The organism is Epibacterium sp. Ofav1-8 (genome assembly GCF_022348185.1).
Classification (GTDB): Bacteria; Pseudomonadota; Alphaproteobacteria; order Rhodobacterales; family Rhodobacteraceae; genus Epibacterium.
Genome location: NZ_JAKRFD010000004.1, coordinates 57,205 through 112,780, shown reverse-complemented (window position 1 = coordinate 112,780; position 55,576 = coordinate 57,205). Strand labels below are relative to the sequence as shown.

The following is a 55,576-nucleotide window of genomic DNA, read 5'->3' as shown; positions in this document are numbered from 1 at the left end:
TTCGCCAATGCGCAGCACCTGTCCGATGCTCTGGCGCCCGACTTCCAGCGAAAACAGCGATCGCGCGGGAATCGACAGCACCGTATGAGGGCCAAAACCGCGACGCTGCCCATCCAGCAGCGCCCGTCCCTGGCCCCGGGTGACCCAGATCAACAGGTGGCAGTCACGTTCATGCGCCAGTTCCACCTGCCAGGAATCGCCGGACACGAGCCGCAGCAGCGGGCTGACGTCCAGCGGGCCGGAGAGAGGCGGGGCATATGACATGGCGGCGTTCAGGTCGTTCCAATCCTAAGTGCATGGGACCTTGACCCGCGCGCGTGATTCGATCAATTTTTTTGCCGCTTTTTCGCCAGAAGGCCAAAAACCGCTGTTACAGAAGCGGATTTTGCCGCGTTTTTACGGTTCCGGTACCAGTTTTAACCATTGCGACATGCGGGCGCGGAACCAGGTCCGCTGTCGTTTGGCATATTGACGGGTGGCGATGGAGGCCCGTTCCGCGGTTTCCTCGACCGTGAGTTCGCCGCGCAGATGGGCCATCAGTTCCGGCACCCCGATCGCCTTGCAGGAGGGCAGCGCGGGATCGTACCGGCTCTGCATGGCGCGGGCTTCCTCCAGGGCCCCCGCCGCCATCATTCGCGAAAACCGGTGCCGGATACGCGCCTCCAGCCAGTCGCGCTCCGCCTCGACCACCAACGCGGTACAGGCCTCGGGGGGCAGCAACGGGGGCGGGGTGTCATTCTGCCATTGCGCCAGCGGTCGTCCGGTGGCCCGCAACACCTCCCAGGCCCGTTGCACGCGCGCGCGATTCTGCATGTCGATACGGGCACATGTCTCTGCATCCAGCTCTGCGGACAGGGCCTCCAGCGACATCAGGTCGGCTTCGGCACGGACCGGGGCCGGTGTGGCGGGGATTTCTGCCATGCCTTCGGTCAGCGCCAGGAAATAGAGCCCGGTGCCGCCGACGATAATGGGCCGCTCGGGCCCGGTCAGCAGCGGTGCGACCTCGCGCAGCCAGTGCCCGGCAGAATAGGGCGCGTCATGGCTCAGATGACCATAAAGCCGATGCGGCGCACGGGATTCGTCCTCTACGCTGGGACGGGCCGTAACCACCCGCCAGCACGCGTAGACCTGGCTTGCATCGGCGTTCACGATGACGCCGCCATCCCGGTCGGCGATGCGCAGCGCCAGCTCCGATTTGCCGGAGGCTGTCGGGCCGGCGATCAGCACAGGACGGTCGGCGGGGATATTTGTCAAATCTATCAATGTTTTCCGCTGCGCGCCTCGGGGAACGCATCCATGTCAGAGGGAGAGCCCGAAGAAGATCGGCAATTATCCGGCAGCCCGGATTGATCCTCGGCGGCTTTTGCTCCATTTTGCCGCGAGATTTAACCCCGACATATTGCGGAGCGCAACATGCCCGAAACCCCTGACCAGCCGGACGTCTCGACGGCCGCCAGCTATAACCGTGTGATGCTGAAGATTTCCGGCGAGGCCCTGATGGGAACGCAGGGGTTCGGCCTGCACCCGCCAACCGTGCGCAGAATCGCCGAAGAGGTGAAGTCGGTGCACGACCTTGGCGTCGAGATCTGCATGGTGATCGGCGGCGGCAACATCTTTCGCGGGCTGTCCGGTTCTGCCCAGGGGATGGAGCGCACCACGGCGGACTACATGGGGATGCTGGCCACCGTCATGAACGCGCTGGGGATGCAATCAGCGCTCGAGGATCTGGGCGTGTTCACACGGGTGATTTCCGCCATCCGCATGGATGAGGTGGCAGAGCCCTACATCCGCCGCCGCGCGGTGCGTCACCTGGAGAAAAAGCGGGTCTGCATTTTTGCTGCCGGCACCGGCAACCCCTATTTCACCACCGACACCGCCGCCACGCTGCGGGCCAATGAAATGAATTGCGAAGCGATCTTCATGGGCAAGAACGGCGTCGATGGTGTCTATGACAAGGATCCCAAGACCAACGATGATGCCAAGCGGTATGACAGCGTCAGCTATGACGATGTTCTGGCGAAACGTCTCAAGGTCATGGATGCCTCTGCCATCGCGCTGGCGCGCGACAACAATCTGCCCCTGATTGTCTTTGGCCTTGATGAACCCGGCGGGTTCCGGGGCGTTCTGGCGGGCGAGGGCACCTATACCAAGGTGCACGGCTGACAGGGTTGCGGCTGACTGGGCCAGGGTGAACGGCGCCTCGCGCCGTCGCCAGTCCGGCGCCTGTTTTGCGTGGAATTTCACCACGTTCCGAAGGTTTCGCGGGTGTTTGTCCGCCGAGATCGCTATACAAGAGACACCTGATGGCGTAAGAGCCGTCCTCAAGACCGCCTCAAGCAAGGGGAGAGCAGCATGTCTGATGATTTCGAACTGGACACCGATGACCTGAAACGCCGCATGGATGGTGCGATGGCGAACCTGAAGACCGAATTCGCGTCGTTGCGGACCGGTCGCGCCTCCGCCTCGATGCTGGAGCCGGTGATGGTCGACGCCTACGGCTCGATGACACCGATCAACCAGGTCGGCACCGTGAACGTGCCGGAACCGCGCATGGTCACCATCAATGTCTGGGACAAATCCCTCGTGGGCAAGGTGGAGAAAGCGATCCGCGAGTCGGGTCTTGGCATCAACCCGCAGCTCAATGGCACCATCATCATGCTGCCGATCCCGGAGCTGAACGAAGAGCGCCGCCGCGAGCTGGGCAAGGTGGCGGGCCAATACGCCGAACACGCCCGGGTCTCGATCCGCAACGTGCGTCGCGACGGCATGGACCAGATCAAGAAGGCCAAGGCCGACGGCATGTCCGAGGACGACCAGAAATTCTGGGAGACCGAGGTCCAGGAACTGACCGACAAGATGATCAAATCCGTCGATGATGCGCTTGAAACCAAGCAAGCCGAAATCATGCAGGTCTGATCCGCGCTTATGGCCTTTGGGACGGACAGCGGCACACCGGCCGTAGACGCAGCGGACCCGGGTGGCTCTGGTGACGGGCCCCGGCACATTGCCATTATCATGGATGGCAATGGTCGTTGGGCGCAGGCACGCGGGCGGCCGCGGCTGTTTGGCCATCACGCCGGTGCCCGCCGGGTGCGCGAAGTGGTGGAATGCTGTCCGGACCTCGGGGTCAAATACCTGACGATATTTGCCTTTTCGACCGAGAACTGGAAACGCACCCAGGTTGAAGTTGCCGGTCTGATGAGCCTGTTCCGGCGCTATATCTCCAAGGAAATGAAGGCGCTGGCGGCCAAGAACGTGCGCGTGCGCTTTATCGGCGACCGGGTGCGGCTGGATCGGAAACTGATCCAGCTGATGGATGCGCTGGAGCGTGAAACCGAGACCAATGACGGCACGCATCTGACCATCGCGCTCAATTACGGCGGTCGCGACGAGGTCGCCCGCGCCACCAAGCGGCTGGCCCAGGATGTTGCCGATGGCAAGCTTGACCCGGAAAACGTCGATGAGGAAACGCTGCCGCGCTACCTCGATACCCATGTGTTGCCTGATCCGGATCTGGTGATCCGGACCTCGGGCGAGGCGCGGATTTCGAACTTCCTGCTGTGGCAGTCGGCCTATGCCGAATACGAGTTCATCGATACGCTCTGGCCGGATTTCACCGCCGAGGAACTGGCGCGCCTGTGTCGCAGCTATGGGCGCCGGGACCGGCGGTTTGGCGCGGTGAAGACATGAGCGCCCGATCCCCTTTTGCGCAGACGCCGGGCCGTTGGGCCGACTTGCGGACCCGGAGCCTGTCAGCTGCGGTGCTGCTGGGGCTCGGGGGCGGGTCTCTGGCGATCGGCGGGCTTGCCTTCCTCGTGTTTGTGGCCGCATGCCTTGGGGCGGTGTTCTGGGAGCTGCTGCGCATGTACCGCGCCGACCTGAGCCTGCCAGCCCTGGGTTGCGGCCTGTTGGCGGCGCTTGCAATACTGTTGGCCGCGATGCTGCCCCTGCTGCTGATGCCGCTGGTGCTGGCGGTGCCGCTGGCGGCCGGGGCCTGGGTGCTGCAGTCGCGGCGCCGCTATTTCCTCATGATTGCGGGCTGGGTGCTGCTGGGGGGCTTCGGGCTGATCTGGCTGCGTGACGCCTATGGCTTTGGCTGGATGCTCTGGCTGATCCTGGTGGTGGTTGCGACGGATGTCGCGGGCTATTTTGCGGGTAAGCATTTTGGCGGGCCGAAGTTCTGGCCGGCTGTCAGCCCCAAGAAAACCTGGTCCGGCACCGCTGGTGGCTGGGTGGCTGCGGCGGTGATCGGAGTGCTGTTTGCCTGGCTCGGCGGGCTGCCCGCCAGCGTTATCCCTCTCTCGGTGGTGGTCTCTATGGCCAGCCAGGCGGGTGACATCGCCGAAAGCGCATTGAAGCGATACCTGGGCGTCAAGGACTCCAGCCAGCTGATCCCGGGCCATGGCGGCGTGTTCGACCGCTTTGACGGGATGCTGGGGGCCGGGGCGCTGTGTTTCGTGGTTGCGATGGTCCTGTCCTGACAGGATCGCCTGCGACGCGGATGAGGAATGATCGGCGATGAGAAAGATTTCCATATTCGGGGCCACCGGCTCCATCGGGCAGAACACCATCGACCTGATCCGCCGCCAGCCGGATGCCTATGACGTGGTGGCGCTGACCGGGGGGCACAATATCGCGCAACTGGCGCAGGACGCCATTGAGCTGCGCGCGGAGATCGCCGTCACCGCCCATGATGCGCGCCTGCCGGAGTTGCGCGCGGCCCTCGCCGGAAGCGCGGTCGAAGCCGCCGCTGGCCCGGAGGCGCTGCTGGAGGCTGCCAGCCGACCGGCGGACTGGATCATGTCGGCCATCGTCGGGGCCGCCGGGCTTGCGCCGGGCCTCAAGGCGCTGGAGCAGGGGACCACCCTGGCCCTCGCCAACAAGGAGTCGCTGGTCTGTGCCGGGGCGCTGCTGATGCAGACCGCAGAGCGCCACGGTGCCCGCATCCTGCCGGTGGACAGTGAACATTCCGCCGTGTTTCAGGCGCTTGTGGGCGAGCGCCTAGACGAGGTCGAGCGGATCATCATCACCGCCTCCGGTGGTGCGTTTCGGGATTGGCCGCTGGAGGCCCTGCGGACCGCGACCCTTGCGCAGGCCTCCTCGCATCCGAATTGGGACATGGGGCAGCGGATCACCATCGACAGTGCCTCCATGTTCAATAAGGCTCTGGAAGTCATTGAAACCAGAGAGTTCTTTGGTGTCGACCCCAGCCAGATCGAGGTGCTGGTGCATCCGCAATCCCTGGTCCACGCCCTGGTGGGGTTTCGCGATGGCGCGTTGATGAGCCACCTTGGCGCGCCGGACATGCGCCATGCGATCGGATATGCGCTGCACTGGCCGGAGCGCAAGACGCTGCCGGTGCCGCGACTGGATCTTGCGGCGGCGGGGCAGCTGGAGTTTCGCGCGCCCGATCCCAACCGCTACCCGGCGCTGCGGCTGGCGCAGGAGGTCATGGCGCGTGGTGGTCTCAGCGGAGCGGCCTTCAACGGGGCCAAGGAGCAGGCGCTCGATCACTTTATCGCGGGGCGCATTGGCTTTCTCGACATGGCGACCATAACTGAACAGGTGTTGGCATCGCTGGAGGCGCATCCGGGCCTTATTGACGCCGCAATGACACTTGAAAACGTCACCCGAGTTGACGATCTGGCGCGGCAGGCGACGGATCAGGTCGTGACGCAACGAACAGGATAGAGTTTTGGACGCAGTATCTCTGGTCTCGCAGCTGAGCGGGTTCCTCTACACGGTTGGCAGTTTTGTTGTTCTGCTTTCGATCATCGTGGCCGTGCATGAATACGGTCACTACATCGTCGGGCGCTGGTGCGGCATCCACCCGGAGGTGTTCTCGCTTGGCTTCGGTCCGGTGCTGGCCAGCCGTGTCGACAAACGCGGCACCCGCTGGCAGGTTGCGGCCTTTCCCTTTGGCGGGTTTGTGAAATTCCTCGGCGATGCGGATGCGGCCTCGGGCAAGGACACCGGCAGCCTGTCGGCAGCCGAACAGGACCCGGCGCTGCTGCGCAAGACCATGCACGGCGCACCGCTCTGGGCGCGCTCGGCCACCGTCGCGGCGGGGCCGATCTTCAACTTCATCCTGTCGATCGTGATCTTCACCGGGGTGATCCTGGTGCAAGGCCAGATGAAAGATCCCCTGACCGTGGGAGAGCTTCGTCCGTTGCCGGATCAAAGCCTGACCTTGCGCCCCGGGGATGAAATCAAGGCGATCAGCGGTCTGGAGACGCCGGCCTTTACCGATCAGGCCGCCTGGAGCGCGTTTGAGCAGGCGGTGCCGGTGGAGCCGGTGCTGGAGTACCGCGTCCTGCGTGACGGGGCGGAACGCATTGTACGCGGCCCCTATCTGAGCCCCAGTCTGGTGACGGGGGTTGCGCCGCGCAGTGCGGCCTCTGACGCCGGTCTGCGCGAGGGGGACGTGATCCAGAGCGTCGACGGCGATGAGATCTTCACCTTCGGCCAGTTGAAGGAAAAGGTCGAGGCCGGCAACGGCGCGCCCTTGACGCTCGGCGTCTGGAACCGCGACGGAGAGCGTGAGGTGACGCTGACGCCCCGTCGCACCGATGAACCGACGGCGGAGGGCGGCTTTGCAACCCATTGGCGGATCGGCATTGCCGGCGGGCTGGCGTTTGAACCGGCCTCCGAGTCGATCTCTCCGCTGGTGGCGGTTGGGCGCGCGACCACCCAGATCTGGGTGATGATCGAGCAATCGCTCTCGGGGCTGAAACACATCATCACCGGCCAGATCAGCACCTGCAACCTGTCCGGCCCGGTGGCGATCGCCGAGGTCTCGGGCACGATGGCAAGCCAGGGCGCGATGGAGTTCATTCTGCTGATCGCGGCTTTGTCCACCGGCATTGGCCTCTTGAACCTGTTTCCGGTGCCGGTTCTGGATGGCGGGCATCTGGTGTTCTTCGCCTATGAGGCGGTGACCGGCAAAGCGCCCAACGACCGTGCGATGCAGGTGCTGATGATGATGGGCCTGGCGCTGGTGCTGGGGCTGATGCTGTTCTCCGTCAGCAACGACATTCTGTTTTGCTGATACAATCAGAGGTGGGCGGCGCCGGAGAGCCATATTGGCGCCGCTTTCTCGCCACAAACGGCCTGTAGACCAGATCCCGGGTGAGTGAGGCCGGTCGTCCTGACCGGTCTTCGTAAAATCGGGAGCATGTCATGCAAGTGCTGGAGCAATCCTATCACGGGTTGAGTCTGCTGGTCCGTCTGAACGTGGATCGAGTGCTGTTTCTTAGCGCCATTTCGGCGGCGATTCTGACCGGAACGTGGATCGCCTCGAGCTTCTGAACAGGCGCAAAAACCGGCGGCCACAGCCATATTTTTAAGGCAGAGGGACGTGACTCCCCTGCAACGAGACAGCAGCGGCATTGCGCCGCTGCTTTTCTTGTTTTTGACAACCGCAGGCAAACCCGGTACGCCCTTTTTCAAGCTGCTATAAAGTTGGGTTAAAAAACGAATGACTTGGGGGAAGAGCGGGGCACAGGCCCGCGTGACACGCCGGGGGTGTGAAATGTCGATTTCTGCAAAGAGGTTTCTTGGATCCACCGCATTGTCCGCGGTCCTGGCATTGGGATTGGGGCTGGCGCCGCTTTCGGTCGGGGCCCAGGATTATCGCTTTACCAATGTGCGTGTCGAAGGCAATCAACGTATTCAAAGCTCGACCATCGTCGCCTACACCGGGCTGGCGCGGGGCGAGACGGTAAGCGGCGGCGCCTTGAATGACGCCTACCGCGGCGTGTTCGACAGCGGTCTGTTCGAGAGCGTGGAACTGATCCCGCGCGGCAACACGCTGGTCATCAAGGTGGTGGAATACCCGACCATCAGCCGGATCAATTTCGAGGGTAACAAACGCCTGAAGGACGATGCCCTTTCAGAAGTCGTGCTGTCCTCGCCGCGCCGGGTGTTCAGCGCCGATCAGGCGGAGCGGGACGCGGCGGCCATCGCCGATCTCTACCGTGCCCAAGGGCGTCTGGCTTCGCGCGTCACCCCACGTATCATTCGCCGCAATGACAATCGCGTCGATCTGGTGTTCGAAATCTCCGAAGGCGATACCGTCGAGGTGGAGCGCGTCTCCTTCGTCGGCAACCGCGCCTTCTCCGACCGGCGTCTGCGTCGGGTGCTGGAAACCAAACAGGCGACCTTCCTGCGGGCGTTGATCAATCGGGATACGCTGATCGAAGACCGGATCCAGTTCGACCGTCAGGTGCTGACGGATTTCTACCGCTCGCGCGGTTATGTCGATTTCCGCATCAATGGCGTGAACGCCGAGGTGACCAAGGAACGAGATGCCGCCTTCCTGGTGGTGGATGTGACCGAAGGGCAGAAGTTCGAGTTTGGCGAGATCACCGTCACCAGCGAATTCCCCCAAGCCGATCCCGACGCGTATCGCAGCAAGCTGCGAGTCAAACCGGGCGTCACCTATTCGCCGCTGGTGATCGAGAATGCGATCACCACGCTGGAACAGCTGGCGGTCAAGCAGGGGATCGATTTCCTGCGGGTGGAACCGCGGGTGACCCGCAACGACCGGGATCTGACGCTGAACGTGGAATTTGCCATGGTCCGCGGTCCTCGGATCTTTGTCGAGCGCATCGACATCGAGGGCAATACCACCACGCTCGACCGGGTGATCCGCCGTCAGTTCAAGATCGTCGAAGGCGATCCGTTGAACCAGCGCGAGATCCGCAACAGCGCCGAGCGCATCCGGGCGCTTGGGTTCTTTTCCGAATCCGAGGTCGATGTGCGCGAGGGCAGCACCCCAAGCGAAGTCATCGTCGATGTGGACGTCGAGGAACAGCCAACCGGCTCGTTCACGCTGGGGGGCTCCTACTCGGCCGATGACGGGATCGGTGTGGCGATTGGCATTTCCGAGGACAACTTCCTCGGTCGGGGTCAGAAGCTCTCGTTCAATATCTCCACGGCGCAGGATACAGAAGCCTACAACCTGCGGTTTGTAGAGCCTCAGCTGCTGGGCCGGGACCTTCAATTTGCCATCAATCTAGGTTTGAGTGAGACAGAATCGAGCTTTTCGCAATACGACACCTCCGCGATTATCTTCCGCCCGTCGATCACCTTTGACGCCAGCGATACAACGTCCCTGCAACTGCGCTACGCGCTGGATCTGGACGAGATGGAAGGCCGCGGCAACGACAGCAACGGCGATCCGCTGGCAGGTCCCGTGCTGCAGGCCGATATCGCCGAGGGCAAGCGGACTACAAGTTCCATCGGGGCGACCTTCACCTATGATAGCCGCCGTGCAGGGCTGAACCCGACCGCCGGTTTCCTGATCCAGGGCGGCTTTGACTATGCGGGCCTCGGGGGCGACAACGAATATATCCGCGCCACCAGCAAATTTGTGGCGCAGAAACTGGTCTTCAACGAGGAAGTCACCCTGCGGGCCACGGTCGAAACCGGCTATCTGGGCTGGCTTGGTGACAACAACAGCCGCACCGTGGATCGCTTCCTGCTAGCGTCGGAAACCCTGCGCGGTTTTGAACCGGGCGGTATCGGTCCTCGGGATCAGTCCGCAACCGGCAGCGGCGGGTCCTATGACGATGCGCTTGGCGGCAACCTCTATGCCGTGGCGCGGTTTGATGCGGAGTTCCCGCTGGGCCTGCCCGAAGAACTGGGGATCCGTGGCGGTCTGTTCTATGACGTGGGCAACCTTTGGGGGCTGGACGATTCCAATGCGGGCGCCAGCGGCAACGTCGTCGGGCGTGATGGCTCCTTCCGCCATGTGGTCGGCTTCTCGGTGCTTTGGACAACTGGTATCGGCCCCTTGCGGTTCAACTTCTCCAAGGCGCTGGTCAAGGAAGACTACGACAAGGAGCGGAACTTCGACCTGACCATTCAGGCGCGGTTCTGACCCCGTTGCGACCTGCCGCGACCTTGCACAAACTCTGGATGGCCGGGCTGATGGCCTGGCTGTCCTGCGGTGGCCTCGCGCTGGCGCAGGGCGTCGGCTCCACGGTGGGGCTCGGCGGGTTTTCACCGGAGCAGAACCTCGGGGTGCCAAGCAGCCTGCTGCTGACGATCCACTCTGATCGGCTGTTTTCCGAAAGCGCCTATGGCAAGCGCGTGGCGCAGGAGATGGAAGGGCGCAGCGCGGTACTGATGGCCGAAAACCGCCGTATCGAAGCCGAGCTGCGTGCCGAAGAGCTGGACCTTGCGGAACGTCGGTCCACCACCGATCCAGAAGCGTTTCGCGCCCTGGCCGAGGCCTTTGATCAGAAGGTTCAGGAAACCCGGCGCACCCAGGAAGCAAAGTTTCTGGAAATCACCAACGCCCGCGAAGAGGCCCGCCGCGAGTTCCGCCAGACCTCGATCCCGATCCTGGAACGGATCATGACGGAGACCGGTGCGGCGGCGATCCTGGAGCAATCCACCGTTTTGCTGAGCGCCGAGGCAATTGATGTGACCGATCTGGCGATTGCCCGTGTCGATGCCATTCTGGGGGATGGGGCAGAGGCGGATGTGGCCCCGGCGGACAAGCCCTGAGCTTGCCCCGTTCCCGCTGGCTTGGTAGGGAAAACCAAACATAACAAACGGAACGTGACCCATGAGTGCTGACGCCAATCCCGACCTCAAGAGCGCCGACATCGGCCTGATCCAGCAAATCCTGCCGCATCGCTACCCGTTTCTGCTGGTGGACAAGGTGGTTGACATCGACGGCTATCAGTCCGCGCGTGGCATCAAGAACGTCACCATGAACGAGCCGCATTTCCAGGGCCATTTCCCGGGCACGCCGATCATGCCGGGCGTCACCATCGTCGAGGCCATGGCGCAGACCTCGGGCGTGATGCTGGGGGTCGGCATGGATCTGATCGGCACCGATATGCTGATCTATTTCATGAACATCGACAAATGCAAATTCCGCCGCAAGGTTGTGCCCGGTGACGTGCTGGAAATGCATGTGGAAACCGTGCGCGGCAAGCCCGGCGGCAAGATCTTCAAATTCTCCGGTCGCGCCACGGTCGACGGCGAACTGGCGGCCGAGGCCGAGTTCACCGCGATGATCGACCGGGACGGAAAGGACGGCTGATGAGCACCATTCACCCCAGCGCCATTATCGAGGATGGCGCCAAAATCGGCGAAGGCTGCGAGATCGGCCCGTTCTGCATCGTCGGCGCTGAGGTGGTTCTGGGCGACCGGGTGGTGCTGAAATCCCACGTGGTTGTCACCGGCGACACCGAGATCGGCGAGGACACGGTGGTGTTTTCCTTCTCCGTGCTGGGGGAAATCCCGCAGGATCTGAAATTCAAGGGCGAGAAGTGCCGCACCGTCATCGGCAAGCGCAATCGCATCCGCGAACATGTGACCGTGAACGCGGGCACCGATGGGGGCGGCGGTGTGACGCGCATCGGCGACGATGGCCTGTTCATGGCGGGCTGCCACATCGCGCATGATGCCCAGATCGGGGATCGGGTGATCGTGGTGAACTCTGCCGCCGTCGCTGGGCACTGCATTCTCGAGGATGATGTCATCATTGGCGGTCTGTCCGGCATCCATCAGTTTGTGCGCATCGGACGTGGTGCCATTATCGGCGCCGTCACCATGGTGACCAACGACGTCATTCCCTACGGTCTGGTGCAGGCCTCGCGCGGGGAACTGGACGGGCTGAACCTCGTCGGGCTCAAGCGGCGTGGTGTCAGCCGCGCCGATATCACCGCGCTTCGGGCCGCGTTTCAGATGCTGGCGCAGGGCGAGGGCACGTTTTCCGAACGCGCCCGCCGATTGGGCGACGAAAACGACAGCGAATATGTGCAGGAAATCGTCGCCTTTATCACCGGTCAGAGCGACCGCCACTTCCTGACCCCCGGCGGCTGAGAAAGGTCCCGACATGATTGCACTGATTGCCGGACGCGGGGCCTTGCCCGCGGAATTGATTGCGCGGCTGCCGGAGCGCCCCATGGTATGCGCCATGGCCGGGTCCGAACCGGACACGGTCGAGGCCGACATCACCTTCCGCCTCGAACAATTGGGCAGCTTTCTGGAAGAGCTGAAATCCCGGGGCGCGACCGAGGTCTGCCTGGCGGGCGCGGTGACGCGACCGCAGATTGACCCGGGCGCGATTGATGCCGCCACTTTGCCGCTGGTGCCGGTGTTGCAGGCGGCCATTGCCGCAGGCGACGACGGGGCGCTGCGAGCAGTGATCGGCATTCTCGAACAAAGCGGCTTTGCCGTGAAGGCCGCCCATGAGATCGCGCCGGATCTGTTGATGGATGAGGGTGTTCCGACCAAGGTACAGCCGGGCGAGATCGACAAGGCCGATGCCGAACGCGCCGCTGTCATCGCCTTTGGCCTGAGCGCCGCCGACATCGGGCAGGCCTGTGCGGTGCGGTCCGGTCAGGCGATCGCAATCGAGACCCTGTTTGGCACGGATTGGATGCTCGCGAGCCTCGCCAATCGTCCGGACGGGCAGGGAGGTCTGTTCTACAAGGCCCCGAAGGCCGGACAGGACCGGCGCGCCGATCTGCCGACCATCGGCCCGGCCACCGTCGAAGGTGCGGCCATGGCCGGTCTGAACGGCATTGTCCTCGAGGCCGAGGGCGTGATCGTTCTGGACCGCGAAGAGGTCATCGCCGCGTGCGACCGCCGGGGCATGTTCCTCTGGCTGCGTCAGGCCTGATCCCATGAGCCTTCGGGTGTTTATCCTCGCGGGTGAGCCTTCGGGCGACCGGCTTGGTGCCGCATTGATGCGCGGCCTCAAGGAGCTGTCACCGGGGGTGTCCTTTGAAGGCATCGGCGGCAGCCTGATGCAGGCCGAGGGGCTCCGCTCGCAATTCCCGATGGAGGAACTCTCCGTCATGGGGATCGCCGAGGTTCTGCCAAAGTATTTCGACCTCAAGCGCCGCATTCAGGAAACCGCCGATGCGGTGGTGGCCATGCAGCCTGACGTGATGATCACCATCGACAGCCCGGATTTTTCCCTGCGCGTTGCAAAGCTGGTGAAGGACGCCAGCGATATTCGCACCGTGCACTATGTTGCGCCCTCCGTCTGGGCCTGGCGTCCGGGGCGTGCGACAAAGATGGCGAAGGTCATCGACCATGTGCTGGCGCTGCTGCCGTTCGAGCCGCCCTATATGGAAGCCGCCGGGATGGAGTGCGATTTTGTCGGCCATCCGGTGGTGGCGGAACCCCAGGCGACAGAGGCTGAGATTGCGGTGTTCCGTGCGGCATTCGATCTGGGTGATGCGCCGGTTTTGCTGGCGCTGCCGGGGTCGCGCCGCTCCGAGGTTGCACGGCTTGCGGATGTCTTCGGCGCAGCCCTGCGTGAGTTCAACGCCAAACACCCGGGGCACCGGATCGTCGTTCCGGCAGCCGCGCATGTGGCGCCCTTGGTGCGTGAAAAACTCGTGGATTGGCCCGAGGGCTGCATCGTGCTTGATCCTGCTGATCATACGGGCGCTGAGTTTGCCGCGCACAAGCGTGCAGCCTTTGCCACTGCGGGTCTGGCTTTGGCCGCATCGGGAACGGTGTCTTTGGAACTGGCGGCGGCCCGCACACCGATGGTGATTGCCTATCGATTCAATTGGCTCACGTGGCAGATCATGAAGCGCATGGCACTGATTGACACGGTGACATTGGTCAATCTGGTGAGCGAGACCCGCGTGGTGCCGGAATGCCTTGGTCCCGAATGCACCGCCGAAAATATTGCGGCGCGGCTTGATCAGGTGCTGAGCGCGCCTGACGCGCAACAGGATGCCATGCGCCTGACGATGGATCGGGTTGGCGAGGGGGGCGATGCACCCGGCCTGCGTGCCGCGCGCGCGGTCCTTGAAAGATTGCCGCAGGTTTGAGGCGACTCTACTGGGGCTGAGCGAACCAAAAGGGAGCCCGGAGGCTCCCTCGTTTTAGTGACCTCTCCAGATCCAGCCGCCGCCAAAAATGCGGCTGCCGTTTGGATCATAGAACACACAGGCCTGACCGGGCGAAATGCCTTCCTCGGCGGAGAACAGTTCCACCTCCGCCTCGGTGTCCGAGATCGGTCGGATGATCGCATCGCGCGGTGGACGGGTGGAGCGCACCTTGACGCTCAGATGCCATTCCGCACGGCTGGTGAAAGGCTCATCCCCCAGCCAGTTGATCTCGCGCACCGGCACCCGGCGCGTGGCCAGCATTTCTTTCGGGCCGACGATTACCTGCTTTTGGTCCACATCGAGCTTTACCACATAAAGCGGCTCGCTCAGCCCACCGATGCCAAGGCCGCGACGTTGGCCGATGGTGTAGTGAATGACTCCGTTGTGGTCTCCCAACACGCGGCCATCGGCATGCACGATCTGTCCCGGCTCTGCCGCGCCGGGGCGCAGTTTCTCGATCACCGAGGCGTAGTCGCCGTTGGGGACAAAGCAGATGTCCTGACTGTCCGGTTTATCCGCAACCGACAGGCCGTATTGCGCCGCCATCTCGCGGGTGGCGTCCTTGGAGGGCAAATGGCCCAGCGGAAAGCGCAGGAAATCGAGCTGCTCGGGCGTGGTGGAGAACAGGAAATAGCTCTGATCGCGGTTGGCATCCTCGGCGGAGTGCAGCTCCGGGCCATGTTCGCCCATCTTGCGCTGGATATAGTGACCGGTTGCCATACAGTCGGCCTCCAGATCCTTGGCGGTTTCCAGCAGATCCTTGAACTTCACGCGCTCGTTGCAGCGGATGCAGGGCACCGGCGTCGCCCCGGCCAAATAGCTGTCGGCGAACTCGTCAATCACGGCATCCTTAAAAATGTTCTCATAATCCAGAACATAATGTGGAAAGCCGCGCTCCTCCGCGACTCGGCGGGCGTCGTGAATATCAATGCCGGCGCAGCAGGCGCCCTTTTTGGCCAGAGCCGCCCCGTGGTCATAAAGCTGCAGCGTCACACCAACCACATCATAGCCCTGTTCCGCCAGATAGGCCGCCACAACAGAGCTATCGACGCCGCCGGACATGGCAACGACGACGCGCGTCTCGGCGGGCGATTTTGCAAAACCTAGCGAATTCACTGGTGCCTCATTGTCCAGTGCCATGGCGTACTCCTTGCGGGTCCGAAAGAGGAGAGGGAAAGCATCGAAGAATATAGGAAAATGCTAAGTATTCTCAAGGGGGCGATTTCACTTACCGTTAATGCCTGCGCGCCACTCTGCCTCTACCAAGCTGATTACGCATCCTAGTAAGGGCATAGCGATGTTTTTAAAGAAAGTTGATGGCCCCCGTGCGGTCACTCTGCCGGACGGAACAGTCATGACTCGGGCGGATTTACCGCCGCAAACCACAAAACGATGGGTGGCATCGCGCAAGGCCGCGGTTGTGCGCGGGGTTTTGTACGGATTGATTCCCCAGACCGAGGCACTACGTCTGTATAATCTGAGTGAAGAAGAGTTCCGGAGCTGGGTCGCCGCGGTTGCCGATCACGGCGAAGACGCCCTCAAAACCACGCGTTTGAAGGATTATCGTAATCCCTGAGGTAAAAACCGCCGCGTTAACTTGTTCGATCCGGGAAAATTAACCAACATGGTAACGGGACATTAACCTTTTCCAAGCAAGGTTAACGCAACCTGAGGACAACAGAGTACAGGCGGAGACCCAATATGCGCATTCTTCTGGTCGAGGATGATCCCACGACAGCGAAAAGCATCGAGCTGATGCTGACTCATGCAAACCTGAACGTTTACACCACGGACCTCGGCGAAGAGGGCATCGATCTGGCAAAGCTTTACGACTATGACCTGATCCTGCTGGATCTGGGTCTGCCGGACATGAACGGTCATGAGGTTCTGCGTCAGCTGCGTTTGTCGCGTATTGAGACCCCGATCCTGATCCTCTCCGGCGCCGATGACACCGAGAACAAGATCAAGGGCTTTGGCTTTGGCGCGGATGACTATCTGACCAAGCCGTTCCACCGCGAGGAACTGGTGGCGCGCATTCACGCGATCATCCGCCGCTCGAAGGGGCATTCCCAGTCGATCATCAAGACCGGCAAGATTTCGGTTAACCTGGATGCCAAGACCGTCGACGTCGAGGGCAAATCCGTGCATCTGACCGGCAAGGAATACCAGATGCTGGAGCTGCTCTCCCTGCGCAAGGGCACGACCCTGACCAAAGAGATGTTCCTGAACCACCTCTATGGCGGCATGGATGAACCGGAACTGAAGATCATCGACGTGTTCATCTGCAAACTGCGCAAGAAGCTCAGCACCGCAACGGATGGCGAGAACTATATCGAGACCGTCTGGGGCCGTGGCTACGTGCTGCGCGATCCACAAGAAGATCTCTCGGCCGGTGGTCCACGCATGGCGGTTGGCGCCTGAACGCAGAAAAATCCGGAAACCTGAAGGTTTTCAAAACCCCGTCGGGCTGAGCATCCCGGCGGGGTTTTTCGTCTCTAGGATCTGGCACTGGACCTCCTCCATATCGGGCACTATCACCAAGGCAAGACAGATACCCGAAGGGCGGAGCCAGGATGACAGAGCAGGATCCCCGGTCGATGAATGCGACCGACGCGCGTGACGAATTCGAAGCGCTTCAGGCGCAGATCGAGGCCGCGGATCTCGACTATCACCAGAAAGACGCCCCGACGCTGTCGGATGCGGAGTATGACCGTCTGAAGCGGCGTTATCTGGCCTTGGCCGAGGCCTTTCCCGAACTCGCCGAGGGGGCCACGCGTGTCGAGAGCGTTGGTGCGCCCGCCGCCTCCGGATTTGGCAAGGTGGCGCATGCCGTGCGCATGATGTCGCTGGGAAATGCGTTTGAAGATCAGGATGTTGAGGATTTTGCCACCGGGCTGCGCCGCTACCTTGGCCTGTCCTCCGACGCCCCACTTGCCTTTACGGCAGAACCCAAGATCGACGGATTGTCGCTCTCTCTTCGCTATGAGAACGGGACGCTGGTGCAGGCGGCGACGCGGGGGGACGGTGCTGTCGGCGAGAATGTCACCGAGAATGCCCGCACCATCGAAGATATCCCGCAGCAGATCACCGGTGCGCCGGAGGTGCTGGAGGTGCGTGGCGAGGTCTATATGAGCCACGCAGATTTTGAGGCGCTGAACGCCCGCCACGCGGAAACCGGTGGCAAGATCTTTGCCAACCCGCGCAACGCGGCCGCCGGTTCCCTGCGCCAGCTTGATGCGGAGATCACCCGCGCCAGACCTTTGCGCTTCTTTGCTTACAGCTGGGGGGAGCTGTCTGAACCTCTCGCAGAAACGCAAATTGACGCGATTGAGAGATTTAAATCCCTCGGCTTCCAGACCAACCCGCTGACCCGCTGCTGTCAGACCATTGCAGAATTGCTGACGCATTATCACAGCATCGAAGAACAGCGCGCGGATCTAGGCTATGACATCGACGGCGTGGTCTACAAGGTAAACAACCTCGCGCTTCAGGAACGTCTCGGTTTTCGCTCCACCACCCCACGCTGGGCCATTGCGCATAAATTCCCGGCCGAACTGGCCTGGACGCGTCTCGACGGTATCGACATTCAGGTGGGGCGGACCGGGGCGCTCAGCCCGGTGGCGCGATTGCAGCCGGTGACGGTGGGCGGTGTGGTCGTGTCCAACGCCACGTTGCACAACGAGGATTACATCGCGGGCCTCGACTCCAAGGGGGCGACAATCCGGGACGGCAAGGACATCCGCGTCGGCGATTGGGTGCAGATCTATCGCGCGGGCGATGTGATCCCGAAGGTTGCTGATGTCGACCTGAACCGGCGTCCCGACGGCGCAGAAGTGTATGCATTCCCGACCCATTGTCCGCGCTGCAACAGCCCGGCGGTGCGTGAGGAGGGCGATGCGGTGCGGCGGTGCAGCGGCGGGTTGATCTGCCCGGCGCAGGCTGTCGAGAAACTCAAACATTTTGTCTCCCGCGCGGCCTTTGACATTGAAGGCCTGGGGGCCAAGCAGGTCGAGCAGTTCCACAGCGACGGTTGGATCAAAGAGCCCGCCGATATCTTTGAATTAAAAGAAAGATATGGCAGCGGGATGCAGCAGCTCAAGAACCGCGAAGGCTGGGGCGACAAATCTGCATCCGCCTTGTTTGCGGCTATTGATGACAAGCGGCGCATCGAGTTTGCGCGGCTGATCTTTGGCCTCGGCATTCGCCATGTGGGCGAGGTGGCCGCGAAAGATCTTGCTCTGCATTTCCGCACTTGGGCTGCGCTTGCCGAGGCCGCAGATCTGGCACGCCCGGCAGCGCTGGCGCATCGGGCCGCAGATGAGGCGGAACTGTCGGAACGGCAGACCGCTCAGGCCGAGGAACGCCGCGCCAGGATTTCCGAAATACGCAAAGCGGCGATTGCCGCCTGTGAGGTTGCCCCCGATGCGCAGGCGGCCTGGGATGATTTGATCAGCGTCGATGGGCTTGGCCCGACTGTGGCGCTGTCGCTCTCCGATGCCTTTGCCAACCCCGAAGAACGCGCGGCCTTTGACCGGCTGATCGCGCATCTGGAGGTGATTGAACCGGACGCCCCGACAGAGGACAGCCCCGTTGCGGGCAAAACCGTGGTGTTTACCGGCACGCTGGAGAAAATGACCCGCGCCGAAGCCAAGGCCCGTGCCGAAGCCTTGGGCGCGAAGGTCTCGGGCTCGGTGTCCAAAAAGACTGATATTCTGGTGGCCGGTCCGGGTGCAGGCTCCAAGGCGACCAAAGCAGCAGAGCTTGATGTGCATACCATGGATGAGGATCAATGGCTGGATTTGATCGGGCAGGCATGAGCGCATCATGAGCGGACGTCCGGAACAACTGTTCCCGCTTTTTGCGGAATTGGAGACTTTGCAAGGTGTCGGTCCAAAAACCGCCGAACACTTTGCACAGTTGCAGATCACGGCGCCGCGGGATCTGTTGTTCGCGCTCCCCTATAGCGTTGTGGATCGGCGTCGGCGCGAGACCATTCGGGGGCTTGAGTTACCTACGACGGCGACGGTTGAGATCACGGTCGGACGTCATCGCCCCGCGCGCAACAAGGGCGGGGCCTACCGGATTGATGTGACGGATCAGGAAACGGAGTTTCAACTGGTCTTTTTCCACGGGCGCAGCCGCTATCTGACCGCGCAATTGCCGGAAGGGTCCCGCCGTGTGGTTTCGGGCAAGCTGGAGCTGTTCGACGGCATGGCGCAGATGGTCCACCCGGATCACATGCTGCCCTTGGAGGAGGCGGGCGATATTCCGGATTTCGAACCGGTGTATCACCTGACTCACGGCATCACGCAGAAAACCATGTTCAAGGCGGTGCAGAGCGCCTTGCAAAGGGTGCCCGAGCTCACCGAATGGATGGATGCATCCTATAAGGCCAAGCAGGGCTGGGCGGATTGGCACGAGGCCATCGCCACAGCCCACGCACCGGGGCACCTGAGCGATCTGGAGCCCGAATCCCCGGCGCGGGCCCGGCTTGCCTATGATGAGTTGTTCGCCCATCAACTGACGCTGGCCATTGCCCGCTCGGTGGAGCGTGAACAGCCGGGGCGCAGCTCTGTCGCCACGGGAAAACTGCAAAGCAAAGTGCTCTCTGCGCTGCCGTATAAGCCCACGGGCGCACAGGGGCGCGCGATCGAAGAGATCACCGCCGATATGGCCTCCGGGCGGCGGATGAACCGGTTGCTGCAAGGCGATGTCGGGGCGGGCAAGACGCTGGTGGCCTTTATGGCGCTGCTGGTGGCCGTGGAGGCTGGTGGCCAGGGCGTGATGATGGCGCCGACAGAAATCCTTGCGCGTCAACACCTTGAGGGGCTGAAACCCCTGGCCGATGACGCCGGTGTGGTGCTTGAGATCCTGACCGGGCGTGACAAGGGCAAGGACCGGCGTGCCAAGACCGAGGCGCTGCAACGTGGCGATATTCATATCCTTGTCGGCACCCATGCGGTGTTTCAGCAGGATGTTGTCTTTGACGATTTGCGGCTGGTCATTGTCGACGAACAGCACCGCTTTGGCGTGCGGCAACGGATGGAGCTGGCCGAAAAGGGCAAGCGTGCCGATGTGCTGGTGATGACCGCGACGCCGATCCCGCGCTCGCTGGCGTTGACCCAATACGGCGATATGGAAGTCTCGATCCTCGACGAGAAACCACCGGGTCGCAAACCGATCAAAACCGCGATCCTCAGCACCGAACGCATGTCCGAGGTGGTGGACCATCTGCGCCGCGCCATTGCCGAGGGGCGACAGTGTTATTGGGTCTGCCCACTGGTCGAAGAATCCGAGGTTATGGATCTGACCGCTGCCGATGAGCGGTTCAAACACCTGCGGGCGGTGCTGGGCGATGATGTGGTGGGGTTGGTGCATGGTCAGATGCCCCCAGCAGAAAAAGACGCCGCCATGACCGCCTTCCAGGAAGGGCGCACTCGGGTTCTGGTCGCAACGACGGTGATCGAGGTGGGGGTGAATGTGCCCAATGCCTCCATCATGGTGATCGAGCGCGCCGAGATCTTTGGCCTTGCGCAATTGCACCAGCTGCGCGGACGTGTCGGGCGTGGAACGGCCCAATCCACCTGTCTGTTGATGTATCAGCCTCCGCTCACCGAGGGCGGGCGCAGGCGGCTTGAGGTGCTGCGCGAAAGCGAGGATGGTTTTGTCATTGCCGAAACCGACCTGCAAATGCGTGGTGCGGGGGATGTCATCGGCACCGCCCAATCCGGCCTGCCGCGTTTCCGGATCGCGGATCTGGAACGGCAGGCGGATCTGATGGCGATCGCCCAGAGCGACGCACGTGCCCTGATGACCTCTGACCCGGATCTGACCAGTGACCGGGGGCGCGCGGCGCGCACGCTGTTGTGGCTGTTGCGTCAGGATGAGGCTATCCGCCTGATTTCAGTGGGATAATCCGTTCCTCCGGAAACGCGCTCTCATCTTTGTTCCAGTTTGTTCGCAAATGTTCTCAAAAAGTTCTTTACACGACTCGCGTGAAATGAGAACAAAAGGACAACAAGGCGTCGCGAACGCAGGACAGAGATCGAGGAGGTTTTCAGATGGTCACGCAATTCAAATCCGCACTGCGCAATTCACAGTCCACCCTGTTGCAGGATGCTCTGGGCGCGGCGTCTCTGGTTGTCATGCTGATCGTCGGACTGCATCTGCCGGGCCTGATCTAAACGACGTCTTCACGCCTTTTGTAACCCGTTCACAGTTTCCTTTGTGCTGTCATGCCGGGGGCACCAGCCTCAAGTCCCGTAAGGATCGATTGCCTGTTCGATCCGCACCAGAGCATTGCCTCCGGTGTTTGGTGTCTCCCGGGTCCCGCGTGACAGTGCTTTGACTTACCGCCGCCATCTGCCCGGATGTGCGGCGGTTTTTTCTTGGTTACTGCTGTTTAGGAGAGAATGGTACCGCGGCAGGTCAGGCGCAGTCGGCCTTTTGTGCGGTCTGCATCGCCTCCAGCGTGGCCTCCAGCGCCAGCATGATCGAGGCGTGCCGGTTCTTGAATTCCCGGGCCGGCGTCAGCACTTCGAGACCGTCAAATGGGGCATCCGGGGCAGGGCCGCCTTCGGTCAGCATCGCCTTCAGCTGATCGCGGGCTGTTTCAACCTCACCCGTGCTGCGCCCGATGATCGCTGCGCCCACGACGGCGGCTGAGGCCTGGCCGAGCGCGCAGGCTTTGACGTCCTGCGCAAATCGCGCGACCTTGCCATCCTCCAGCGCCACATCCACCGTTACAGTTGACCCGCACAGTGGCGAGCGCCGCTTGACCGTCGCATCCGGCGCGTCCAGCGACCCCTGATGCGGAATATCCGCCGCCAGCGCGAGGATCTTGGTGGAGTAAAGCTTGATCAGATCGGTTTCGCCGGACATGTAGATTTCCTGGGTTTCCCTAAGGCCGTGTTCCCCATACATAGGGGCGCGCCCCCGAGATGCAAAAGGTTTTTGACATGCAAGATCCGGTGAAATTTTCGCCTGAAACGTTGACTTACAATGAGGCGGGGCTGGTGCCCTGTATCGCGCAGGACGTGGAAAGCGGCGAAATCCTGATGATGGCCTGGATGAATGCGGAAAGCGTTGCCAAGACACTCGAGACCGGGCGCGTGACCTATTGGTCGCGCTCCCGCCAGTCGTTCTGGATCAAGGGCGAAAGCTCCGGCCACGTTCAGGAGCTGGTGGAGCTGCGGGTGGACTGTGATCGGGATGCGCTGCTGGCGCTGGTGCGGCAGACCGGCCCCGCGTGCCACACCAACCGGCGCAGCTGCTTCTATACCGCGGTGCGCGATGGCGAAGAAGTTGAGATTATGACGCCAATGTCCTGATTTTTCTGAGGATTTAGTCCAATCCGACAAGCGCTCTGATGTCTTGCGGACTGGCGCCGTCGGCACGATATTTTGCAATCGCGCGGGCGTCATCCCGCTTGGCGAGGCGCTTGCCGTCCGGATCGCGGATCAATCTGTGGTGGTGGTAACGCGGTACCGGCAGGTCCAGGAGGGCTTGCAACACCACATGGATCTGCGTGCTCTCAAACAGATCTGCCCCACGCACTACATCGGTGATCCCCTGATCTGCATCGTCCACCACCACGGACAGGTGATAGGAGCTGCCCATATTGCGGCGCACGAGAATGATGTCGCCCACCGCCTGAATCAGGTGGTCCCGTTCGAGTGAAATACATCCGCCAAGATCCTGCGATGTCTCAAAAAAAGCCAATTGAGAGAGCTGATCCAGCGCGGCCGCCATATTCAGCCGGATCACATCAGTTGAGCCTGCCTCTGCCATACGACGCTGGCGGCAAGTTCCGGGGTAGATCCGTCCATCTGGGCCGAACTGCGGCACGCCTTCTTGGGGCGCGCCCGCAGCCAGCTCAATATCAGAGCGGTTGCACCGGCACGGATAGGTCAGGCCACGCGCATTGAGCCGTTCTAACGCTGCACGGTATCGTGGCAGGCGATCTGATTGGCGCAAAACGGGTGTGGGCCATGTCAGGCCAAGCCACGTCAGATCCTCATAGATCTGCTCCTCCCAAGAGATCCGGGCGCGGGATTGGTCGATATCCTCAATGCGCAGCAGGAACTGACCGTTCTGCTGTTTGGCCATATCTGACGCGAGCAGCGCGGAATAGGCATGTCCGAGATGCAGTGGCCCCGTCGGAGATGGAGCAAAACGAGTGGTGAAGGTCACACTTTTTCAATCACATAGACGTCAGCGTTCAAGTTGAGGCCCGGTAGGTGCGGGCCACTTTCCTTGAATAGCAACCGGGCCGCCCCGCAATCAAGCCATTCATTCATCGCACCGATGTAGCTGGGATCGGCAAGCGCATGATCGTTCAGAGAAAACGCCAGCAGATCGCCCCGGTTTAATCCATGCATCAAATGTCCAAAGACGGAGGCTGGCGCCGCCCCGGTACCAAGCACGCCACAGGCGACAACCGCTTTGTAGACACCTGATTTGAACGGGGTGCTGCTGTCGGGATCGATCTGCGTCAGGTTCCTGTGGGCACCCTTGCTGCGAGCGACGTTCAGCATTTCCTGCGAGGGATCAAAACCGTCTACAACCTCATATCCAACCCGGCGCAGGGCAATCCCGGAGAGCCCGGTCCCGCAGCCAAAATCCAGCAACGGCGCCGTGGCATCGGGCAGCACGGACCATAGCGCATCGGCAATCCGGCCGGGAGTCGCATAATTATTTTCAGCGATTTCCGCATCATAGCTGGCTGCCCAGCGATTGTAATGGTCGACAGTCTCTTCAACTGTATTGAGACCGTAGACCTTTTCGAGGAACTTTTCAGTCATGATCCCAGTCTAGAGCCGGGATCATGCACGCGTCCATCAAAAGTTTTGCAGCCAGTCCTGCCACGCCACCTTGGCGCGGTCGGTATAGGCCTTGTAACGGTCCTTGCGCCCGCGACGCCCACCTTTCAGCCCCTCAACAGGGCGGAACAGGCCGAAGTTCACATTCATCGGCTGAAAGGTTTTTGCCTCGGCACCGCCGGTGATGTGATGGATCAAGGCCCCCATGGCGCTGTCCTGCGGCACGTGCGGCAGCTCTTTGCCGAGGATCTCTGCCGCAGCAAGGCGCCCGGCCAGCAGCCCCATGGCGGCGCTTTCCACATAGCCCTCGACGCCCGTGACCTGACCGGCAAAGCGGATGTTGGGCTTTGATTTCAGCCGCATCTCATGATCCAGCAATGTGGGCGAATTCAGGAATGTGTTGCGGTGGATGCCGCCAAGGCGCGCAAAACTTGCGTTCTCCAGCCCAGGAATCATACGGAAAACATCAGCTTGTGCACCGTATTTCATCTTGGTCTGAAAGCCGACGATATTAAACAGCGTACCCAGCGCATTGTCACGGCGCAGCTGCACCACGGCCCAGGCTTTCTCGTCCGGTTTATGCGGATTGGTCAGGCCCACGGGTTTCATCGGGCCATGGCGCAGGGTCTCGCGCCCGCGCTCTGCCATTACTTCGATCGGCAGGCAGCCGTCGAAATACCCGGCGGTCTCGCCTTCGTGGAACTCGGTCTTGTCTGCAGCCAGAAGCGCGTCGATGAAGGCCTCGTATTGATCCTTGGTCATTGGACAATTGAGGTAAGCGGTGCGCTCTTCCTCGGTTTCGCCCTTATCGTATCTCGACTGCATCCAAGCCTGCGACATGTCGATGCTGTCTGCATAGACAATCGGCGCAATGGCATCGAAAAACGCCAGTCGCTCTGCGCCGGTCTCGCGCTGGATTGCCTCACCCAAGGCAGGCGAGGTCAGCGGGCCGGTGGCAAAGATCCACTGTCCGTCCGCGGGCAGGTCGGTGACTTCCTCGTAAGAGATCCGCACGTTGGGCAGGGCCTTGAGCTTGGCCGTCACGGTTTCCGCAAACGGATCGCGGTCGACGGCCAGGGCGCCACCGGCGGGCAGGCGGTGCTCGTCCGCCGTGGTCATGATCAGACCATTGGCCGCGCGCATTTCCCAATGCAAAAGCCCCACGGCGTTCTGCTCATCATCATCCGAACGGAAGGAGTTGGAGCAGACCATTTCGCCCAAGTTGCCGGTCTGGTGGGCAAAGGTTTCAACCTTGGGCCGCATCTCGTGGATCACCACGTTGACGCCCATGTGGGCCGCCTGCCAGGCGGCCTCGGATCCGGCCATTCCGCCGCCGACGATATGAAGCTCTTGTGTCATGACAGGGCACATAGGGCAGGTGGCCTGCGGGCGCAATATCGCCTGATGGTCATCGGTGCGGGGAGGCGGAAATAATTAGGGCCGCAGCTTCGTGGACGTCAAACCCGGGTGAGAGATCCGGTAGGAGGGACGATCCGAAGCAGCGGCCCGAATTGCGGCAAGCCAGTTGGCCTGCCCAACTCTTGCCACGATCTTGCCTTCTTTAGAAGCCTCAATATGGAAACAATACCGCGCCATTCGTAAACAAAGGCTAAATTGTCCGAAAATTTTAGGAAAAATCATCAGAAGTTCTGAACCCGTGAACGGCAGGACCTGAAATGCCGTGGCGTTTTATGCAAAATTTCTTGAGGCGGCCCTTGCTGCATGCACACTGGCGCGCAGACAGAAGTGGGGACGCCGGGATGGACTTGGTTTTTGAAAAAGAGGGGCTGAGCGCCTATCTGGAGGATGTTTTTCCGCAGATCCGGGGTGAGTTCAGCATTGATGAGCTGAGCCCCGGTGCGATCACCATGCGCCTGAACGTCCAGGATCGGCACCTGCGTCCCGGTGGCACCGTGTCGGGGCCTTCGATGTTCGCGCTCGCCGATGTGTCGGTCTATGCGCTGGTGCTGGCGCATCTGGGACGCGAGGCGCTTGCGGTCACGACCAATGCCTCGCTTGATTTTATGCGCAAACCCGAAAGCGGCTGCGACCTGCTGGGGCAGGCGCGACTGCTGAAGCTTGGCCGAAGTCTGGCGGTGGGGGATGTGCTGCTGTTCTCCGAAGGAAAATCCGCGCCGGTTGCGCGCTCGACCATGACATACTCGATCCCGCCGAAACGCTAAAAACGCCCGCGTATCGCTCCGCGGGCGCTCTTTAAATGCGCTGTGCAACCTGTTTCAAGGGAACAGTTTTTTGACATAGCCCGGCAGGGCAAACGCCGCCTTGTGCACCTCGGGCGTGTAGTAGTCGGGGGTAAGGTTCGCGGCGGCAAAGCGCGCCTCTAGCGTTGCCAGATCCACATCGCGCGCCTTGGTCGAGGGGCTGCCCCAGCCAAGCGCCATCGGCCCGCCGACATAGGTCGGAATGGTGGCAATATAGCAGGTGGCGTCCTGGAACAGCGCCTGAAAGGCCCGCATCGTATTGGTCAGCTCATCCCCTTGCATAAAGGGCACGCCATTCTGGGTGACGATAATGCCGTCCTCGGTCAGGGCGCGGGCGGCATGGCCATAGAATGTATCGGTAAACAGAACCTCACCGGGGCCGATCGGGTCGGTGGAATCGACAATGATGACGTCGAACTTGTCATCGGTCTCCTTCATGAAGACCGCGCCATCGTTGATCACCAGAGTGAGCCGCGCATCGTCAAAGGCGCCCTGGCTCAACATCGGCAGGTATTCCTTGGAAAAATCGACAACGCCGGCGTCGATTTCCACCATGGTGACATGCTCGACCGAGGCGTGTTTCAGCACCTCACGCGCAATGCCGCCATCGCCGCCGCCGATAATCAGCACGCGTTTTGCGGCCCCATGCGCCAGGATCGGCACATGGGTCAGCATCTCGTGATAGATGAAATTGTCGCCTTCGGTGGTCTGAACCACGTCATCGAGCGTCAGAACACGCCCGAAGGTGCCGTTCTGAAAGACCTTGAGCCGCTGGTGCTCGGTCTTGCTGTCGTAATACATTTCGCTCACCCGCAGGGATTGGGCGAAATGATCGTGCAGGCGTTCGGTGTTCCAGACCTCATCCGTCATGCGGCGACCTCCTTTGCGACGATTTCCTCGCCGCGCAACAGTTCACGCACTTCGACCATATTGGTTTCAAAGGCGGATTTCAGCACATCGACGGCCTTCCATGGCTCTGCATCGCCACACATGAAGACGTCAAATGCGCCATAGCCAATTTCCGGCCACGTGTGCACGGAGATATGGCTCTCGGCCAGCACGGCCACACCGGAGACGCCCTGCGGCGAGAATTTATGGGTGTGGATATGCAGCAGGGTTGCGCCGCAAACCTCGACCATCTTGCGAAAGGCGTCTTCGATCCGGGTCTGACAGTCCAGACCGGTGCCTTTCATCACTTCGATGATCAGATGGGTGCCGGCAAACACCTTGCCGTCGCGACGGATGAAGTGATCCTCGCGGTCGGCGTCGACCAAAGAGTTCACAATAGCGGTGGACACACCGCGGGCGGTATCTTCCTCATGGGCGCCTGTCTCCAGACCGATCCCCAGTTGGAAGAGGTTGGCGTCTGACATGACACTCCCCTTCGTTCCAGTAGATGACAATCCAGACGGTCCTTAGCGCCCCCCCGAATAAGAGTTCAGGGTTGGGATCGGTACCGAAAGTGAGGCGCAGATAGGAAAGCGCGGGGATTCGATCAAGGTAAAAATGTAGGGAAGCGGGATCGCGCTTGGCCAAAAAAAGGGCCGGAGACATGCTCCGGCCTGCCAGTTGGTTCTGTGCCCCGGGGATCAGGGTCTCCAGAACGGAAGAGTTCCTTCGCGCATGGCGTCCTCTCGTTGGAGGCCGATATCGCGCAGCTGATGCGCCTCGAGGCGGCTCAGCTGGCGGCGGGTGCGCTTTCGGACGGACCATTTGGTGACCAGAACCGCAAATCCGATCGCCGCTTCTGCAACCATCGGCAGCGCCGGGCGGCTGGTCAGATAGGCAAGGTGTGTCGGGTGTTCTGTCACATTTGTCATGGTACGTCTCACATTTTGTATTGATGCAATTTGAATGTGCTGGCATATGATGAGTACAAAATGTGATACGGATTGTCTAAGCGGAGATTGTGATGGGTACAATTTGGCCCTCCACCTTGACCGGATCGCTGGCCGAGAAACCCGGCCCGAAATACAAGCGCGTCGCAGATACGATACGATTGGCGGTCGAGAGTGGTACATTGCAGGTGGGTGCAAAATTGCCACCTGTGCGGGAGCTCGCCTATCAGCTCAGCATCACGCCCGGCACCGTAGCGCGCGCGTATACCATCCTCACCGACGAGGGGGTTTTGCAGGCCGAAGTCGGCCGCGGCACCTTTGTGGCCGAGCGTGAAACCGCCGTGATGGATGATGTCTGGTCGCGTCAGTTGCATCTGCTGGAGCAGAGCAATCCCAACCACGTCAGCCTGTTCAGTCCGCGCCTGGTAGATGTGGGCCAGGTCAAGCTCATCCGAGAAGCACTAAGAAAATCAGCTGATTGCGACCGGCTCTCGCTGTTGAACTATCCGACGCGTGACGCCTATCAACCCGTGCGGCAGGCGGTGGTCGACTGGCTGTCGGACACGCCGCTTGGCCCGTTGGGCGAGCGAGACATCGTGCTGACACACGGCGGGCAGAACGCCGTGATGACCGTGTTGCAGGCCATCCTGAAAGACAACAATCCGACCATTCTGGTAGAGGATCTGTCCTACGCCGGGTTCCGGCGCGCGGCAGAAGTCCTGCGCGCCAAGGTTGTCGGTGTCGCCATTGACGAGCACGGCATTGTGCCCGAAGCACTGGAACTTGCGATCAAGAAATCGGGGGGCTCTGTGCTTTGTACCAGTCCGGAGGTGCACAATCCCACAGGGACGTTCACGCCGCTGGAACGCCGCAAGGAGATTCTGGCTGTGCTGCGCCGGCATGGGGTACAAATAATCGAGGATGACTGTTACCGCATGGGCGAAGCGCGGGCGCCCACCTATCGGGCCCTGGCGCCGGACCTCAGCTGGCATGTCACGTCGATTTCCAAATCCCTGACCCCGGCCTTGCGGGTCGGCTTTGCGATCGCGCCGGTCGGGAAATCCTCTGAACTGCGTCGGGTGGCGGAATACGGGTATTTCGGTCTCGCCCAGCCCCTGGCCGAGGTCACGCGTATCCTGCTGTCCGATCCGCGCAGCAAGAAGCTGGTGCAAGCGGTACGTGAGGAAATGGCAGATTACGTGCGGGTCGCCGTCAATGCGCTTGGCGCGTTTGAGCTGACCTGGGACGCGCAGGTGCCCTTCCTGTGGTTGCGCCTGCCATCCGGCTGGCGGGCCGGGGCCTTTACCCGTGCGGCCGAGGGGCAGGGGGTGCAACTGCGGTCCGCGGATGAGTTTGCCCTGCGCGACGGGCGCGCGCCAAATGCAGTGCGCATCGCCATCAACGGGCATGTCACGCTGGCGCGGTTCGAGGATGCGATGCTGCGGCTGCGCATGCTTTTGGACAATCCACCGGAGCAAATCAGCGTTTGAACCCATCAGAACGTGGGGTATTTTAATACCTATTTTTCAAGACATTGAAATCAAAGGGTTTTATGTGATTTGCCTGTGTTGACTGTTGTGTGACAGCGCCGTAAACCCCGTCCATCGAATTCAGATGGAGTCGCTTGCGGCGCTATCGTCACGACAAACAGGATTGACCTGACATGAAAACCTTCTCTGCTACTCCGGCAGACATCGACAAGAAGTGGATCATCATCGACGCCGAGGGCGTGGTGCTGGGCCGTCTGGCGTCGATCGTTGCCACCCGCCTGCGCGGCAAGCATAAACCGTCGTTCACCCCCCACATGGACATGGGTGACAACGTCATCGTCATCAACGCGGACAAGATCCAGATGACCGGCAAGAAGCGCGACGAGCACTTCTACTGGCACACTGGCCACCCGGGCGGCATCAAGTCCCGCACCAAGCAGCAGATCCTCGACGGTGCACACCCCGAGCGCGTGGTCATGCAGGCCGTGAAACGCATGCTGCCGGGCAACCGCCTGTCCCGTCAGCAGATGACCAACCTGCGCATCTATGCCGGTGCCGAGCACCCGCATGAAGCCCAGAGCCCCGAAGTTCTGGATGTCAAATCCATGAACAAGAAAAACACCCGGAGCTAATGACGATGGCTGATCAGATCAACACTCTCGAAGAGCTGGGCGCTGTCGCAGGCGTCGAAACCGCAGCCGAAGAGCTGGCCCCGCGCGAGCCCGTTCGTGACGAGCTGGGTCGCTCCTACGCCACCGGCAAGCGGAAAGACGCGATTGCCCGTGTCTGGATCAAGCCGGGTTCCGGCAAGGTCGAAGTGAACGGCAAAGAGCTGAACAAATACTTCGCCCGTCCGGTGCTGCAGATGATCCTGCGTCAACCCTTCACCGTTGCCGGTGTGGAAGACCAGTTCGACGTCTACGCAACCGTCAAGGGCGGTGGCCTCTCCGGTCAGGCCGGCGCGGTCAAGCACGGCATCTCCAAAGCGCTGCAGCTTTATGATCCCTCGCTGCGTGGCGCCCTGAAAGCCGCAGGCTTCCTGACCCGCGACAGCCGCGTTGTGGAACGTAAGAAGTTCGGCCGCCGCAAGGCCCGTCGTTCCTTCCAGTTCTCCAAGCGTTAATCCGCTGGATCATACGACTTTACAAAAGGCCACCTTCGGGTGGCCTTTTTTGTTGATGGTCCCGGCTATGTACCGGTGAGGACCGCTTTGATCCGTGGCTAGCGGGTCAGCTGGCGTGAGGGAGCGCCGTGCGCTGTGTCTCTGGTGGCAGGTCGGTGGCCGGCGGGCGTTGCTCGATCGGGGTGTTTTCTGCGCGGATCCTGAACCGCTGCACGATATCATCGAGTTGCCGCGCATTGCTATTCAGCAACGTGCTGGCGGCGGTGGTTTCCTCCACCATGGCTGCGTTCTGCTGGGTGACCTGATCGAGCTGAACCACGCCGGTGTTGATTTCTTCCAGACCCGTCGATTGCTCCAGCGCCCCTTCGGCGATATCGCTGACCAGGCCGGAGATATGCGTGACCTGCTTGACGATGCTCTCAAGCGCGTTGCCTGCATCTCTGACCAGCCCGGCCCCGCGTTCCACCTGATGAGAACTGTCTCCGATCAATGCCTTGATCTCCATCGCGGCGCTGGACGACCGTTGCGCAAGGGCGCGCACCTCGGAGGCAACGACGGCAAACCCGCGCCCGGCCTCGCCGGCGCGTGCGGCCTCCACACCGGCGTTCAGGGCCAGAAGGTTGGTCTGGAACGCGATGTCGTCAATCACGCCGATGATCTGTGCGATCTGATCGGAACCTTTCTCGATTTCGGTCATGGCGTCCACGGCATCCTTGACCACGGTGCCGCTGCGGGTGGCTTCGATTTTGGCATTCTCTGTGGTCTGTTCAACCGAACGCGCGCCGTCTGCGGCGGATTTGACGCTGGCGGTCAGCTCCTCCAGGGCAGCTGCGGTTTCCTCCAGCGTGGCCGCCTGGCTTTCGGTGCGATGGGACAGGTCGCCCGCGGCCTGGTCGATTTCCGCAGCACCCGTACTCAGGCTGTGGGCGGCATCGATCACCTGTTCCATGGCATCGCGCAAACGGCTGATGGTCTGATTGAACCCGGCACGAAGATCTTCGTAGTCCTGCGGGAAGGCGGCATCGACGCTCACGGTCAGATCGCCGTCAGAGAGGCGGGACAGGCCACTCCGCAGCTCAGCGACAACAAAATCCTGTTCGGATTTGCGCTTGTCTTGTTCGGCCGCCAGCGCCTCGGCATCGCGGCGCATTTGCAGGGTTTCCTGCTTGAACCTGTAAATGACACGCGCCATCCGGCTCAGCTCATCCTTGCCATCGATGCCCTCGACATGAATGTCGAATTTACCGTTGGCAAAGCCGTCCACCGCAGCGGTGAGCCCGTGAATACGCTTGATCATGCGTTCGAACACAAACACCGCAAACCCCAGGGCGCCAGTGACGGCGAGCGCGCACAGGATCGCGTAGGTCCGGAAGACGCTGTCGGAACGGTTCTCGATTTCGGTGGAAATCTGTTTGATTTCAGCGGTTAGGAGCTCTTCCTGCATGCGCAGTGCATTGATCCAGTCGGTCGAAAGGGAAAACCAGTCCGGCGCGGTCAGGGCGCCATAGTCACCGCTTTCGAAACCGCCAAGAATGGTCTGCCGCGCCTCTGCGATCCGGGCGTATTCCTCAGTCGCCATCAGCTCTGCCAGCCAGACGTCGAGATCGACCATCGCGTCAACCTCATGGAGATGTGCCTGCTGCGCGCCGCCCAGAGAGACGAAGCGGTCATGCAAAGCCAGCGAGAACCCGCCGCCCAGGCCGGTGGCCCCCATGGCACGCTCCAGCCCGGCGGCCTCCTTAGCGGCACCGAGCAAGGTTCGCGCCTGAACGAGGGACTGGACCCGGTGTGACGGGGTTTCGAGTTGAACGGGGCGGGCCAGATCCAGGTACATCCCGATGGTTGTCGTGTAGTATTTCGCCATCTCGGGCACGGTCAGCGCGAGCGCATCCACCTGAGCGCGCATGGCGGCAAGCTGGTCCATCCGCGCGTGCAGCGATTGGTTGAGATCCGGCTTTTTCGCGATCAGGAACTGAACCCGGTCGGAGACAACCGCCAGGGCCTCGTTGGTCAACTGCCGCTGCGCGGCCAGCTCTTGCGGGAAGTTCTGCCCTTTCGAGGCTATGAAACCGGCGGAATAGCCCCGTTCCTTTTGCAACTCGTGCACGAGCGTGTTGACGAGTGTCTCCTCTTGCGTTTCCAGGCGGGTTGCGGCGGCGTCCGCGCGGTCCTCCCAGTGCCTCTGAAGCTCGAGGGCGGCAAAGAAACCGCCCATGGCAAACAGGGGCATGATAACCAAAAACATAATCAATCGAAGAGGCATACCAAGCTCCTAACACCTACCTTGCACAGGGCAGACCCTAGGAGCGGTGCTTTAAGGCGTTCTGAAGCAAGAGTAAGCCCATCGTCAAAAGCGCGCAGCAGGCCGTGGACTGCCTGAAAAACGGGCACGATCCCGTTTTATTCGGGGCGGGACCACGAGCGGGCGCCTCAGACGTGATGCATCATGGGTGTTTGGGGGGGAGAGCGCTACAGGTCCGGGTCGATCAGGCCCAGACCCCGCAGGTAAATGCCGATCCCGCTTTCCAGCAGGTCCTCGGGCGCATAGGGGGAGGCGGTTCCGGGCGCGTTGCGGGCAAAGAGTTCCACGACGCCATGGCTCATCGCCATGATATGGGCGGAGAACATCGAGGCCGGAGGACGTTTTTCCGCCGGGATGTGCTGGCTCAACTCCGCGGCGGCTTGTTCCAGCACGCCACGCGCCCGTTTGGCGGCATCGGCCAGCTCCGGCGTGCGATTTGCAGAAATACCGCTTTCGAACATCGCAATATAGTGGCCGGGATGCTTGCGTGCAAAGGCAAGATAGGCGCGGCCGGTGGCCTCGAAGGCGGCGAGGGCAGAGGGCTGATACTTGTCATAGGCGTGCTGCATCAGGTCGGCAAACATCACAAATCCCTGCCGCGCGGCCTCGGCGATCAGGTCCTCGCGCCCCTCGAAGTGGCGATAGACCGCAGCCGGGGTGACGCCGGCCTGCTTTGCCGCCTCCGAGAGGGTGAACCCGGTGGGGCCCTTGACCTCGATCAGGCGCAGGGCGGCCTCCACCAGCGCCTGACGCAGGTTGCCGTGATGATAGCCGCGTTTAGGCATCCCAGATGTCCGGCCCTGCACAGATGCTGGTGTCAGCGACGCCGATGGCCTCGACGTCCTTGTTGTCGTAGTCCGTGTTCAACAGCACGTGCCGGATCGCCTCCAGCCGCGCCCGCTTCTTGTCGTCAGAGCGCACCACGGTCCAGGGCGCATGCGGGCTTTGGCCGCGATAGAGGGTTTCGCGGATCGCCCTGGAGTAGGTGTCCCAGCGTTTCAGCCCCTCGACATCGATCCAGCTCAGTTTCCACTGCTTCAACGGGTCACGTTCCCGGGCCAGGAAGCGCCGCAGCTGCTCCGCGCGGCCGACGTTGAGCCAGAACTTGAACAGGTGAATGCCCTCATCCACCAGCATCTTTTCAAAATCAATGACTTGCGAGAAGAAATGTTCGCGTTCCGCGTCGGTGCAGAAATCGAAAACCTTTTCCACCACGCCGCGGTTGTACCAGCTGCGGTCAAAGAAAACGATCTCGCCGCCGGCCGGAAGCTGGGTGATATAGCGCTGGAAATACCATTGCGTGGCTTCCGTTTCCGTGGGCTTGTTGAGCGCGACAACACGCGCCCCCCGCGGATTGAGGTTCTCGCGAAAGCGCTTGATCGTTCCGCCTTTGCCAGCCGCATCCCGGCCCTCAAAGACGATGGCGATGCGCTGTCCGGAGGCCTTTACCCAGGCTTGCAGTTTCACCAGCTCGATCTGCAACGCCTCGTACTGGTCCTTGTAGTCCTGTTTCGCGATCTCTTCGCGGTAAGGGTAGGTTGGGTTCAGGATATCGTCCTTATGCGCGGTCTTGATCGCCTTGCGGATCTCCTTGGGCGCCTCGTCCTCGAAGAACGTGCTGATCGCCCCGTCAAACGGCAATGTCATGTCGTGTCCGTCCTTTCTGCGCCAGGATACATGCAGCGGTACTGTCCAATGTTAACGGGCTTAACGCAAGCCAGCCCGCTGGGCCGCCCGATGCACCGCATCCACCACCGCCTGGGTATGGGTTTGATGCGGCATATGTCCGACCCCGTCGAGCGGCGTCAGGCGCGCAGTTGAAGTATCGGCCACAAGCCGCTCTGCGTGAATGGAAATTCCCACTGTGGTGTCTGCGGTGCCATGCACGATTTCGATCGGCATGGTCAGGTCCGGATACTGCGGCGCCATGGCCTCGACCTCGGACAGGAGGTTGGCCCGCTGGCGCGCATTGGCCCGCAACGAGGACCGCCGCAGGCTCATCTCCAGCCCGAAATGCTCGGCGAACCCCTCCGGCACCTCCTGCGGGGCAAAGACCTCGGCAAGCGAATTGCGGACATAGCTTTTGGGCACCAGGGCCGTCAGCAAGGGCACCACCAGCTGGCCGCCAAGACGCGAGGAGGTGAGCTGATAGAACGCCGGAAGCGGCGCCTCCCAGGGGTGGGAGACTCCGGACACATTGACCACCGCCGCCGTGTGTTCGGGAAACTGCGTGGCCCAGGCGAGGGCAACTGCGCCGCCATAGCTTTGTCCCAGAACGATCGGACGGCTGACGCCGAGCTGCGCGCTGGCGGCCTGCAGGATCTCCGCCTGGGTCTGGATGCTGGTGCCGGTCGGGCTGACCGGATCGGAATAGCCGAGGCCGGGGCGATCAAAGATCAGGATATGATAGGCATCCTCCAGCGCCGGTGACAGGCGGAATGTCATGTCCCGGGAACTGCCGTTGGAGCCATGGATCAGCACCAGATCCGGAGCACTCCCCCTGGTCTGACCCCGTTCCACCACATGCACCCGATGTCCCTGCACGTCTATGAACTGCCCCTGCGGCGGATAGGCGGCCATCGCCCGCGCCTCCCGCGTGGTGATGCGGGAGGACAGCGAGGCACAGCCCGCCGCAAGCGCAAGCGCCAGAACCAGTAGGGTAAGTGCCCCCATGCGCACCACTCAGGCCCGCAGGTCCGTGGATTCCAGCCCGATCTTCTGTACGTCGAAGGGCGTGGTTTCGTAAATCTCCGAAATCCAGTTGCGATAGAGCAGATGCGCGTGGCTGCGCCAGCGGTTCAGCGGCGTCTTGGACGGATCATCGTCGGGATAGTAGTTCAGCGGCACGTTGATTTCCGTACCGGAGGCCACATCGCGATCATATTCCTGCTTCAGCGTGTCGCTGTCATATTCAAAGTGGTTGAAGATATAGAGCGCGCGATGGCCGGGGTCTTCGACCAGACAGGGGCCGACATCCGGGCTGCCGAGCAAGGTGCGCAACCCCGGTGCCGCGTCGATTTCGGATTGGTGCATCTCCGTCCAGCGGGAGACGGGGATCACGAAATCATCCGAAAACCCAAGAAGATAGGGCGAGGTCGGCCGCAGGTTCTGATGCCGGAAACAGCCAAAGGCCTTTTTCTCCAGCATATGTTTGCGCACGCCGTGAAAGTAGTTGATCATCGCCATGCCGCCCCAGCAGACGCCAAATGTGGAATGCACATTGGTCTGGGTCCATTCAAAGACCTCGCAGAGTTCCTGCCAGTAGGTGACATCTTCAAAGTCAAGATGCTCGATCGGCGCTCCGGTGATGATCAGCCCGTCGAACTTCTGATCCTTGACCTCCTGGAAGGGGCGATAGAATTCCTCCATATGCGCCGCCGCGGTGTTCTTGGTCTGATGCTCGGTCATCCGGATCAGCGAGAACTCGATCTGCAACGGCGTTGCCCCGATCAGCCGGGCAAACTGGTTTTCCGTCTGGATCTTCTTCGGCATCAGGTTCAACAGGCCGATCTTGATCGGTCGGATATCCTGACGGGCGGCCTGATCCGGCGACATGACCATGACGCCTTCGTTCGACAGAACGGAGTAGGCGGGCAGGTCAGCGGGAATCTTGATAGGCATGTCAGGTCCTTTTTGGGAATGTGCCGTGGTCTCGGGGCGGGATCTTGAACGATGGAATCTTAGCGAAGGGTTTCAGATGGCGATAGCGGGCGGGGCGGTCCGGGCCCGACGGGCCAGCTCCGGTAGATAGGACTGTTACGACCGGGCCTCAAGGGCGGATGAGATCAACTCCTCGAAATCGGAATTTGATTGCACCTGTGCGATCTGGTCGGCGGTGACGGTGACGCCCCATTGCGCGGCCATCGCCTCGTATCGCGGCTGCCGGTGGGCCAGCGCCTGGGCATAGGTCCAGCGCAGAAAGGCATGCGGATCGACCTCGCTGTCGGAGAGCTGGTTCTCTGCCAGATACTCTTGCCAGACGCGGGTCAGAAATTCGGGCTGATAGGCCATCGGCTTGGGCGCGCGGTCGAAACGGCGGATCAACTCCTGCGTGTGGGCCTCGGTGCCCTTGATCCAGACCAGCAGGGTCCGGGCGCTCAGTTCCGTCAGCAGCGGATCATTGGGATCGTTTGCATCCACCCATTCGCAGATGGAGCCGCCGGAATCGCAGATGAAATGCGGGTAGCCGTAGATGCGTTCCGAGCGTTCGATAAAGTAGCGGGTGTCCAGCAGGGCGTCGATCTCGGCCCGGCGGAACTGGTCCTGCCGCCGGTGATATTCGGCAATCGGCAGGCCGCCCTTGGCGGGATCGCCCGGCACCCCGAGATAGGCGGTGACCGCGCTCAGGTTCTCGAAGGTGATGTTGGAGGAAATATCAATGGAATCGTTCAGCAGCAACTGGCGCAGAAACGGCACCTTCATCGCCTCGGCCTTGGCATTGTCGGCGATATACTCACCCATATAGCGCGTGCCGATGCGGTAATCGGCGGAATAGTGGAACCACTGCCCCGAGCCCCGCAGCACGTTGCTGATATAGGTTTTCCCAAGGCCGGACATGCCAAAGAAAAGAACCCGTTTTGAGGGCGCATCGCGCCACGCCTGAGCGGAGGAGTAAAGCATGAAACTGCTGCCTTTTTCGCGGTCTGTCCCGCCTTGCTAGACAGGCGGGCGCGGCAGGTCAATTGCGGTTGACGGCAGTGGCGCCCAGAAAGCAGATCGCCCCCGGCACAGGGCCGGGGGCGCTTGCTGTGGTCACATCCGAAGACGGATCAGAAGTAGAAGCCGACTTTCAGACCAAAGCTGAGCGCATCGCTGTCCTTGAAGCTGGCCCGGGCGGTATCCGGCGTGCCGGTTTCCGCAAACGCATCATCCAGCATGGTGTAGCGCAGCCCCGCGGCGACCTTGATGTTCTCGTTCTTGTACTGAACGCCAAGACGGATTGCCTGGGCGCCATGCGTTGGCGCCAGGGGCGACACCAGATCATCCCCATCCACATCCTCGTACATATATGCCAGCGACGCAGACCAGTTTTCGTTGATCCGGCGCCCAACCCCAAGCGTGTAGGTGATGGAATCGTCAAGCGTGATCAGCTCGACCGGCACCGGCAGGGCCGCATTGACGGCAACCGGGTCAAGACGCGTGGTGCTGTGTTCCACCCAGCGGATGCCAGCCAGAAGCAGCGTGTCCTGCGCGATCCCGGTCTGGAAGTCGATATTCAGCGACTGCGGCGTCTTGGTCTTGTGCTCGGTGACGGTGGACGCGCCGCCCAGAGCCACCGGGAAGTTCTCGGTCACTTCGAAATCATGCGTGATTTCAGAGTTGTAGGTGACAGCAAGACGCAGGGCGATGTCCGGGATCTCATACGCGCCGCCGACAACGAAGCCAAAGCCGCCCTCGTTTGCAACATTGACGTTATAGCCGGAAAGCGCGCCATAGGCCGCACCGGACAAGGCCAGATCGCCTTTGATCTCCTGATAGCGCAGACCGCCGTGCAGGCTGAACTGGTCGTTCACCTTGTAGCGCAGAAGCGTGGTGATCGCGTTTGATGTCGCATCGGCAAAGGTGCCGTTCAGCAGGGCGGAGCCACCGGTCGAGGGATAGGCGACATCCACGCCCCAAGGCTGATCAAAAATCACGGCCAGCGCCAGGCGATCATTGATATCGGTCTTGAACCCGCCGCCGAACATGTTGAAGCGGTTGGCAACATTCCCGGTTGCCGATTCCGCCGGGTTGAACGTGGCAAGATCGTTGCCGTTCAGGTCCGGGGATGTGGTGGCAAAGGAGAACTCCGCATAGGTTCCCTCTTCGAAAATGATATCTACCGGTTGACCGGTGCGATCCAGCCCCGCCGCCATGGCGGTGGATGCCAGCAATGTCGTCGCAAGGGATGCGGCGATATAAGTCTTCATTTCTTGTCCTCCCTCAGCTGCGTGCGAAATTTTGTTTCGCTGCGCATTCTGATCCGAGCGTAAAGACAATATGACAGTCCCGGCAATGTTGACGGGGCGGCAGTTGACGTCACCTTTTTGCGGGAATCCGGCTACTGTTGCCGAGAGGATACAATATTGATGAAATTCCCGGTAAAGATGAGTGCGGCACCGACGAACAGCCAGATCTCGACCGACTCACCGTAGATCAGCCAACCCAGCAGGGCGATGAAGGGCAGGCGGGCGAAATCCACCGGCACCACCACCGCAGCGGGCGCCAGAGACAGCGCGTTGGTGATGCAGAAATGGGCGCTCAGACCGGCGCAGCCGATGATCAGCAGGAACGGCAGGCTCTGGGCATCGGGGAAGGCCACATCCAGATCATAGCCGGCAAAGAGGATGCCCAAGACCAGCTGCATCAGGGTCAACCAGAACATGATCGACCAGATGCTCTCGGTGCGGGTCAGGCGCTTGGTTGCGATATTGGTCAGGGCAAAGAACACGGCAGAACCGGCGGCGCAGGCGAGTCCGATGTTAAAGGTCGCGGGGCTGGGGCGGGCCACGATGAGGATGCCGACAAACCCGAGGCTGACCGCCAGCATGCGCATCCGCGTCAGCCGTTCTCCGAGCAGGAGTGGCGCCAGCAGGATCACCCAGATCGGCGAGGTGAACTCCAGCGCAAAGACCTGCGCCAGCGGAATCGCCGACACCGCGTAGAACCACAGGTTCTGGCCGGTAAAATGCGCCATGTTGCGCAGGCCGTGGTGTTTCAGCCGTTCGGTGCTGACCTGGGGCCAGCGCCGCAGCGCGGTGATCATCGCGGCCACCACCACGACGCCGACCAGGCTGCGGTACATCATGATCTCGAAAGTATCGAGCGACAGGCTGGCCTCGCGACCGGCGATCGCCATGGCGGAGAACGACAGGATGGCGCCGATCATCCAAGTGGCGGCGCGCAGCAAGGTGCTGTCGCGCGCGGCGTCGGCTTCGGCGATACGATCTTGCATGGTGTCCCCCTGCTGCTCTGCTGTGCAATTGGGGGACAAATCAGTGCCGGGTCAACCCCGGTCAGGCCGCGGCCTGCCGGTCAGCCATGTCGAGAGAGCCGTTGACGGCGATATATTTGTCCACCAGCGCCTCCGGGTCGAATTTATGCCGCCGGATTGCGATATCGATCTGATCCACCAGTTCATCGGAGGTGGCGACGGCATTGGCGTTCTTCTTGGGCGGCAAGACCGGCGCGGTGTCCTGTCCAAGCGCGCTCAGCAGCGCGGCGGCGCCTTGCGGGCGGGTGATCTCTTCGAGTTGCGCGCGGACAAACCGGATGCGGTCGCCGAAAACGCGCTCGTAATAGGTCTGGCGGCATTCCATTTCCAGCGTGTACCAGATCGCATGCCCAACCGGCCCCATCGGCAGAAACGGCACCGCGCTGACCATGCTGTTGGGGTATTGCGGCGCCAGATACCATTGCCACAGCAGGGTGATATTGGTGAAATCGTGCCGATTGACATAGCTGGCGCATTGCCGGGCCAGGTCGCGACGCAGCACGATCACCGTGGTGTCGGCGTTGCGGGGGTGGTCGACGAGCGCCTCGATCAGACCGCATTTCCCCAGCGTGTGATTGGTTTCGCCGTAGGGCGTCTGCAGGGGCAACGCGTCCAGCTTGCTTTGCCAGAACGCGCGGATCTCCGCGTTTGAACCGTAGGTGTTGAAGCTGCGCATCAGGCGGATGTCAGGCATGCGGGTGCCGAAATCCTCGATTCCGAGCGGTTCGTGAATGGCATTGATGCCCAGGTTGGCGCTCAGGAACTCCGCCAGCCAGGAGGATCCTGACCGGCCGGCCGCGAGAGAGAAATAGACTTGGCTCATGGGGAGGTCCTTTGGTCAGGCAGCGGATTGCAGCGGATGGGCATAGCCGAAGGCGTCGATCTGGGCGCGACAGGCGCGCGCGACGGTCGCTGCCGCCTCCGGATGGCGTTGATACATGTCCTGCATCGAGGTCCCGGTCTTGGGGCGAATGTCCGCCTTGCTCTTGAGGACATCCAGAACATCGGCCAACCCCTTGATCCCGAGGGAGTCTATGTCGTCATGGAGGTGCTCGTAGCGCAGGTAGTGATCCATGCGTGCGGGGCCTTCCAGCGGTGCGATCTGGTCGTTGAAGTTGAGACCATCGCCGAGGGCGGCGACAAACTGGCCAAAATCGACCCCCTGCGCCGCCAGATTGCTGACATGATCCTGCCAGAAGTACATGGAGATCGCCACGTCATACGGGTTGCGCACCAGGGTCACCTTTCGGTAGCTCTCCCACAGCTCTGCCGGGACCGCCGCCTGGATGTCGGGGGCGGGCATATGGTTGTAGAAGGTCGCAGGAGACCGGAATTCGCCGCGCCCCGCACCAAGCTGCCAGACAGGGGTCTGATAGTTCTGCGCGCCGCGACAGCCCAACTGCCGCCGCATCTCCTCGTCCACAGGAGAGATCGGGGTGATGGTGCAATCCGGCCCGCAAAGCCCGGACAACGCGATTTCAAAGGAGGTCCCCGCGACCTTTTTTGTCTTTACAAAAATGAGCCGCTGCGTGTGACAGATGATCATGTGCCGCCTTTTGGGTTGGCACCGTCGGAAACGGGTGCTTGAGAGATGTCCCCTGTTTCTACCCCGCCGGGGTTAAGGGCGGGTTGACCGGCTTAAGATAAATTCTCCGCAAATAGATACGCAAAACCCCGGCGCTTTGCAGGCCGGGGTTTTGATCGGTGTTCGGGGTGTTTCAGAGGGGGGTTATTCCCACTCGATCGTGCCCGGAGGTTTGGAGGTGATGTCATAGGTACAGCGGTTGATGCCCTTGACTTCATTGATGATCCGGGTGGCGGTCTCACCAAGGAACTCATGGCTGAACGGGTAGTAATCCGCCGTCATGCCATCCACCGAGGTGACCGCGCGCAGCGCGCAGGCATAATCATAGGTGCGGCCATCGCCCATCACGCCCACGGTACGCACCGGCAGGATCGCCACAAAGGCCTGCCAGATCTCGTCATAGAGACCGTGCTTGCGGATCTGGTCGATGTAGATCGCATCCGCCTCGCGCAGGATGTCCAGCTTGTCGCGGGTGATCTCGCCGGGGCAACGGATTGCCAGACCGGGGCCGGGGAAGGGGTGCCGTCCGATGAAACTGTCGGGCAGACCAAGTTCACGCCCCAGGGCGCGGACCTCGTCCTTGAACAGCTCGCGCAGCGGCTCCACCAGTTTCAGGCCCATTTTTTCGGGCAGGCCACCGACGTTGTGGTGCGATTTGATCGTCACGGACGGTCCGCCAGAGAAGGAGACCGACTCGATCACATCCGGGTAGAGCGTGCCCTGGGCGAGGAACTCGGCACCCTCGATCTGATCGGCGTATTTCTGGAACACGTCGATGAACAGCTTGCCGATGATCTTGCGCTTGGTTTCCGGGTCGGACTGGCCTTCGAGTTCGCCCAGAAACAGCTCGGTCTCATCCGCGTGGATCACCTGCAGGTTCATGTGATCGCGGAACATGCCGACGACCTCTTGCGCCTCGTTCTTGCGCAACAGGCCATGGTCCACAAACACGCAGGTCAGCTGGTCGCCGATCGCCTCGTGGATCAGGGCCGCCGCGACCGAGCTGTCAACGCCGCCGGACAGGGCGCAGATGACCTTCTTGTCGCCGACCTGTTGGCGGATGGTTTCGACCATCTGCTCGCGGTAGGCGCCCATGGTCCAGTCGCCCTCAAACCCGGCCAGACGCACGAAGTTCTCATAGAGCGTCTTGCCGTTCGGAGTGTGGTGCACTTCGGGGTGGAACTGCACGGCGTAGAAGTTGCGTTCCAGATCCGCCGTGATCGCAAATGGGGCATTGGGCGAGGTGCCGTAGACCTTGAAACCGGGTGCGATTTCAGAGACATGGTCGCCGTGGCTCATCCAGACCTGTTCGGTCTGATCGAGGAACCAGCCGCTCAGCATGTCGATCCGCTCTTCGGTGGGCGTCACATAGGCGCGGCCGAATTCCGCGGTGCCATGACCGGAGAGAACGGTGCCGCCGAGCTGGTGCATCATCACCTGCTGACCGTAGCAGATGCCCAGGATCGGCACGCCGTAGTCAAAAATCTCCTGCGGCACACGCGGCGATCCCTCGCGCGTCACGCTGTCAGGACCACCAGAGAAAATCACCGCCTTGGGCGCAAATTTGCGCACGAAGTCCATGGTGACATTCTGGTAGGGGTGGATTTCGCAATAGACGCTCAGCTCACGCAGGCGACGCGCGATGAGCTGCGTTACCTGGCTGCCGAAGTCTATGATTAAGAGGCGGTCATGGGCTGTCTCGGTCATGCTTGGCTCTTAGGGTCTGGCGGGACGTCTGGCAAGAGGTCAGATCGGTCCCCGAGAGGGTTTTCGCGCGATTGCCGGCGGGCATGTGGCGTGCCGGGCGCGGCGAGGGCGCAAAATCCGAGTGCGAAGCCGCAAAATCCATGTCGGGATGTCGTATTTATGCGAGAATGGCCGTTATCCTTCGACGGTGCCAGCAATTGCTTCGATAATTAGTCTGCACAGAATTCATACTGTCGCGAGGTATAACAATGACAGATGCAGCACCACGTCGCCGCAGCCGGGGAGGCGGAGGCGCCGCCCGTCGCGCGGAACGGACCAGCGTCAAGATCGAGACAGCGAAATACATCGAACGGAACATTCCGAACTTCGAGGTGCTGGACGAAGAAGCGCTCCAGATCATCGAGACCAACGCCGAGACCATTCTCGAAGAGGTCGGCGTCAATTTCGTCGACAATCCGGCCGCTCTGGACCGCTGGCGCGAAGCCGGGGCCGACGTGCAGGGCGAGCGGGTGCGCATTCCGCGTGGTCTGGCGCGCAAACTCTGTGAAACCGCACCGAGCCAGTTCACCCAGCACGCCCGCAACCCGGAGAAATCCGTGGTCATTGGCGGCAAGAACCTTGTGCTGGCCCCGATCTACGGTCCGCCCTTCGTGCGCGATGCCAATGGTGGCCGCCGCTACGCGACGCTGGAAGATTTCCAGAAGTTCGTGAAACTCGGCTATATGTCCAAATGGCTGCACCATTCCGGCGGCACCGTGTGCGAACCCACCGATGTGCCGGTGAACAAGCGTCACCTGGACATGCTGATGGCGCATATGGAGCTGAGCGACAAACCTTTCATGGGGTCGGTCACCGAACCAAGCCGCGCCCAGGACACCGTCGACATGTGTTCGATCCTGTTCGGCAAGGATTTCGTGCAGGAAAACACCGTGACCACCTCGCTGGTCAACATCAACTCGCCGATGACCTTCGACGAAGTGATGATGGGCGCGCTTGAAATCTACGCGCAGAACAATCAGGCCTGCATCATCTCGCCCTTCATCGTTGGCGGCGCGATGGCGCCGGTGTCGGTCGCGGGCACGCTGACCCAGGTTCTGGCAGAGGTTCTGGCCGGCGTCGCCTACAGCCAGCTGATCCGTCCGGGCGCGCCTGTGATCTTTGGCGCCTTTGTGTCCTCGATCGACATGAACTCCGGGGCGCCCACCTTCGGCACCCCCGAGGCCTCGTTGGTGACCTATGGTGCCGGCCAGCTGGCGCGGCGCCTGAACCTGCCGTTCCGCTCGGCCGGGTCGTTCTGCGGCTCCAAACTGCCGGATGCGCAGGCCGCCTATGAGACCGCGAACTCCCTGAACATGGGGCTCCTTGCCGGTGTCAACTTCATGTTGCACTCCTGCGGCTGGCTCGAAGGTGGGCTGGTTGCCGATTTCGAGAAATTCGTGATGGACGCCGATCAGCTTGGTGTGCTGCATGGTCTCGCCAAGGGCGTGTTCGCAGACGAAAACCATCAGGCCATGGACGCCATCCGCGAGGTTGGCCCCGGTGGTCACTACCTCGGCTGTGCGCACACCCAGGCGAACTTCAAAACCGCGTTCTGGAAATCCGAACTGCTCGACTACAAGCCGTTCGAACAATGGGAAGAAGAGGGCGCGCGCGACACCTATAGGCTCGCCTCCTCCCGCGTGGATCACCTGCTTGCGACCTACAAGCAGCCAGAGATGGATCCCGCAATCCGCGAGGCCCTGATGGCCTATGTCGCGGAGAAGAAAGCCTCGATGCCGGATGCCTTCATGTAAGCCCATCGGCGACATCTTTATATGATTCAAATTCGGCGCCCCTGTGGCGCCGTTTTTGTTGTCACCCGCCTACTGCGTGTCTGTTTGCAACGCGCCAGTGCCCGCAGCCCGAGTCGCCAGGAACAATCGGCTTTCCGCAGCCAGGGCGATCAGCACGTCCACGTGACGCACCAGCGAATATCCCGGATCGCGGGTCTTTCGGGCGGCTTCCTGATGCGCTTCGAGATCGAGCAGCCGCATCAGGATCGGCGCCGGTCGTGAGGGGCAGCTGGCCCCCAGCAGACGTTTCAGGTCGCGGGGGCGGGAATACTCGCTGGCACCGATACGCGCCGCCCGGGACAGAAGCCGCGGCCGGCTGAGCGTGGTGAGACGTGTGGCAAGATCCTGCATGACATTCCCCTATTAACCTGTGAACAACAGGGGAATAATACTCAACCCCAGCGGGTGTTGCGGAAACGGGCAAAGCAGCGAACGGTGCATTTTCAATAGATTTGATAATCTATGGCAAGGTTTCACGGCCGTCATAATTCAATCGTTCGCGGGAAGGGAGGAGACACCCGGTGACATCCTGTCGCCGCGCCTCTGCCATCTGTGTCCCGGAACTCTATTGGGGGTCAATTATGGATGAGGTGACCGGACCGGAGCTGCCGGATTGGGTTTCTGTAGAGGTGCGTCGTTATCTGGAACATACCGTGGCACAGGTTTCGATCCGGGAACTGGCCCGCAAGGCGGACTGTCATGCGTCCACGGTGTTGCGACAGATCCGGCGGATGGAGACACTGCGCGAGGATCTGCTGGTCGACGGGGCATTGCAGCGCCTGACAGATGTCTTCTACGACCGCCCCTGCAACAAAGATGGTCCTTGCGGAAAAACGTATTTTTCCGAAGAGGATACGGTACATTGTTTGACCTTGCTGTCGCATTCCGGGGCGGTGCTTGCGGCCAGCCGGGATATGCCCAAGGTGCTCATCCTGCGCGAACTGGACGATGAGATCCAAAAGACCGTCGTCGCGCGCGGTCTGGCCGAAGTGCTGGCGCTGCGCGACTGGATTGCCTGTTTTGCCTCCGGGCGCGTGTATCGGTATCGCATCACCAAAGAGGGGCGTCAGGCCCTGGCGGATCTGCTGGCCGCCGCGGAGCAGCGTCGCCGCAGCCGTCAGGAGAGCCTGACCCAATCCGGTGTGGCCGGGGTGATTGCGTCCCATGACACGGATGACCGGACGTCGCAGCGCCGGCCGCGATACGGTATCCAGGAAACTCCGCTGCAGGTCCTGGCGCGGTTGACGGATCGCGATGGAAACCCCTTCCTCACCCCGGAAATGATCAGAGCAGGCGAGAGGTTACGAGAAGACTTTGAACTGGCTCAGATCGGCCAGCATGTCGCGCGGGAACAAGCGGTCTTTGCTGACAAGGGCTCTGATCAGGAACGGCACGACTTGCATCGACCGGCGCAGGAGGCGTTTCAGCGTGCGTCAAACGCGCTCTGTGCGCTTGGTCCCGGATTGAACGACATCGCGCTGCGGTGCTGCTGTCATCTGGAGGGGTTGGAGGCCGCGGAACGGGAGCTGGGCTGGTCAGCGCGGTCGGGTAAAATCGTGCTGCGCATCGCATTGGCGCAGCTGCACGAATACTACAGCGCGCTGCCCCCGCAAAGTCAGATGATAGGCTGATGCAAATCACACTCTCTTGGCGCCATAAAAGAAACGGCAATTCACACGCCAGAATAATCACGCAAGAATTATTTGGGCCCTGGGGCGAATGGAGAACAAATGCGGGGTATTTAGAGGTTTGGGTTTGATTGAATTATCTACCGTGCAATCACAGGTGGTTTTTGGCATGTCGAAATCAAAGATCTGTCCGAACGAAATCAATGGTCCTGAAGAACCGCAGAAAGAGCGGTTTTGTTTTGGCGACGGAGTATTTCATAACGAAAGTCGCGCTTCGCCTGCAAGCGCGGTGACGCCGGTCGCTGGGGCACGGGCTGTCCTCGTCGGCGCGTCAGCAGTTTCGGCGCCGCGGGGGCAGGGTTAGGTATTTAAAGGCAATTGGTTGCACCACGCTCAAACCGGCCATGCAGCACTGGCCGTGGTCCGCCGGTGCTGTTATGTTACGCTCCAGTACCTGCCGCAGTCACAAGGAAGACCCTGTGCGAGATCTGAAGATCCCGGAGCAGCGCCACCCGGAAAAGGCGCACCGTCCCGATAATGCTCAGCCGAAGAAGCCAAGCTGGATCCGCGTCAAGGCGCCGGGCGGCAAGGGCTATGCCGAGACTCATAAAATCATGCGCGAGAACAACCTCGTCACGGTGTGCGAGGAAGCGGGCTGCCCGAATGTCGGCGAATGCTGGAGCCAGGGCCACGCCACCATGATGATCATGGGCGAGATCTGTACGCGCGGCTGCACCTTCTGCAACATTGCGACCGGCCGGCCCGATACGCTTGATGCCTTTGAGCCGGGGCGCGTCGCGCATGCGGTGCAGAAACTTGGCCTCAATCACGTAGTGATCACATCTGTGGACCGCGACGACCTCGACGATGGCGGAGCGGAACATTTTGCCCAGACCATTCGTGCGGTGCGGCATCGCTCCCCCTCGACCACGATCGAGATCCTGACGCCCGACTTTCTGAAATGCGCCCCCGAGGTGCTGGAGACCGTCGTCGAGGCGAAACCCGATGTGTTCAACCACAACCTTGAAACCGTGCCCGGCCTTTACCCCGAGGTCCGGCCGGGGGCGCGCTATTTCCACTCGCTGCGCCTGTTGCAACGGGTCAAGGAGCTGGATCCGAGCATCTTCACAAAGTCGGGCATCATGGTGGGGCTGGGCGAACAGGCTCCGCAGGTGAAACAGGTGATGGACGACATGCGCGCTGCGGATGTGGATTTCCTGACCATCGGCCAATATCTGCAGCCGACGCCGAAACACCACGCGGTGGATCGGTTTGTCACGCCGGAAGAGTTCGAATCCTATGAGAAGGCTGCTTATGGCAAGGGGTTCCTGATGGTCTCTGCAACGCCTCTGACCCGGTCGTCCTATCATGCCGGCGATGACTTTGCGCAACTGCGGTCGGCGCGGAACGCCAAGCTCGGACTGGCATGACGCCGGACCAGCTGGGCCGCCTGACCGCGCTGCGGCATGGGTTTCACTCTGCGCCGGAACTGTCTGGCGCAGAACAGCAAACTGCGGCCCGTGTGGTCGAGATCCTTGGCGGTTATGCGCCGGACGAGATTTTGACGGGTCTCGGCGGGCATGGTGTCGCCGCCGTGTTTCAGGGCCAGGAGCCGGGGCCGACGCTGGCCGTCCGCTGTGAATTGGACGCGCTACCGATCCCCGAACAAACCCACCTGAGCTATGCGTCACAAGTGCCCGGAACTGCGCATCTTTGCGGGCATGATGGGCATATGGTCATGGTGCTTGCAGTCGCAGAGGCGCTGTCCGAACGCCGCCCCCGGTCCGGGCGCGTGGTGCTGATGTTCCAGCCGGCCGAGGAAACCGGCGAAGGCGCGATCGCTTATCGGGCCGATCCCAAGTTCGCAGCGATCTCGCCGGATATGATCCTGTCTTTGCACAATCTTCCGGGGCTTGCTCTCGGGGCGGTATCCCTGCCCAGGGCGGCTGCCAATTGTGCCTCTCGCGGTGCGCGCATCCGGTTGCAGGGGCGTACCTCCCACGCTGCGGCGCCGCAGGACGGGGTGTCGCCGGCTCCGGCGCTGGCGGTGTTGATGCAGGATCTGGCCACTCTTGGCGCGGGCGGCGATCTGGATGAAGAGTACGCGCTCACCACCGTGACTCATGCCAAATTGGGCGAGCCGACCTTTGGCGTTGCGCCGGGTGTGGCGGAGCTCTGGGTGACCCTGCGCACTGTGACAGACGATAGAATGCAGGCGCTGACCGATGCGCTCTTATCCCGGGTTGCCGCCTGCGCGACCAAACACGGGCTTTCGCATCAGATCACCTATCATGACGTCTTTGAGGCCTGCACCAATGCGCCCGAAGCGGTGGCCGTGATCGAGGCGGCCTGCCGCGCAGGGGACGTCCCGGTGACGCTCTGCGATCATCCGCAAGCGTTTTCCGAGGACTTTGGTCAATTTGCCCATTCGGCGAAATCCGCGATGTTCTGGTTGGGCGCCGGAGAGGATCATCCGCAGCTTCACAATCCGGACTATGATTTCCCTGACGCGCTGATCCCGATCGGCAGCGGCATATTTCTGAGGTCCATTTACAGCGTCTTGGGTTAGCCGCCGGTCACAGAGGTTGAACCGGCGCATTTCGGCCCGTTGGCGCAACAGGCTCAGGTAAAGCGGACCTTGCCGATGTGGGGCAGGTTGCGATTGCGCTGAGCAAAATCGATGCCATATCCCACGACAAATTCATCCGGGATTTCAAACCCGATCCAGTCGGCGCGGAAATCCACCTCGCGGCGGGAGGGTTTGTCGAGCAGGGCGATGGATTTGAGGCGCGCGGGCTTGCGGCTCTTGAGGAGGGAGATCACGTGATTCAGCGTGTGACCGGTGTCGACGATATCCTCGACCACCAGCACGTCTCGCCCTTCAATTGCGCCGCGCAAGTCTTTGAGAATGCGTACCTCTCGGCTGCTTTCCATGCCGTCGCCATACGAGGACGCCTCAAGGAAATCCACCTCGATCGGCAGGTCCAGCTCTCGCACCAGATCGGCGATGAACACGAAACTGCCGCGCAACAGGCCCACGACCACCAGCTTGTCGGTGTCGCCAAACTCGGCGGTGATGTCGCCGCATAGCTCTTCGATTCGTGCAGCGATGGCCTTGGCCGAGATCATTACATCAATGACATATGGTCGCTCTGACATGCTTGCCCCCTTGAATTTCGCACGCGTTCATAGGACACCACGCGCCACCTGTACAGAAGACGAATTGAGCTGAGATGCCAACACATTCGGAAACCCGACCGATGCCCTATAGCGCCCAGCAGATGTATGATCTGGTGGCGGATGTGGGATCATACCCGAAATTCCTGCCGTGGTGCGCCGCCGCGCGCATCCGCAGCCGCACACCGCAGGGTGCGTCCGAGGTGATGGAGGCGGATCTGGTGATTTCCTTCAAGGTGTTTCGGGAACGCTTCGGCAGCCGCGTGGTGCTGCACCCCGATGAACACAAGATCGACACCGAATACCTCGATGGGCCGTTTCGCTATATGAAATCCAACTGGGCGTTTGCTGATCGTGCGGATGGCGGTTGTGATGTGAGTTTCTTTGTCGATTTCGAGTTCAAGAACGCCGTGTTGCAGGGGATCATCGGTGTGGTCTTCAACGAGGCGATGCAGCGGATCGTGCGCGCGTTTGAACGCCGCGCAGCAGAGCTCTATGGCTGAAGATATCAGGCTCTAACAAGGGGATTTTGGCGTTTTAGGCGGTGCGCCGTTCCAGCGCGCGCCGGAGCATTGCAAGCGCATGATCCCGGCTGGCAAGGCGCACCTTATCCCGTCCCAACGCGCCAAAATCCACCAGTTCTGTCACCGTCTCTGCGCCGGATTGCGCCAGACCAAAACAGACACGCCCTTCGGGTTTGTGCTCTGATCCTCCGGGACCAGCGATGCCGGTGACGGACACCGCAAAGGTGGTTCCCGCGGCGCGCAGCGCGCCCTCGGCCATTTCGCGCGCGGTCTCTTCGCTCACCGCGCCAAAATCCTTGAGTGTTTGGGCACTTACACCAAGCATCTGCATCTTTGCCGCGTTGGAGTAGGTGACAAACCCCCGGTCCACCACCGCAGAGGAGCCGGGAATATCCGTCAGCGCGGCGGCGATCATGCCTCCGGTGCAGCTCTCGGCGGTGGCAAGGGTTGCGCCTTGCGCTTTAGCAAGATCCAACATGGTGTTGATATTCATAACCCAAGCACCCCATGCGAGAACCCCGCCAGAAGGGCGACGCCAATCCCGGCCATGACCCCGGCGATCACATCATCCATCATCACACCAAACGGGCCTTTCTTGCGGTCCGCCCAGCCAACAGGCCCCGGTTTCCAGATGTCAAAGAGGCGAAACAGGATGAAACCTGCAACCCAACCGGGCCAAAGCGCTGTGATATCCAGACCGTGTAGCCACGCAGGCAGCGAGATCGCCCAAAGCGCCAGCATCTGCCCGGCGAGTTCATCCAATACAAATTCCGATGGATCCAGATCTTCCTGGCCGCGAGTCATCTCAGTGGCGGCCCAGAGGCCGACAACGATCGCGAGGATCGTCACCGCCGCCAGCAGAGGAAAGCCGCCAGCCACATGCAGCGCATAGGTCAAGGGCAGCGCGACCAGCGAACCCCAAGTGCCGGGGGCAGGGCGTAAATACCCGACACCACAACAGGTTCCAATGAGTTGTGGAAGTGTCATGTGCGCACCAGCGTTGCGGTGGCAAGCGCCGCAATCCCCTCGCCACGGCCGGTAAAGCCCAGACGTTCGGACGTCGTGGCCTTCACCGACACGCGGTTGCGATCAAGCCCCATGATCTCGGCCATTTGCGTGCGCATGGTCTCGGCGTGGGGGCCGATTTTGGGGAACTCACAGACCAGCGTACAGTCGACATTGCTGATGACAAAGCCTTTGGAGCGGGCGAGATCCACCGCATGACGCAGGAAAATCTCTGACGCAGCACCTTTCCACTGCGGGTCGCTGGGCGGGAAGTGACGTCCGATATCGCCCTCCGCCATCGCCCCATAGAGCGCATCCGTCACCGCATGCATGCCCACATCGGCGTCCGAGTGGCCTTGCAGGCCGCGGTCATGGGGAACCTCAATACCGCAGAGGGTCACGTGATCACCGGGACCAAAACGATGCACGTCGTAGCCGTTGCCCAGTCTGATATCCGGAATGCCGTCCATGTTGCTCCTCAATATATGTTCGGCGCGGGCAAAATCCTCGGGCCGGGTGATCTTGATATTGTTGACGTCGCCTTGGGTGATGCGTACGGGCAGCCCCGCCTTGCGCGCGACCTCCACATCGTCTGCCGCCACCTCATCCAGTGCAAGATGCGCCGCAAGGATTGCGTCAAAATGAAACGCCTGCGGGGTTTGCGCGGCAAACAAGGCGTTGCGGTCCTGGGTGCCGGTGACATGGCCCTCAGCCCCGGTCCAAAGCGCATCTGTCACCGCAAGCCCCGGTGCGGCGGCGGGGGCGTGATCCAGAGCGGCGAGTGTCTCCTGGATCACCTCCGTGCTTACACAGGGGCGCGCGGCATCGTGGATCAGGACCCGCGTGATGCCGCGATCCTTGAGCGCGATCAATCCGTTGCGGACCGAGGTTGACCGGTCAGCGCCGCCATCGGCATACAGAAGGTCATTGTGACCTGCGAGCGCCTCTGCCGCGTGCTCATTTTCCGGATCGCGCACCACCATGATCGTGTCGCAGCCCGCACGTTGGAACGCCGCGATGGTCCAGTCGATCACCCGCTGCCCGGCCAACGGGCGCCATTGTTTGGCCATGCCGCCGCCGGCGCGGGTTCCTTTGCCAGCGGCAACAATCAAAACGGCGATGGTCATGGCGAGAGACACGTCCTCAGCTGGGGCAATCTTTCGGCGTGTTTACGGTGCGGTGGATAAACTAGCAACGCCCCGAGGTTATTTGCACAAAAATTAGGCAATGCACCCGATATGCCGGGCTGGAATGGCGTGTTGGAATGGAGCATAGCTCCGTTTCAAGCTAATAAACACTCATATGCACAAGGATTAAGCACTTGTCCTTCTCAGTCGGACCCACACATCTCGATCCTCCCGTGGCGCTGGCGCCGATGGCTGGCATCACGGATCGTCCCTTCCGCGATCTGGTGCGCTCTTTTGGTGCGGGCCTTGTGGTGAGCGAAATGGTCGCCAGTCAGGAAATGGTGCAGGCCAAGCCCGGCGTGCGCGAAAAGGCTGAACTGAGCGCGGATGTGGAAAATACCTCCGTCCAGATCGCCGGGCGAGAGGCCTATTGGATGGCCGAGGCCGCGCGGCGGGTTGCGGACAGCGGGGCGCGCATGATCGACATCAATATGGGCTGCCCGGCCAAGAAGGTAACGAACGGGTATTCCGGCTCGGCGCTCCTGAAGGCGCCGGATCATGCGCTGTCGCTCATTGAGGCAGTGGTCGAGGCGGTCGATGTGCCCGTCACGTTGAAAACCCGGCTCGGTTGGGATGACAATTGTCTGAATGCCGCAGACGTGGCGCGCCGGGCGCAAGACGCCGGGGTGCAGATGGTGACAATTCACGGTCGCACGCGCTGCCAGTTCTACAAAGGGCAGGCCGATTGGGCAGCGATTGCCGAGGTTCGGAATGCGGTCTCCGTGCCGCTGCTGGCCAATGGCGACATTGTCGATGCAGCCACTGCGCGGCAGGCGCTGGGGGCCTCTGGCGCAGATGGCGTGATGATCGGGCGAGGCGTGCAGGGCAAGCCCTGGCTGCTGGCACAGGTCGCGCATGAGCTCTGGGACAGTGCTGCGCCTGATATTCCCACCCAAGGGGATTTTGTCGACATGGTATCAAGGCACTATGAGGCGATGCTTGAGTTCTATGGCGAGGATCTGGGCCTGCGTGTCGCGCGCAAACACCTAGGCTGGTATATGGATGAGGCAGGCGCGCCAACAGCCCTGCGGCGTGAGGTTTTGACCGCCAAGACCCCGGCAGAGGTGCTGCGCTTGTTGCCGGCGGCATTGCAGGATCAGACGCAGGAGGACGCGGCATGAATGCTGCTGATGTTCCTCACAGCACCGAATGTGCCATCTGGGCGTCGCTGCCGGTGCCGGCCTTTCTGGTCGATGCTGAAAACTGCATCGTGGATGTGAACTCCGCCGCCGAAGGATTCATCAATTCCTCCCGCAAGTCTCTGATCGGCAAGCGGATTTGGCAGAAGGTCGCAATCGAAGCCGCGATTGAAACCGCGTTTGACAAGGCGCGCGCGCAGGGTACGCCGCTGTTTGTGAATGATGTGGATGTTGGGGCGCGCGAACGGGCGCCGCTGCAATGCGCGGTGCAGATCGCGCCGTTGCATGGACATCCCGGCCATATGCTCCTGATGCTGTCGCCGCGCGAGTTGGCGGGGCGGATGACACAGACCCATTCGGCAAAATCCGCCGCGCAGTCAGCCATCGGCATGGCAGAAATGCTCGCGCATGAAATCAAGAATCCACTGGCGGGGATCACCGGTGCGGCGCAGCTGTTGAGCATGAACCTCGCGCCCGATGACCTTGAACTCACAGACCTAATCGTGAGTGAAAGCCGTCGGATCGTAAAGCTGCTTGAGCAAGTGGAGCAATTCGGAAACCTCTCGGAGCCCGATCTGAAGCCGGTCAACCTGCATGATGTTCTGGACCGCGCGCGCCGCTCGGCCCTGTTGGGGTTTGGCGCCCATATGAAGATCATCGAGAAATACGACCCCTCGCTGCCACTGGCATGGGGAGACCCGGATCAGCTGTTGCAGGTGGTGCTGAACCTTCTGAAGAACGCCTCCGAGGCGGCGGGGACGACCGGCGGCACCATCACCGTACGCACGTTCTACGAGCATTCCTTCCGTCTGCGTCGCAGCGATGGGCAAGGCAAGCTGTTGCCGCTCCAGATCGAGATCAGCGACGACGGGCCCGGCCTGCCGGAGAGTATCCGCGAGGACATTTTTGAACCCTTCGTCTCCGGCAAGGAGAACGGCACCGGCCTTGGACTGGCCTTGGTCAGCAAGATTATCGGCGACCACAACGGCTGGATTTCGGTGCGTTCCGAGCCCGGGAACACCACCTTCAGATTGTCGCTTTCGCGTGCACCGCGAGAGCAGAAATAACTCAGGAGAACAAAGACATGGACGGCACCGTTCTTGTGGCAGACGACGACCGTACGATCCGCACAGTCCTCACCCAGGCCTTGACCCGGGCGGGCTGCAAGGTCCATGCGACCTCCTCCTTGACGACGCTGATGCGCTGGGTTGGCGAAGGCAAGGGCGATGTGGTGATCTCCGACGTGATGATGCCGGACGGGAACGGGCTGGAGATGCTGCCGAAGATCGCTCAGGACCGTCCGGGTCTGCCGGTCATCGTGATCTCGGCGCAAAACACGATCATGACTGCGATCAAGGCTGCCGAGGCGGAGGCCTACGACTACCTGCCCAAGCCCTTTGATCTGCCCGAACTGATGAAGCGCACCGCCAAGGCGCTGACGGAAAAGCGCAGCGCACAGGTTGCTGGTCAGGTTGAAGTGTCGGAGGAGCGCCCGGATGAGCTGCCCTTGGTGGGGCGCACCGAGGTGATGCAGACGCTCTATCGTCTGATCGCACGGGTGATGAACACCGATATGCCGCTGCTGATCACGGGTGAAAGTGGCACCGGTAAGTCTCTGATCGCACGGGCGATTCACGATTTCTCGGACCGGCGCACGCTGCCGTTTGTGGTCGCCGACGCCGCGGATCTGATCGAGTTGGAGGGCCCTTCGCGACTGCTTGCCCAGGTGAAGGGCGGCACGCTGCTGATTGATGAGCTGGTGGATCTGACGGATGAGGCGCAGGCGCGTCTGGTTCGGATGATGGATTCCCCGGGCGATCATGCCCCCCGGTTCATCGCCACCACCAGTCAGCAAGATCTTGCTGAGCAGTTGGACGACGGCGCGCTGCGCCAGGATCTATACTATCGGATCTGCGGGTCGGAGCTTGTCGTCCCGGCGCTGCGGGATCGGGTCGAAGACATTGCCCTGCTATGCGAGCATTTCCTGCTGCGCGCAGAGAGCGAAGGGGCCGCGCGTCGCGTCCTGAGTGAGGACGCCCGGGATCTCTTGCGACACTACGCCTGGCCGGGGAATGTGCGGCAACTGGAAAATATTGTGAAAAGGCTTGCGCTTACGGCACGTAGCGAAGAGATCGGCAAGGGCGAG

The 55,576-nt window shown here is 61.5% G+C and carries 57 protein-coding genes (2 of these 57 running past the window's edge); 31 read left to right on the top strand and 26 right to left on the bottom strand.

Annotation, left to right across the window (positions count from 1 at the left end):
* Together MHM97_RS07970 and miaA are read right to left on the bottom strand one after the other, a co-directional pair.
* Positions 1–264 carry the 5' portion of an AraC family transcriptional regulator gene (locus MHM97_RS07970; RefSeq protein WP_239321617.1) on the bottom strand. Its footprint begins 567 nt before the window's first position, so the window shows 264 of its 831 coding nt (coding positions 1–264); its start codon is at positions 262–264; its stop codon lies off the left edge, out of view.
* A 132-nt stretch (positions 265–396) separates the two neighbouring features.
* Positions 397–1,260, bottom strand: coding sequence for a tRNA (adenosine(37)-N6)-dimethylallyltransferase MiaA (gene miaA / locus MHM97_RS07965; protein WP_239322034.1), 864 nt, complete (start codon positions 1,258–1,260; stop codon positions 397–399).
* 153 nt (positions 1,261–1,413) lie between these two features.
* Between miaA and pyrH the strand changes: the two genes are divergently transcribed.
* From pyrH to lpxB, 13 genes are all read left to right on the top strand, one after another.
* The gene (pyrH, locus tag MHM97_RS07960) at positions 1,414–2,163 is read left to right on the top strand and encodes a UMP kinase (protein ID WP_239321615.1); all 750 of its coding nucleotides are present in this window, start codon (positions 1,414–1,416) and stop codon (positions 2,161–2,163) included.
* 189 nt (positions 2,164–2,352) lie between these two features.
* Positions 2,353–2,916: a ribosome recycling factor gene (gene frr, locus MHM97_RS07955; RefSeq protein ID WP_239321613.1), complete on the top strand. Its 564-nt coding sequence runs from the start codon at positions 2,353–2,355 to the stop codon at positions 2,914–2,916.
* Positions 2,917–2,925: 9 nt separating this feature from the next.
* Positions 2,926–3,690: an isoprenyl transferase gene (locus MHM97_RS07950; protein ID WP_255729558.1), complete on the top strand. Its 765-nt coding sequence runs from the start codon at positions 2,926–2,928 to the stop codon at positions 3,688–3,690.
* Positions 3,687–4,481, top strand: coding sequence for a phosphatidate cytidylyltransferase (locus MHM97_RS07945; RefSeq protein WP_239321611.1), 795 nt, complete (start codon positions 3,687–3,689; stop codon positions 4,479–4,481). The genes MHM97_RS07950 and MHM97_RS07945 overlap by 4 nt, the downstream gene beginning before the upstream one ends.
* A gap of 37 nt (positions 4,482–4,518) precedes the next feature.
* Positions 4,519–5,691, top strand: coding sequence for a 1-deoxy-D-xylulose-5-phosphate reductoisomerase (gene dxr, locus MHM97_RS07940; RefSeq protein WP_239321610.1), 1,173 nt, complete (start codon positions 4,519–4,521; stop codon positions 5,689–5,691).
* Positions 5,692–5,695: 4 nt separating this feature from the next.
* Positions 5,696–7,048, top strand: a complete 1,353-nt coding sequence (gene rseP / locus MHM97_RS07935; protein ID WP_239321608.1) for an RIP metalloprotease RseP — start codon at positions 5,696–5,698, stop codon at positions 7,046–7,048.
* A 131-nt stretch (positions 7,049–7,179) separates the two neighbouring features.
* Entirely contained in the window at positions 7,180–7,308 is a 129-nt protein-coding gene (locus MHM97_RS22740) for a hypothetical protein (RefSeq protein ID WP_255729557.1), read from the top strand.
* A gap of 223 nt (positions 7,309–7,531) precedes the next feature.
* Entirely contained in the window at positions 7,532–9,883 is a 2,352-nt protein-coding gene (bamA, locus tag MHM97_RS07930) for an outer membrane protein assembly factor BamA (protein WP_239321606.1), read from the top strand.
* Between the two features lie 50 nt (positions 9,884–9,933).
* Positions 9,934–10,515 carry an OmpH family outer membrane protein gene (locus tag MHM97_RS07925; RefSeq protein WP_239321604.1) on the top strand — a complete coding sequence of 194 codons (582 nt, stop codon included), beginning with the start codon at positions 9,934–9,936 and terminating at the stop codon, positions 10,513–10,515.
* 61 nt (positions 10,516–10,576) lie between these two features.
* Complete coding sequence (fabZ, locus tag MHM97_RS07920; RefSeq protein ID WP_005617880.1) at positions 10,577–11,059, top strand: 3-hydroxyacyl-ACP dehydratase FabZ; 483 nt, start codon at positions 10,577–10,579, stop codon at positions 11,057–11,059.
* Positions 11,059–11,844: an acyl-ACP--UDP-N-acetylglucosamine O-acyltransferase gene (gene lpxA, locus MHM97_RS07915; protein WP_239321602.1), complete on the top strand. Its 786-nt coding sequence runs from the start codon at positions 11,059–11,061 to the stop codon at positions 11,842–11,844. Before fabZ ends, lpxA begins: the two co-directional genes overlap by 1 nt.
* Positions 11,845–11,857: 13 nt before the next feature.
* Complete coding sequence (locus MHM97_RS07910; protein ID WP_239321600.1) at positions 11,858–12,646, top strand: LpxI family protein; 789 nt, start codon at positions 11,858–11,860, stop codon at positions 12,644–12,646.
* 4 nt (positions 12,647–12,650) lie between these two features.
* A complete protein-coding gene (gene lpxB, locus MHM97_RS07905; RefSeq protein ID WP_239321598.1) occupies positions 12,651–13,817 on the top strand; it encodes a lipid-A-disaccharide synthase in 1,167 nt (388 codons plus the stop codon).
* A gap of 54 nt (positions 13,818–13,871) precedes the next feature.
* On the opposite strand, the gene mnmA is transcribed toward lpxB, so the two are convergent.
* Complete coding sequence (gene mnmA / locus MHM97_RS07900) at positions 13,872–15,017, bottom strand: tRNA 2-thiouridine(34) synthase MnmA (protein WP_239321596.1); 1,146 nt, start codon at positions 15,015–15,017, stop codon at positions 13,872–13,874.
* Positions 15,018–15,174: 157 nt separating this feature from the next.
* Between mnmA and sciP the strand changes: the two genes are divergently transcribed.
* From sciP to MHM97_RS22735, 5 genes are all read left to right on the top strand, one after another.
* Positions 15,175–15,453, top strand: coding sequence for a CtrA inhibitor SciP (gene sciP / locus MHM97_RS07895; RefSeq protein WP_005611705.1), 279 nt, complete (start codon positions 15,175–15,177; stop codon positions 15,451–15,453).
* A gap of 125 nt (positions 15,454–15,578) precedes the next feature.
* The gene (ctrA, locus tag MHM97_RS07890) at positions 15,579–16,298 is read left to right on the top strand and encodes a response regulator transcription factor CtrA (RefSeq protein ID WP_011538736.1); all 720 of its coding nucleotides are present in this window, start codon (positions 15,579–15,581) and stop codon (positions 16,296–16,298) included.
* Between the two features lie 176 nt (positions 16,299–16,474).
* Complete coding sequence (gene ligA, locus MHM97_RS07885) at positions 16,475–18,694, top strand: NAD-dependent DNA ligase LigA (RefSeq protein WP_239322030.1); 2,220 nt, start codon at positions 16,475–16,477, stop codon at positions 18,692–18,694.
* 7 nt (positions 18,695–18,701) lie between these two features.
* Positions 18,702–20,792 carry an ATP-dependent DNA helicase RecG gene (gene recG / locus MHM97_RS07880; protein WP_239321594.1) on the top strand — a complete coding sequence of 697 codons (2,091 nt, stop codon included), beginning with the start codon at positions 18,702–18,704 and terminating at the stop codon, positions 20,790–20,792.
* 146 nt (positions 20,793–20,938) lie between these two features.
* Positions 20,939–21,061 (top strand): hypothetical protein, encoded by a 123-nt coding sequence (locus MHM97_RS22735; protein WP_255729556.1) that lies wholly within the window; start codon positions 20,939–20,941, stop codon positions 21,059–21,061.
* A gap of 244 nt (positions 21,062–21,305) precedes the next feature.
* Here the strand turns inward: MHM97_RS22735 and MHM97_RS07875 are convergent, their stop codons facing one another.
* Positions 21,306–21,758 carry an iron-sulfur cluster assembly scaffold protein gene (locus MHM97_RS07875; protein ID WP_239321592.1) on the bottom strand — a complete coding sequence of 151 codons (453 nt, stop codon included), beginning with the start codon at positions 21,756–21,758 and terminating at the stop codon, positions 21,306–21,308.
* A gap of 59 nt (positions 21,759–21,817) precedes the next feature.
* Here MHM97_RS07875 and hisI point away from each other — a divergent pair, with 59 nt between their 5' ends.
* The gene (gene hisI, locus MHM97_RS07870; protein WP_239321590.1) at positions 21,818–22,207 is read left to right on the top strand and encodes a phosphoribosyl-AMP cyclohydrolase; all 390 of its coding nucleotides are present in this window, start codon (positions 21,818–21,820) and stop codon (positions 22,205–22,207) included.
* Positions 22,208–22,220: 13 nt separating this feature from the next.
* On the opposite strand, the gene gluQRS is transcribed toward hisI, so the two are convergent.
* From gluQRS to trmFO, 3 genes are read right to left on the bottom strand one after another with little or no spacing between them, the layout of a single operon-like run.
* Positions 22,221–23,069, bottom strand: a complete 849-nt coding sequence (gene gluQRS, locus MHM97_RS07865) for a tRNA glutamyl-Q(34) synthetase GluQRS (protein ID WP_239321588.1) — start codon at positions 23,067–23,069, stop codon at positions 22,221–22,223.
* Entirely contained in the window at positions 23,066–23,680 is a 615-nt protein-coding gene (locus MHM97_RS07860; RefSeq protein WP_239321586.1) for a class I SAM-dependent DNA methyltransferase, read from the bottom strand. Before MHM97_RS07860 ends, gluQRS begins: the two co-directional genes overlap by 4 nt.
* Before the next feature lie 36 nt (positions 23,681–23,716).
* On the bottom strand, positions 23,717–25,057 hold the full coding sequence (trmFO, locus tag MHM97_RS07855; protein ID WP_239321584.1) for a methylenetetrahydrofolate--tRNA-(uracil(54)-C(5))-methyltransferase (FADH(2)-oxidizing) TrmFO: 1,341 nt from the start codon (positions 25,055–25,057) through the stop codon (positions 23,717–23,719).
* A 401-nt stretch (positions 25,058–25,458) separates the two neighbouring features.
* Here trmFO and MHM97_RS07850 point away from each other — a divergent pair, with 401 nt between their 5' ends.
* Positions 25,459–25,881 carry a PaaI family thioesterase gene (locus MHM97_RS07850; protein ID WP_239321582.1) on the top strand — a complete coding sequence of 141 codons (423 nt, stop codon included), beginning with the start codon at positions 25,459–25,461 and terminating at the stop codon, positions 25,879–25,881.
* A gap of 54 nt (positions 25,882–25,935) precedes the next feature.
* Here the strand turns inward: MHM97_RS07850 and speE are convergent, their stop codons facing one another.
* The 3 genes from speE to MHM97_RS07835 all read right to left on the bottom strand — a co-directional run bounded on the left by speE (position 25,936) and on the right by MHM97_RS07835 (position 27,740).
* Positions 25,936–26,790 carry a polyamine aminopropyltransferase gene (gene speE, locus MHM97_RS07845; RefSeq protein WP_239321580.1) on the bottom strand — a complete coding sequence of 285 codons (855 nt, stop codon included), beginning with the start codon at positions 26,788–26,790 and terminating at the stop codon, positions 25,936–25,938.
* Positions 26,787–27,293 carry an adenosylmethionine decarboxylase gene (gene speD, locus MHM97_RS07840; RefSeq protein ID WP_239321578.1) on the bottom strand — a complete coding sequence of 169 codons (507 nt, stop codon included), beginning with the start codon at positions 27,291–27,293 and terminating at the stop codon, positions 26,787–26,789. Before speD ends, speE begins: the two co-directional genes overlap by 4 nt.
* 216 nt (positions 27,294–27,509) lie before the next feature.
* Positions 27,510–27,740 (bottom strand): DUF1127 domain-containing protein, encoded by a 231-nt coding sequence (locus MHM97_RS07835; protein WP_239321576.1) that lies wholly within the window; start codon positions 27,738–27,740, stop codon positions 27,510–27,512.
* Between the two features lie 92 nt (positions 27,741–27,832).
* Between MHM97_RS07835 and MHM97_RS07830 the strand changes: the two genes are divergently transcribed.
* From MHM97_RS07830 to rpsI, 3 genes are all read left to right on the top strand, one after another.
* Complete coding sequence (locus tag MHM97_RS07830; RefSeq protein ID WP_239321574.1) at positions 27,833–29,248, top strand: aminotransferase-like domain-containing protein; 1,416 nt, start codon at positions 27,833–27,835, stop codon at positions 29,246–29,248.
* Between the two features lie 173 nt (positions 29,249–29,421).
* On the top strand, positions 29,422–29,880 hold the full coding sequence (gene rplM / locus MHM97_RS07825; protein ID WP_239321572.1) for a 50S ribosomal protein L13: 459 nt from the start codon (positions 29,422–29,424) through the stop codon (positions 29,878–29,880).
* A 5-nt stretch (positions 29,881–29,885) separates the two neighbouring features.
* Positions 29,886–30,371 (top strand): 30S ribosomal protein S9, encoded by a 486-nt coding sequence (rpsI, locus tag MHM97_RS07820; RefSeq protein ID WP_239321570.1) that lies wholly within the window; start codon positions 29,886–29,888, stop codon positions 30,369–30,371.
* A 106-nt stretch (positions 30,372–30,477) separates the two neighbouring features.
* On the opposite strand, the gene MHM97_RS07815 is transcribed toward rpsI, so the two are convergent.
* From MHM97_RS07815 to guaA, 11 genes are all read right to left on the bottom strand, one after another.
* A complete protein-coding gene (locus MHM97_RS07815) occupies positions 30,478–32,634 on the bottom strand; it encodes a methyl-accepting chemotaxis protein (protein WP_239321568.1) in 2,157 nt (718 codons plus the stop codon).
* Positions 32,635–32,840: 206 nt separating this feature from the next.
* Positions 32,841–33,458 (bottom strand): TetR/AcrR family transcriptional regulator, encoded by a 618-nt coding sequence (locus MHM97_RS07810; protein WP_239321566.1) that lies wholly within the window; start codon positions 33,456–33,458, stop codon positions 32,841–32,843.
* Complete coding sequence (gene ppk2, locus MHM97_RS07805) at positions 33,451–34,320, bottom strand: polyphosphate kinase 2 (RefSeq protein ID WP_239321564.1); 870 nt, start codon at positions 34,318–34,320, stop codon at positions 33,451–33,453. The genes MHM97_RS07810 and ppk2 overlap by 8 nt, the downstream gene beginning before the upstream one ends.
* A gap of 60 nt (positions 34,321–34,380) precedes the next feature.
* Positions 34,381–35,346, bottom strand: coding sequence for an alpha/beta fold hydrolase (locus MHM97_RS07800; protein ID WP_239321562.1), 966 nt, complete (start codon positions 35,344–35,346; stop codon positions 34,381–34,383).
* Between the two features lie 9 nt (positions 35,347–35,355).
* Positions 35,356–36,294, bottom strand: coding sequence for a homoserine O-acetyltransferase MetA (gene metA / locus MHM97_RS07795; protein WP_239321561.1), 939 nt, complete (start codon positions 36,292–36,294; stop codon positions 35,356–35,358).
* Between the two features lie 135 nt (positions 36,295–36,429).
* A complete protein-coding gene (locus MHM97_RS07790) occupies positions 36,430–37,293 on the bottom strand; it encodes an ATPase (protein WP_239321559.1) in 864 nt (287 codons plus the stop codon).
* A 149-nt stretch (positions 37,294–37,442) separates the two neighbouring features.
* Positions 37,443–38,582, bottom strand: coding sequence for an OmpP1/FadL family transporter (locus tag MHM97_RS07785; protein ID WP_239321557.1), 1,140 nt, complete (start codon positions 38,580–38,582; stop codon positions 37,443–37,445).
* Positions 38,583–38,713: 131 nt separating this feature from the next.
* A complete protein-coding gene (locus MHM97_RS07780) occupies positions 38,714–39,607 on the bottom strand; it encodes a DMT family transporter (protein WP_239321555.1) in 894 nt (297 codons plus the stop codon).
* A gap of 61 nt (positions 39,608–39,668) precedes the next feature.
* Positions 39,669–40,469, bottom strand: coding sequence for a hypothetical protein (locus MHM97_RS07775; RefSeq protein WP_239321553.1), 801 nt, complete (start codon positions 40,467–40,469; stop codon positions 39,669–39,671).
* A 15-nt stretch (positions 40,470–40,484) separates the two neighbouring features.
* The gene (locus MHM97_RS07770; protein ID WP_239321552.1) at positions 40,485–41,192 is read right to left on the bottom strand and encodes a sulfotransferase domain-containing protein; all 708 of its coding nucleotides are present in this window, start codon (positions 41,190–41,192) and stop codon (positions 40,485–40,487) included.
* A 183-nt stretch (positions 41,193–41,375) separates the two neighbouring features.
* Entirely contained in the window at positions 41,376–42,938 is a 1,563-nt protein-coding gene (gene guaA / locus MHM97_RS07765; protein WP_239321550.1) for a glutamine-hydrolyzing GMP synthase, read from the bottom strand.
* A 248-nt stretch (positions 42,939–43,186) separates the two neighbouring features.
* Here guaA and MHM97_RS07760 point away from each other — a divergent pair, with 248 nt between their 5' ends.
* Positions 43,187–44,731 carry a trimethylamine methyltransferase family protein gene (locus tag MHM97_RS07760; protein WP_239321548.1) on the top strand — a complete coding sequence of 515 codons (1,545 nt, stop codon included), beginning with the start codon at positions 43,187–43,189 and terminating at the stop codon, positions 44,729–44,731.
* A gap of 69 nt (positions 44,732–44,800) precedes the next feature.
* Here MHM97_RS07760 and MHM97_RS07755 read toward each other — a convergent pair whose 3' ends face one another.
* Positions 44,801–45,121 (bottom strand): DUF6477 family protein, encoded by a 321-nt coding sequence (locus MHM97_RS07755; protein WP_239321546.1) that lies wholly within the window; start codon positions 45,119–45,121, stop codon positions 44,801–44,803.
* Positions 45,122–45,291: 170 nt separating this feature from the next.
* Here MHM97_RS07755 and MHM97_RS07750 point away from each other — a divergent pair, with 170 nt between their 5' ends.
* From MHM97_RS07750 to MHM97_RS07740, 3 genes are all read left to right on the top strand, one after another.
* Positions 45,292–46,401, top strand: coding sequence for a DUF6456 domain-containing protein (locus tag MHM97_RS07750; protein ID WP_370645693.1), 1,110 nt, complete (start codon positions 45,292–45,294; stop codon positions 46,399–46,401).
* 476 nt (positions 46,402–46,877) lie between these two features.
* Entirely contained in the window at positions 46,878–47,828 is a 951-nt protein-coding gene (gene lipA / locus MHM97_RS07745; RefSeq protein WP_239321544.1) for a lipoyl synthase, read from the top strand.
* Entirely contained in the window at positions 47,825–48,967 is a 1,143-nt protein-coding gene (locus tag MHM97_RS07740) for an amidohydrolase (RefSeq protein ID WP_239321542.1), read from the top strand. The genes lipA and MHM97_RS07740 overlap by 4 nt, the downstream gene beginning before the upstream one ends.
* A gap of 53 nt (positions 48,968–49,020) precedes the next feature.
* On the opposite strand, the gene hpt is transcribed toward MHM97_RS07740, so the two are convergent.
* A complete protein-coding gene (gene hpt / locus MHM97_RS07735; protein WP_239321541.1) occupies positions 49,021–49,557 on the bottom strand; it encodes a hypoxanthine phosphoribosyltransferase in 537 nt (178 codons plus the stop codon).
* 74 nt (positions 49,558–49,631) lie between these two features.
* Here hpt and MHM97_RS07730 point away from each other — a divergent pair, with 74 nt between their 5' ends.
* On the top strand, positions 49,632–50,078 hold the full coding sequence (locus tag MHM97_RS07730; protein WP_239321539.1) for a type II toxin-antitoxin system RatA family toxin: 447 nt from the start codon (positions 49,632–49,634) through the stop codon (positions 50,076–50,078).
* A gap of 34 nt (positions 50,079–50,112) precedes the next feature.
* On the opposite strand, the gene MHM97_RS07725 is transcribed toward MHM97_RS07730, so the two are convergent.
* From MHM97_RS07725 to MHM97_RS07715, 3 genes are read right to left on the bottom strand one after another with little or no spacing between them, the layout of a single operon-like run.
* Positions 50,113–50,592, bottom strand: coding sequence for a CinA family protein (locus MHM97_RS07725; protein WP_239321537.1), 480 nt, complete (start codon positions 50,590–50,592; stop codon positions 50,113–50,115).
* Positions 50,589–51,086 (bottom strand): phosphatidylglycerophosphatase A family protein, encoded by a 498-nt coding sequence (locus MHM97_RS07720; RefSeq protein ID WP_239321535.1) that lies wholly within the window; start codon positions 51,084–51,086, stop codon positions 50,589–50,591. The genes MHM97_RS07725 and MHM97_RS07720 overlap by 4 nt, the downstream gene beginning before the upstream one ends.
* On the bottom strand, positions 51,083–52,231 hold the full coding sequence (locus MHM97_RS07715; protein WP_239321533.1) for a bifunctional 2-C-methyl-D-erythritol 4-phosphate cytidylyltransferase/2-C-methyl-D-erythritol 2,4-cyclodiphosphate synthase: 1,149 nt from the start codon (positions 52,229–52,231) through the stop codon (positions 51,083–51,085). Before MHM97_RS07715 ends, MHM97_RS07720 begins: the two co-directional genes overlap by 4 nt.
* Positions 52,232–52,425: 194 nt before the next feature.
* Between MHM97_RS07715 and dusB the strand changes: the two genes are divergently transcribed.
* The 3 genes in view from dusB to MHM97_RS07700 are tightly spaced (at most 17 nt apart) and all read left to right on the top strand, a layout consistent with a single transcriptional unit that may run on beyond the window.
* On the top strand, positions 52,426–53,412 hold the full coding sequence (dusB, locus tag MHM97_RS07710) for a tRNA dihydrouridine synthase DusB (protein WP_239321531.1): 987 nt from the start codon (positions 52,426–52,428) through the stop codon (positions 53,410–53,412).
* Positions 53,409–54,497 (top strand): two-component system sensor histidine kinase NtrB, encoded by a 1,089-nt coding sequence (locus MHM97_RS07705; RefSeq protein ID WP_239321529.1) that lies wholly within the window; start codon positions 53,409–53,411, stop codon positions 54,495–54,497. Before dusB ends, MHM97_RS07705 begins: the two co-directional genes overlap by 4 nt.
* A gap of 17 nt (positions 54,498–54,514) precedes the next feature.
* A protein-coding gene (locus MHM97_RS07700) for a response regulator (protein WP_239321527.1) crosses the window boundary here: on the top strand, positions 54,515–55,576 show its 5' portion. Its footprint extends 318 nt past the window's final position; 1,062 of the gene's 1,380 nt are visible here — the first part of the coding sequence; it begins with the start codon at positions 54,515–54,517; the stop codon falls past the right edge of the window.

What these genes read in the sequence shown, in the direction of transcription:
- rplM (WP_239321572.1), top strand. Translation starts at nt 29,422, where the DNA reads ATGAAAACCTTCTCTGCTACTCCGGCAGACATCGACAAGAAGTGGATC.
- MHM97_RS07810 (WP_239321566.1), bottom strand. Translation starts at nt 33,458, where the DNA reads ATGCCTAAACGCGGCTATCATCACGGCAACCTGCGTCAGGCGCTGGTG.
- MHM97_RS07715 (WP_239321533.1), bottom strand. Translation starts at nt 52,231, where the DNA reads ATGACCATCGCCGTTTTGATTGTTGCCGCTGGCAAAGGAACCCGCGCC.
- mnmA (WP_239321596.1), bottom strand. Translation starts at nt 15,017, where the DNA reads ATGGCACTGGACAATGAGGCACCAGTGAATTCGCTAGGTTTTGCAAAA.
- MHM97_RS07740 (WP_239321542.1), top strand. Translation starts at nt 47,825, where the DNA reads ATGACGCCGGACCAGCTGGGCCGCCTGACCGCGCTGCGGCATGGGTTT.
- ligA (WP_239322030.1), top strand. Translation starts at nt 16,475, where the DNA reads ATGAATGCGACCGACGCGCGTGACGAATTCGAAGCGCTTCAGGCGCAG.
- MHM97_RS07770 (WP_239321552.1), bottom strand. Translation starts at nt 41,192, where the DNA reads ATGATCATCTGTCACACGCAGCGGCTCATTTTTGTAAAGACAAAAAAG.
- MHM97_RS07925 (WP_239321604.1), top strand. Translation starts at nt 9,934, where the DNA reads ATGGCCTGGCTGTCCTGCGGTGGCCTCGCGCTGGCGCAGGGCGTCGGC.
- MHM97_RS07950 (WP_255729558.1), top strand. Translation starts at nt 2,926, where the DNA reads ATGGCCTTTGGGACGGACAGCGGCACACCGGCCGTAGACGCAGCGGAC.
- sciP (WP_005611705.1), top strand. Translation starts at nt 15,175, where the DNA reads ATGTTTTTAAAGAAAGTTGATGGCCCCCGTGCGGTCACTCTGCCGGAC.
- MHM97_RS07800 (WP_239321562.1), bottom strand. Translation starts at nt 35,346, where the DNA reads ATGGGGGCACTTACCCTACTGGTTCTGGCGCTTGCGCTTGCGGCGGGC.
- MHM97_RS07790 (WP_239321559.1), bottom strand. Translation starts at nt 37,293, where the DNA reads ATGCTTTACTCCTCCGCTCAGGCGTGGCGCGATGCGCCCTCAAAACGG.
- dxr (WP_239321610.1), top strand. Translation starts at nt 4,519, where the DNA reads ATGAGAAAGATTTCCATATTCGGGGCCACCGGCTCCATCGGGCAGAAC.
- bamA (WP_239321606.1), top strand. Translation starts at nt 7,532, where the DNA reads ATGTCGATTTCTGCAAAGAGGTTTCTTGGATCCACCGCATTGTCCGCG.
- MHM97_RS07725 (WP_239321537.1), bottom strand. Translation starts at nt 50,592, where the DNA reads ATGAATATCAACACCATGTTGGATCTTGCTAAAGCGCAAGGCGCAACC.
- hpt (WP_239321541.1), bottom strand. Translation starts at nt 49,557, where the DNA reads ATGTCAGAGCGACCATATGTCATTGATGTAATGATCTCGGCCAAGGCC.
- MHM97_RS07860 (WP_239321586.1), bottom strand. Translation starts at nt 23,680, where the DNA reads ATGACTGAAAAGTTCCTCGAAAAGGTCTACGGTCTCAATACAGTTGAA.
- ppk2 (WP_239321564.1), bottom strand. Translation starts at nt 34,320, where the DNA reads ATGACATTGCCGTTTGACGGGGCGATCAGCACGTTCTTCGAGGACGAG.
- rpsI (WP_239321570.1), top strand. Translation starts at nt 29,886, where the DNA reads ATGGCTGATCAGATCAACACTCTCGAAGAGCTGGGCGCTGTCGCAGGC.
- lpxA (WP_239321602.1), top strand. Translation starts at nt 11,059, where the DNA reads ATGAGCACCATTCACCCCAGCGCCATTATCGAGGATGGCGCCAAAATC.
- MHM97_RS07850 (WP_239321582.1), top strand. Translation starts at nt 25,459, where the DNA reads ATGGACTTGGTTTTTGAAAAAGAGGGGCTGAGCGCCTATCTGGAGGAT.
- MHM97_RS07705 (WP_239321529.1), top strand. Translation starts at nt 53,409, where the DNA reads ATGAATGCTGCTGATGTTCCTCACAGCACCGAATGTGCCATCTGGGCG.
- frr (WP_239321613.1), top strand. Translation starts at nt 2,353, where the DNA reads ATGTCTGATGATTTCGAACTGGACACCGATGACCTGAAACGCCGCATG.
- MHM97_RS07780 (WP_239321555.1), bottom strand. Translation starts at nt 39,607, where the DNA reads ATGCAAGATCGTATCGCCGAAGCCGACGCCGCGCGCGACAGCACCTTG.
- MHM97_RS07830 (WP_239321574.1), top strand. Translation starts at nt 27,833, where the DNA reads ATGGGTACAATTTGGCCCTCCACCTTGACCGGATCGCTGGCCGAGAAA.
- MHM97_RS07785 (WP_239321557.1), bottom strand. Translation starts at nt 38,582, where the DNA reads ATGAAGACTTATATCGCCGCATCCCTTGCGACGACATTGCTGGCATCC.
- MHM97_RS07875 (WP_239321592.1), bottom strand. Translation starts at nt 21,758, where the DNA reads ATGTCCGGCGAAACCGATCTGATCAAGCTTTACTCCACCAAGATCCTC.
- fabZ (WP_005617880.1), top strand. Translation starts at nt 10,577, where the DNA reads ATGAGTGCTGACGCCAATCCCGACCTCAAGAGCGCCGACATCGGCCTG.
- speE (WP_239321580.1), bottom strand. Translation starts at nt 26,790, where the DNA reads ATGACGGATGAGGTCTGGAACACCGAACGCCTGCACGATCATTTCGCC.
- hisI (WP_239321590.1), top strand. Translation starts at nt 21,818, where the DNA reads ATGCAAAAGGTTTTTGACATGCAAGATCCGGTGAAATTTTCGCCTGAA.
- MHM97_RS07945 (WP_239321611.1), top strand. Translation starts at nt 3,687, where the DNA reads ATGAGCGCCCGATCCCCTTTTGCGCAGACGCCGGGCCGTTGGGCCGAC.
- MHM97_RS22735 (WP_255729556.1), top strand. Translation starts at nt 20,939, where the DNA reads ATGGTCACGCAATTCAAATCCGCACTGCGCAATTCACAGTCCACCCTG.
- MHM97_RS07910 (WP_239321600.1), top strand. Translation starts at nt 11,858, where the DNA reads ATGATTGCACTGATTGCCGGACGCGGGGCCTTGCCCGCGGAATTGATT.
- MHM97_RS07760 (WP_239321548.1), top strand. Translation starts at nt 43,187, where the DNA reads ATGACAGATGCAGCACCACGTCGCCGCAGCCGGGGAGGCGGAGGCGCC.
- lpxB (WP_239321598.1), top strand. Translation starts at nt 12,651, where the DNA reads ATGAGCCTTCGGGTGTTTATCCTCGCGGGTGAGCCTTCGGGCGACCGG.
- trmFO (WP_239321584.1), bottom strand. Translation starts at nt 25,057, where the DNA reads ATGACACAAGAGCTTCATATCGTCGGCGGCGGAATGGCCGGATCCGAG.
- guaA (WP_239321550.1), bottom strand. Translation starts at nt 42,938, where the DNA reads ATGACCGAGACAGCCCATGACCGCCTCTTAATCATAGACTTCGGCAGC.
- pyrH (WP_239321615.1), top strand. Translation starts at nt 1,414, where the DNA reads ATGCCCGAAACCCCTGACCAGCCGGACGTCTCGACGGCCGCCAGCTAT.
- MHM97_RS22740 (WP_255729557.1), top strand. Translation starts at nt 7,180, where the DNA reads ATGCAAGTGCTGGAGCAATCCTATCACGGGTTGAGTCTGCTGGTCCGT.
- MHM97_RS07720 (WP_239321535.1), bottom strand. Translation starts at nt 51,086, where the DNA reads ATGACACTTCCACAACTCATTGGAACCTGTTGTGGTGTCGGGTATTTA.
- recG (WP_239321594.1), top strand. Translation starts at nt 18,702, where the DNA reads ATGAGCGGACGTCCGGAACAACTGTTCCCGCTTTTTGCGGAATTGGAG.
- MHM97_RS07835 (WP_239321576.1), bottom strand. Translation starts at nt 27,740, where the DNA reads ATGACAAATGTGACAGAACACCCGACACACCTTGCCTATCTGACCAGC.
- MHM97_RS07815 (WP_239321568.1), bottom strand. Translation starts at nt 32,634, where the DNA reads ATGCCTCTTCGATTGATTATGTTTTTGGTTATCATGCCCCTGTTTGCC.
- MHM97_RS07775 (WP_239321553.1), bottom strand. Translation starts at nt 40,469, where the DNA reads ATGAGCCAAGTCTATTTCTCTCTCGCGGCCGGCCGGTCAGGATCCTCC.
- speD (WP_239321578.1), bottom strand. Translation starts at nt 27,293, where the DNA reads ATGTCAGACGCCAACCTCTTCCAACTGGGGATCGGTCTGGAGACAGGC.
- MHM97_RS07730 (WP_239321539.1), top strand. Translation starts at nt 49,632, where the DNA reads ATGCCAACACATTCGGAAACCCGACCGATGCCCTATAGCGCCCAGCAG.
- metA (WP_239321561.1), bottom strand. Translation starts at nt 36,294, where the DNA reads ATGCCTATCAAGATTCCCGCTGACCTGCCCGCCTACTCCGTTCTGTCG.
- MHM97_RS07755 (WP_239321546.1), bottom strand. Translation starts at nt 45,121, where the DNA reads ATGCAGGATCTTGCCACACGTCTCACCACGCTCAGCCGGCCGCGGCTT.
- ctrA (WP_011538736.1), top strand. Translation starts at nt 15,579, where the DNA reads ATGCGCATTCTTCTGGTCGAGGATGATCCCACGACAGCGAAAAGCATC.